Origin of the sequence: uncultured Desulfosarcina sp., from assembly GCF_963664155.2 — a bacterium.
GTDB lineage: Bacteria > Desulfobacterota > Desulfobacteria > Desulfobacterales > Desulfosarcinaceae > Desulfosarcina.
Genome location: NZ_CAXXXH010000001.1, coordinates 2,479,210 through 2,536,880 on the forward strand (window position 1 = coordinate 2,479,210; position 57,671 = coordinate 2,536,880).

At 53.1% G+C, this 57,671-nt stretch carries 53 protein-coding genes (1 of these 53 running past the window's edge); 23 read left to right on the forward strand and 30 right to left on the reverse strand.

The window, feature by feature from the left end:
- On the reverse strand, positions 1–453 hold the beginning of the coding sequence (locus ACHZBS_RS11330; RefSeq protein ID WP_319406617.1) for a TolC family protein. 909 nt of this gene lie to the left of the window's left edge; 453 of the gene's 1,362 nt are visible here — the first part of the coding sequence; its start codon is at positions 451–453; its stop codon lies off the left edge, out of view.
- 218 nt (positions 454–671) lie between these two features.
- Between ACHZBS_RS11330 and pyrE the strand changes: the two genes are divergently transcribed.
- The gene (gene pyrE / locus ACHZBS_RS11335) at positions 672–1,241 is read left to right on the forward strand and encodes an orotate phosphoribosyltransferase (protein WP_319406618.1); all 570 of its coding nucleotides are present in this window, start codon (positions 672–674) and stop codon (positions 1,239–1,241) included.
- An 82-nt stretch (positions 1,242–1,323) separates the two neighbouring features.
- On the opposite strand, the gene queD is transcribed toward pyrE, so the two are convergent.
- Entirely contained in the window at positions 1,324–1,695 is a 372-nt protein-coding gene (gene queD, locus ACHZBS_RS11340) for a 6-carboxytetrahydropterin synthase QueD (RefSeq protein ID WP_319406619.1), read from the reverse strand.
- A gap of 43 nt (positions 1,696–1,738) precedes the next feature.
- Positions 1,739–2,854, reverse strand: coding sequence for a molecular chaperone DnaJ (dnaJ, locus tag ACHZBS_RS11345; protein ID WP_319406620.1), 1,116 nt, complete (start codon positions 2,852–2,854; stop codon positions 1,739–1,741).
- A 107-nt stretch (positions 2,855–2,961) separates the two neighbouring features.
- On the opposite strand from dnaJ, the gene ubiE reads away from it, so the two are divergent.
- A complete protein-coding gene (ubiE, locus tag ACHZBS_RS11350; RefSeq protein ID WP_319406621.1) occupies positions 2,962–3,669 on the forward strand; it encodes a bifunctional demethylmenaquinone methyltransferase/2-methoxy-6-polyprenyl-1,4-benzoquinol methylase UbiE in 708 nt (235 codons plus the stop codon).
- A 47-nt stretch (positions 3,670–3,716) separates the two neighbouring features.
- On the opposite strand, the gene ACHZBS_RS11355 is transcribed toward ubiE, so the two are convergent.
- The 4 genes from ACHZBS_RS11355 to glpA all read right to left on the reverse strand — a co-directional run bounded on the left by ACHZBS_RS11355 (position 3,717) and on the right by glpA (position 9,627).
- Positions 3,717–5,018: a TMEM143 family protein gene (locus ACHZBS_RS11355; protein WP_319406622.1), complete on the reverse strand. Its 1,302-nt coding sequence runs from the start codon at positions 5,016–5,018 to the stop codon at positions 3,717–3,719.
- The gene (gene glpK, locus ACHZBS_RS11360; protein ID WP_319406623.1) at positions 5,018–6,529 is read right to left on the reverse strand and encodes a glycerol kinase GlpK; all 1,512 of its coding nucleotides are present in this window, start codon (positions 6,527–6,529) and stop codon (positions 5,018–5,020) included. The genes ACHZBS_RS11355 and glpK overlap by 1 nt, the downstream gene beginning before the upstream one ends.
- Positions 6,530–6,749: 220 nt before the next feature.
- Positions 6,750–8,048 carry a glycerol-3-phosphate dehydrogenase subunit GlpB gene (gene glpB, locus ACHZBS_RS11365; RefSeq protein ID WP_319406624.1) on the reverse strand — a complete coding sequence of 433 codons (1,299 nt, stop codon included), beginning with the start codon at positions 8,046–8,048 and terminating at the stop codon, positions 6,750–6,752.
- A gap of 25 nt (positions 8,049–8,073) precedes the next feature.
- The gene (gene glpA, locus ACHZBS_RS11370; RefSeq protein ID WP_319406625.1) at positions 8,074–9,627 is read right to left on the reverse strand and encodes an anaerobic glycerol-3-phosphate dehydrogenase subunit GlpA; all 1,554 of its coding nucleotides are present in this window, start codon (positions 9,625–9,627) and stop codon (positions 8,074–8,076) included.
- 253 nt (positions 9,628–9,880) lie between these two features.
- Here glpA and ACHZBS_RS11375 point away from each other — a divergent pair, with 253 nt between their 5' ends.
- The 8 genes from ACHZBS_RS11375 (at position 9,881) to ACHZBS_RS11410 (ending at position 18,000) form a co-directional block, all read left to right on the forward strand.
- Entirely contained in the window at positions 9,881–10,699 is an 819-nt protein-coding gene (locus ACHZBS_RS11375; RefSeq protein ID WP_319406626.1) for a DeoR/GlpR family transcriptional regulator, read from the forward strand.
- A gap of 137 nt (positions 10,700–10,836) precedes the next feature.
- On the forward strand, positions 10,837–11,934 hold the full coding sequence (locus ACHZBS_RS11380) for an ABC transporter ATP-binding protein (protein ID WP_319406627.1): 1,098 nt from the start codon (positions 10,837–10,839) through the stop codon (positions 11,932–11,934).
- Between the two features lie 13 nt (positions 11,935–11,947).
- Positions 11,948–13,033, forward strand: coding sequence for an ABC transporter ATP-binding protein (locus ACHZBS_RS11385; RefSeq protein ID WP_319406628.1), 1,086 nt, complete (start codon positions 11,948–11,950; stop codon positions 13,031–13,033).
- 12 nt (positions 13,034–13,045) lie between these two features.
- Positions 13,046–13,930, forward strand: coding sequence for a sugar ABC transporter permease (locus tag ACHZBS_RS11390; RefSeq protein WP_319406629.1), 885 nt, complete (start codon positions 13,046–13,048; stop codon positions 13,928–13,930).
- Positions 13,927–14,730 (forward strand): carbohydrate ABC transporter permease, encoded by an 804-nt coding sequence (locus ACHZBS_RS11395; RefSeq protein ID WP_319406630.1) that lies wholly within the window; start codon positions 13,927–13,929, stop codon positions 14,728–14,730. The genes ACHZBS_RS11390 and ACHZBS_RS11395 overlap by 4 nt, the downstream gene beginning before the upstream one ends.
- Positions 14,731–14,742: 12 nt before the next feature.
- Positions 14,743–15,021, forward strand: coding sequence for a DUF2160 domain-containing protein (locus ACHZBS_RS11400; protein WP_319406631.1), 279 nt, complete (start codon positions 14,743–14,745; stop codon positions 15,019–15,021).
- A 160-nt stretch (positions 15,022–15,181) separates the two neighbouring features.
- A complete protein-coding gene (locus tag ACHZBS_RS11405; protein WP_319406632.1) occupies positions 15,182–16,915 on the forward strand; it encodes an ABC transporter substrate-binding protein in 1,734 nt (577 codons plus the stop codon).
- Between the two features lie 281 nt (positions 16,916–17,196).
- Complete coding sequence (locus ACHZBS_RS11410) at positions 17,197–18,000, forward strand: YkgJ family cysteine cluster protein (protein WP_319406633.1); 804 nt, start codon at positions 17,197–17,199, stop codon at positions 17,998–18,000.
- A 174-nt stretch (positions 18,001–18,174) separates the two neighbouring features.
- On the opposite strand, the gene dapA is transcribed toward ACHZBS_RS11410, so the two are convergent.
- Complete coding sequence (dapA, locus tag ACHZBS_RS11415) at positions 18,175–19,209, reverse strand: 4-hydroxy-tetrahydrodipicolinate synthase (RefSeq protein ID WP_319406634.1); 1,035 nt, start codon at positions 19,207–19,209, stop codon at positions 18,175–18,177.
- Positions 19,210–19,594: 385 nt separating this feature from the next.
- Between dapA and ACHZBS_RS11420 the strand changes: the two genes are divergently transcribed.
- The 6 genes from ACHZBS_RS11420 to ACHZBS_RS11445 all read left to right on the forward strand — a co-directional run bounded on the left by ACHZBS_RS11420 (position 19,595) and on the right by ACHZBS_RS11445 (position 26,111).
- Complete coding sequence (locus tag ACHZBS_RS11420) at positions 19,595–20,218, forward strand: tetratricopeptide repeat protein (RefSeq protein WP_319406635.1); 624 nt, start codon at positions 19,595–19,597, stop codon at positions 20,216–20,218.
- 83 nt (positions 20,219–20,301) lie between these two features.
- Positions 20,302–21,450, forward strand: coding sequence for a hypothetical protein (locus ACHZBS_RS11425; protein ID WP_319406636.1), 1,149 nt, complete (start codon positions 20,302–20,304; stop codon positions 21,448–21,450).
- A 378-nt stretch (positions 21,451–21,828) separates the two neighbouring features.
- Positions 21,829–23,142, forward strand: coding sequence for a dissimilatory-type sulfite reductase subunit alpha (gene dsrA, locus ACHZBS_RS11430; RefSeq protein ID WP_319406637.1), 1,314 nt, complete (start codon positions 21,829–21,831; stop codon positions 23,140–23,142).
- Positions 23,143–23,157: 15 nt separating this feature from the next.
- Positions 23,158–24,303 (forward strand): dissimilatory-type sulfite reductase subunit beta, encoded by a 1,146-nt coding sequence (gene dsrB, locus ACHZBS_RS11435; RefSeq protein ID WP_319406638.1) that lies wholly within the window; start codon positions 23,158–23,160, stop codon positions 24,301–24,303.
- Positions 24,304–24,377: 74 nt separating this feature from the next.
- Positions 24,378–24,626 (forward strand): dissimilatory sulfite reductase D family protein, encoded by a 249-nt coding sequence (locus ACHZBS_RS11440; protein WP_319406639.1) that lies wholly within the window; start codon positions 24,378–24,380, stop codon positions 24,624–24,626.
- A gap of 42 nt (positions 24,627–24,668) precedes the next feature.
- Positions 24,669–26,111, forward strand: coding sequence for a cobyrinate a,c-diamide synthase (locus ACHZBS_RS11445; RefSeq protein WP_319406640.1), 1,443 nt, complete (start codon positions 24,669–24,671; stop codon positions 26,109–26,111).
- 103 nt (positions 26,112–26,214) lie between these two features.
- Here the strand turns inward: ACHZBS_RS11445 and ACHZBS_RS11450 are convergent, their stop codons facing one another.
- The 8 genes from ACHZBS_RS11450 to ACHZBS_RS11485 all read right to left on the reverse strand — a co-directional run bounded on the left by ACHZBS_RS11450 (position 26,215) and on the right by ACHZBS_RS11485 (position 32,573).
- Complete coding sequence (locus tag ACHZBS_RS11450) at positions 26,215–26,694, reverse strand: cytochrome c3 family protein (protein WP_319406641.1); 480 nt, start codon at positions 26,692–26,694, stop codon at positions 26,215–26,217.
- 99 nt (positions 26,695–26,793) lie between these two features.
- Positions 26,794–28,515: a YcaO-like family protein gene (locus ACHZBS_RS11455; RefSeq protein WP_319406642.1), complete on the reverse strand. Its 1,722-nt coding sequence runs from the start codon at positions 28,513–28,515 to the stop codon at positions 26,794–26,796.
- Positions 28,512–29,294 carry a twin-arginine translocase subunit TatC gene (tatC, locus tag ACHZBS_RS11460; protein ID WP_319406643.1) on the reverse strand — a complete coding sequence of 261 codons (783 nt, stop codon included), beginning with the start codon at positions 29,292–29,294 and terminating at the stop codon, positions 28,512–28,514. The genes ACHZBS_RS11455 and tatC overlap by 4 nt, the downstream gene beginning before the upstream one ends.
- A gap of 5 nt (positions 29,295–29,299) precedes the next feature.
- On the reverse strand, positions 29,300–29,719 hold the full coding sequence (locus ACHZBS_RS11465; protein ID WP_319406644.1) for a twin-arginine translocase TatA/TatE family subunit: 420 nt from the start codon (positions 29,717–29,719) through the stop codon (positions 29,300–29,302).
- A 139-nt stretch (positions 29,720–29,858) separates the two neighbouring features.
- Positions 29,859–31,079: an MltA domain-containing protein gene (locus tag ACHZBS_RS11470; RefSeq protein WP_319406645.1), complete on the reverse strand. Its 1,221-nt coding sequence runs from the start codon at positions 31,077–31,079 to the stop codon at positions 29,859–29,861.
- The gene (gene moaC, locus ACHZBS_RS11475) at positions 31,076–31,564 is read right to left on the reverse strand and encodes a cyclic pyranopterin monophosphate synthase MoaC (protein WP_319406646.1); all 489 of its coding nucleotides are present in this window, start codon (positions 31,562–31,564) and stop codon (positions 31,076–31,078) included. The genes ACHZBS_RS11470 and moaC overlap by 4 nt, the downstream gene beginning before the upstream one ends.
- A gap of 28 nt (positions 31,565–31,592) precedes the next feature.
- A complete protein-coding gene (locus ACHZBS_RS11480) occupies positions 31,593–31,952 on the reverse strand; it encodes a molybdenum cofactor biosynthesis protein MoaE (RefSeq protein ID WP_319406647.1) in 360 nt (119 codons plus the stop codon).
- A gap of 15 nt (positions 31,953–31,967) precedes the next feature.
- Entirely contained in the window at positions 31,968–32,573 is a 606-nt protein-coding gene (locus ACHZBS_RS11485; RefSeq protein ID WP_319406648.1) for a molybdenum cofactor guanylyltransferase, read from the reverse strand.
- A gap of 311 nt (positions 32,574–32,884) precedes the next feature.
- On the opposite strand from ACHZBS_RS11485, the gene ACHZBS_RS11490 reads away from it, so the two are divergent.
- Positions 32,885–33,385: a molybdenum cofactor biosynthesis protein B gene (locus ACHZBS_RS11490; protein WP_319406649.1), complete on the forward strand. Its 501-nt coding sequence runs from the start codon at positions 32,885–32,887 to the stop codon at positions 33,383–33,385.
- A gap of 23 nt (positions 33,386–33,408) precedes the next feature.
- Positions 33,409–33,771, forward strand: coding sequence for a nucleotide pyrophosphohydrolase (locus tag ACHZBS_RS11495; protein WP_319406650.1), 363 nt, complete (start codon positions 33,409–33,411; stop codon positions 33,769–33,771).
- Between the two features lie 265 nt (positions 33,772–34,036).
- Here the strand turns inward: ACHZBS_RS11495 and pabB are convergent, their stop codons facing one another.
- From pabB to hisI, 11 genes are all read right to left on the reverse strand, one after another.
- On the reverse strand, positions 34,037–36,316 hold the full coding sequence (gene pabB, locus ACHZBS_RS11500; RefSeq protein ID WP_319406651.1) for an aminodeoxychorismate synthase component I: 2,280 nt from the start codon (positions 36,314–36,316) through the stop codon (positions 34,037–34,039).
- Complete coding sequence (locus ACHZBS_RS11505) at positions 36,313–36,993, reverse strand: aminodeoxychorismate/anthranilate synthase component II (RefSeq protein WP_319406652.1); 681 nt, start codon at positions 36,991–36,993, stop codon at positions 36,313–36,315. The genes pabB and ACHZBS_RS11505 overlap by 4 nt, the downstream gene beginning before the upstream one ends.
- A gap of 202 nt (positions 36,994–37,195) precedes the next feature.
- Complete coding sequence (locus tag ACHZBS_RS11510; protein WP_319406653.1) at positions 37,196–38,683, reverse strand: response regulator; 1,488 nt, start codon at positions 38,681–38,683, stop codon at positions 37,196–37,198.
- Complete coding sequence (locus ACHZBS_RS11515; protein ID WP_319406654.1) at positions 38,667–40,163, reverse strand: ATP-binding protein; 1,497 nt, start codon at positions 40,161–40,163, stop codon at positions 38,667–38,669. The genes ACHZBS_RS11510 and ACHZBS_RS11515 overlap by 17 nt, the downstream gene beginning before the upstream one ends.
- A gap of 171 nt (positions 40,164–40,334) precedes the next feature.
- Entirely contained in the window at positions 40,335–40,634 is a 300-nt protein-coding gene (locus ACHZBS_RS11520) for an HNH endonuclease (RefSeq protein WP_319406655.1), read from the reverse strand.
- A complete protein-coding gene (locus ACHZBS_RS11525) occupies positions 40,631–41,512 on the reverse strand; it encodes a hypothetical protein (protein ID WP_319406656.1) in 882 nt (293 codons plus the stop codon). The genes ACHZBS_RS11520 and ACHZBS_RS11525 overlap by 4 nt, the downstream gene beginning before the upstream one ends.
- Positions 41,512–42,411: a GTPase Era gene (gene era / locus ACHZBS_RS11530; protein ID WP_319406657.1), complete on the reverse strand. Its 900-nt coding sequence runs from the start codon at positions 42,409–42,411 to the stop codon at positions 41,512–41,514. The genes ACHZBS_RS11525 and era overlap by 1 nt, the downstream gene beginning before the upstream one ends.
- On the reverse strand, positions 42,404–43,006 hold the full coding sequence (yihA, locus tag ACHZBS_RS11535) for a ribosome biogenesis GTP-binding protein YihA/YsxC (RefSeq protein WP_319406658.1): 603 nt from the start codon (positions 43,004–43,006) through the stop codon (positions 42,404–42,406). The genes era and yihA overlap by 8 nt, the downstream gene beginning before the upstream one ends.
- Positions 43,007–43,021: 15 nt before the next feature.
- A complete protein-coding gene (locus ACHZBS_RS11540) occupies positions 43,022–44,164 on the reverse strand; it encodes a pyridoxal phosphate-dependent aminotransferase (protein ID WP_319406659.1) in 1,143 nt (380 codons plus the stop codon).
- A gap of 47 nt (positions 44,165–44,211) precedes the next feature.
- Entirely contained in the window at positions 44,212–45,087 is an 876-nt protein-coding gene (gene hisG / locus ACHZBS_RS11545) for an ATP phosphoribosyltransferase (RefSeq protein WP_319406660.1), read from the reverse strand.
- On the reverse strand, positions 45,084–45,461 hold the full coding sequence (gene hisI, locus ACHZBS_RS11550) for a phosphoribosyl-AMP cyclohydrolase (protein WP_319406661.1): 378 nt from the start codon (positions 45,459–45,461) through the stop codon (positions 45,084–45,086). The genes hisG and hisI overlap by 4 nt, the downstream gene beginning before the upstream one ends.
- A 370-nt stretch (positions 45,462–45,831) precedes the next feature.
- Between hisI and ACHZBS_RS11555 the strand changes: the two genes are divergently transcribed.
- The 3 genes from ACHZBS_RS11555 (at position 45,832) to ACHZBS_RS11565 (ending at position 51,350) form a co-directional block, all read left to right on the forward strand.
- Positions 45,832–48,141, forward strand: coding sequence for a PBP1A family penicillin-binding protein (locus ACHZBS_RS11555; protein ID WP_319406662.1), 2,310 nt, complete (start codon positions 45,832–45,834; stop codon positions 48,139–48,141).
- Positions 48,142–48,252: 111 nt separating this feature from the next.
- Entirely contained in the window at positions 48,253–50,715 is a 2,463-nt protein-coding gene (locus ACHZBS_RS11560; RefSeq protein ID WP_319406663.1) for a PAS domain S-box protein, read from the forward strand.
- Positions 50,712–51,350: a response regulator transcription factor gene (locus ACHZBS_RS11565; protein WP_319406664.1), complete on the forward strand. Its 639-nt coding sequence runs from the start codon at positions 50,712–50,714 to the stop codon at positions 51,348–51,350. Before ACHZBS_RS11560 ends, ACHZBS_RS11565 begins: the two co-directional genes overlap by 4 nt.
- A gap of 80 nt (positions 51,351–51,430) precedes the next feature.
- Here the strand turns inward: ACHZBS_RS11565 and ACHZBS_RS11570 are convergent, their stop codons facing one another.
- From ACHZBS_RS11570 to ACHZBS_RS11580, 3 genes are read right to left on the reverse strand one after another with little or no spacing between them, the layout of a single operon-like run.
- Entirely contained in the window at positions 51,431–52,309 is an 879-nt protein-coding gene (locus tag ACHZBS_RS11570; RefSeq protein ID WP_319406665.1) for a HEAT repeat domain-containing protein, read from the reverse strand.
- A gap of 7 nt (positions 52,310–52,316) precedes the next feature.
- Positions 52,317–52,694, reverse strand: a complete 378-nt coding sequence (locus ACHZBS_RS11575) for a hypothetical protein (RefSeq protein ID WP_319406666.1) — start codon at positions 52,692–52,694, stop codon at positions 52,317–52,319.
- 11 nt (positions 52,695–52,705) lie between these two features.
- Positions 52,706–56,113, reverse strand: coding sequence for a UvrD-helicase domain-containing protein (locus tag ACHZBS_RS11580; RefSeq protein ID WP_319406667.1), 3,408 nt, complete (start codon positions 56,111–56,113; stop codon positions 52,706–52,708).
- A gap of 264 nt (positions 56,114–56,377) precedes the next feature.
- Here ACHZBS_RS11580 and rdgC point away from each other — a divergent pair, with 264 nt between their 5' ends.
- Together rdgC and ACHZBS_RS11590 are read left to right on the forward strand one after the other, a co-directional pair.
- Positions 56,378–56,992: a recombination-associated protein RdgC gene (rdgC, locus tag ACHZBS_RS11585; RefSeq protein WP_319406668.1), complete on the forward strand. Its 615-nt coding sequence runs from the start codon at positions 56,378–56,380 to the stop codon at positions 56,990–56,992.
- Between the two features lie 10 nt (positions 56,993–57,002).
- On the forward strand, positions 57,003–57,527 hold the full coding sequence (locus ACHZBS_RS11590; RefSeq protein ID WP_319406669.1) for a hypothetical protein: 525 nt from the start codon (positions 57,003–57,005) through the stop codon (positions 57,525–57,527).
- Positions 57,528–57,671: the final 144 nt, after the last annotated feature.

The window sequence follows — 57,671 nt, forward strand, 5'->3', positions numbered from 1 at the left end:
GACGATGTCCCGGCGAACCAGCGCCTCGTTTAGACGGGCGGCATCCAGCCCCATCCGGGCCAACTGGTATTGACTGGTCAGGGTGAACCCGGTGAACAGGGGTTGGGTGACACTGGTCACAAAGGCGTATTCTTCCTCGGGCTGAACGACTCCCAAGATGGGAATCACGCTGTAGCGGGGTTCGTCGTTGCGGGTATAGTTGTATTGCGCACTGAAGGTGGGCAGGAACTCCGTGCGCCGGGATTTGACCAGGGCATCGGCACCGCGGGTCCGCTCGCTGGAGATTCGAGCGGAAATATTGGCTTCGAGAGCCAGTGCTACGGTCCTGTCCAGGTCCATGTCGGGCAACGCCGCCGTCTCATCACCGCTGACCGGCACCACTGGGGCAAGCCACATGCAAAATACGGTAATAAATCCGAAAAAGCATCGATAGATCGTCGATGGATGTGGCAATATGGCAGATATCTCCCCGGGGTTTGGCATTGACCGGCAACCTCGCAGCTGTTATGAATCGCTACTAAGCTCAAGGAGTGCTGTTCCCAGTTTTCCTTGCCGAAGCCTCCACTGAATCCCAATGACGGGCTTCTTCCAGTTCGGTGGAGGCTTTTTTATACGAAAAATCCCTTAAAATCAAGTATTTCTTATAAATCCGGCCGTCTGAGAGGATCCCCATGAAAAAAGAACTGATCCACCTGTTGTGTCAAAAATCCTTCAAGTACAGCGAAACACCCGCATTCAAGCTGGTGTCGGGCCGCATGAGCCGGTTTTATGTAAACTGCAAGCCCACGACCATGAATCCCCGCGGCATGTTCCTCACCGGCCATCTGATGTTCGAAGCCCTGCAAGACAGCGGGGCGTCCGCCGTGGGTGGCCTCACCTTCGGTGCCGATCCCATCGCCATGGCCACGGCCTTTGCTTCGGAGCTCAAAGGCCAGCCGGTGAAGGCTTTTTCCATCCGAAAAAGTCAGAAGGACCACGGCATCGTCAAATGGGTGGAAGGAGACATCCTGCCCGGCGAGAAGGTCGTGGTGATTGATGATGTGGCCACCACGGGCGGTTCCACCATCAAGGCAATTGAAAGAGCCCGTTCCGAAGGGCTGAAGGTGGTTCGCGCGGTGATCCTGGTGGATCGGCAGGAGGGGGGCTTGGAAAACATCCGTGCGCATGTGCCCGACGCAACCGCCATCATCACCCGGGATGAACTGGTGGCCTGCTGGAAGCATACTGCGCCAGTGTCATAGCAATGACCGAACGCAAAGGGAAACGGCCGACCTATTTATCTTTTCCGGCGGTTTCCCTGCTTAGGTTTCTTATTAGGGTGGACTACTTTGGAAAATAGGTGGCGCAGGCGTCTTCAGATTCCCACGTGGTCACCCGGCTGACGGCCATTCCAGGCTCTTTGATCATCTCCTGCAGGCTGTTGGCGATATAAAAGGCGAGATTTTCCGAGGACGGGGCGACGGTGTCAAAATAGGGCAATTCGTTTAAGAACTTATGGTCCAGACGGTCCATGATCTCTTTCACATACCCTTTGAGAATACCGAAATCGACCAGTACGCCGGCGTTATTAAGGCGATCTCCCTTAACGCAGACCTCCACCTTCCAGTTGTGCCCATGAAGGTTTTCGCATTTTTTTGCCACCATGGTCAGCTGGTGGGCGGCAGCAAAATGACTGATGATTTTTAGCTCGAACATGATCTATCCGCTCCTGTGGGTTCGCCGAATTGACGCCGGTGGGTCAGTTGGCCACCCGGGTGGGACCGCTTTTTAGAATGGTTTTCAGCTTACTGGTAAACTTGCGCTCTTCCAACGTGGCAAATTCCTTAAGGAGTGCCACCTGTTTTTTATTAAGGTTGGTGGGGGTCTTAACGTTCACCTGAACAATCTGGTCGCCACGGTGGCTGTTTCTGAGGGAGGGAATACCTTCGCCCCGCAGGCGGAAAATGTCGCCGGGCTGGGTACCCTTGGGAATCGTCAGCTCGCTCTCCCCCTTAAGGGTGGGGATGGTTAGGGTATCACCCAGGGCCGCCTGCACAAAGGAAATGGGAATCTGGCACAACACGTTAGTATCGTCCCGCTTGAAAAAATCATGGGATTCCGAGTGAATGAACACATACAGATCCCCATGCGGGCCGCCGTAGGCGCCGGCTTCACCCTCTCCGGTGAGCCGCAACCGCGAACCGTTGTCCACCCCGGCAGGAATTCTTACAGACACCTTTTTCCGGGCCAGCACCTTGCCATGGCCCCGGCAGGTCTTGCAGGGATTGGATATTACCTGTCCCTGGCCCCGGCAGTGGCCGCAGGTGGTGCGGACGGTGAAAAAACCCTGGCTGCGGCCCACCTGGCCGCTACCGCCACATTGAGCACAGGTTTCCACCCCGGTTCCGGGTGACGCGCCGGTTCCCTCACAAGTGGTACAGGCTTCCGCCTTTTCCACCTCGATCTCTTTTTCCGTGCCGAAGGCCGCTTCCATGAAGGTCAGCTGCATGTCGTAACGGAGGTCGGCGCCCCTGTTCGCCCGGCTCCTGGATCGGCGGCCGCCGCCAAAGCCGAAGAAATCTTCGAATATATCCCCGAAACTGGAAAAGATGTCTTCGAATCCACCGAAACCGGAGAACCCCGATCCCTCCAGCCCCTGGTGGCCATATTGGTCGTAAATCTGGCGCTTTTTGGCGTCCCTGAGCACCTCATAGGCCTCTGCAGCCTCTTTGAACTTGTCTTCGGCCTCCTGGTCTCCCGGATTTCTATCCGGATGAAAGTTCAGGGCCAGTTTCCGGTAGGCTTTTTTCAGATCCGCATCGCCGGCGTTTCGATCAACGCCGAGCACTTCATAATAGTCTCGTTTGGCTGCCATGGATTGTCCTGAAGCGTTACCCCTTCGTGTTGTCACAAACGGTGTGATGTGTTAATTTTCCGTCCTTCAAATGATGCATAAACTTAATGCAAGATGAAAGGATGTCAATGGAAAGTCGGGAGCTTCCCTTCGTTCGGGAAATGTTCGACAACATCGCCCCGCGCTATGATCTGCTCAACCGACTGCTCAGCCTCCGCCAGGATGTGGTCTGGCGTAAAAAGCTGGTGTCGGCCATGGTCATTCCTGAAAACGGAAAGGTGCTCGACGTGGCGTGCGGTACCGGCGATCTATCCCTGGAGATCTGCCGGCAAAAGGGGCCGCTGGTGAAGGTGGTCGGCATCGATTTTTCACCGGGCATGCTTTGTCTGGCCCAGGAGAAGATCCGCCGGAATCAAAACACGACCATCTCGCTGCTCACCGGCGACGCCCTGGCGCTGCCCTTTGGCAACGCATCCTTTCACGCGGTGACCATCGCCTTCGGCATCCGCAATATCCAGGATAAGGCAAGCGCCCTGAGGGCTTTTTGCGATTGCCTCATTCCAGGCGGGATGGTCCTGGTGCTGGAACTGGCCACCCCGAAAAAAAGCCGCCTGCGGGATGCCTACCTGGCTTACTTTCAAAAGGTGCTGCCCACCATCGGCCGTCTCTTTTCCAGGCACAGCTTCGCCTATTCCTACCTGCCCGAATCGGTTTCCCGGTTCCCGGAAACCGATGCATTTATGACCATCATGGAAAAAGCAGGCTTTTCCCACGTCACCTGTCGCCGCCTGACGCTTGGCATCGCCAACCTGTTTATGGGGATCAAGCCTCGTTAAAATGAAGCAGCGCCCTAAAACGATTTCAAGGATTAATTCGCTTAATATTATATGGCGTTAGGCGCATGCATTTGGAAAAAATTGTCCCACAACGCATCGAGCCTTTCACAGGCATCCGTCAATGATACGGCCCTCCATACCGGTGTGCCGGTTTTGTCGGTTCCGGCGATATTACAAAGATTCAATCGCTTCAGTTTTCCCAGAGCATCTTCGATTTCGAAATCGATCGGGACGTGGAAGGTCTCTTGAAACCACTCTTCAATTGCATCATCCAGCGCGGCAGCGGTCAAGCCCACTTGGGATTGTACCAGGAAGAAATAGCCCAGGAGAGCCTCCTTAAACTCCTCCTCTTCCGCGTCAGCAATGATATGGTGAAAAACGCCGGCATTGTTGTCCAGATTCTTAAAATAGAGACTATCCCCCAAGGTTTTCATAAATTTGATTTTGCGGTTTTTATAGCTGTTCCACTGTTTGAAAAGAAAGGCCCCAATGGCGGCCAAGGCCGTGATCCCGCCCACCATGCCGGAGATTTCCACGGGGCCCAACGGTGGAATCGTGCCGCTGTCGAGGAAGACGGAGCGGGACATCAACCACAGGATACTCGCCATGGCAACCAGACCCGCACTGGCTTTCAAAATAACCGTGATGCCGCCACCGACGGCAAAGCCGCCCATAAACAGTTTGTCTTTGAGTTTCATGCGGACCTGGGCGTTGGGAAACAGCATCTCCAAATCTTCTTTGGGAATGTTCTTAAAAAGTTTTACGATCATGGTTCCCGGGTTAAAATTAAGCTCTTTCCGCTTGCGCGCCTTGAAGTACGATTCATCCTTGTATTTGATGATCAGCGCGACCCTGTCGTACACGGTAATGTCGATGGTTTCTTCTTTGAACATCCATTTTTTGCGCCGGATACGATGGGATTGGCTTCCCCTTCTGAAGACCAGTTGGCTCTCAAAGTCCTCGAAATCCACAACCAGGTGGATCTTAAAGAGGGATTCCCGGCTGATGGCGTAGGTCAGATCGCTTGCGGTGATCTGTTGATAGTTGGCCTGATTCAACACCTCTTTAAATGCCGCCATGAGCCGGTCTTCATGGGCCTTGCGTGCTTCATGGGAAAAGCGGCGGACCGTCACCGTATCGTTGTCAGGGTTGAACGGGTAATAGCTTTCCTTGAGCGCTTCTGTTTTTGCATGAAATTCAAAATGGAAGATACTGCCAAGGATATTGCAGAAGAGAAGAAAGGACTCCCGGTCTTTGGGTGTGACCCGCTTGCTATTGGACAAACAGTCGATGAGCTCCGCCTTGCGGATGGGAATGAAGCGTTCTCTGACTGAAGGATCTGCCACCATCAATCCACCCAATCGAAGGTGCGCTGGACCGCCTTCTTCCATCCACGGACACCAGCCTGGCGCACATGATCGTCCATCTGCGGCTTCCATGTCCGGTCCACCGACCAGTATTGTTTCAGGTCTTCCATGGAGTTCCAGAAGCCCGAGGCCAAACCCGCTGCATAGGCAGCCCCCAGAGCCGTGGTTTCGGTGATGGTCGGCCGGATCACCGGCACGTTGAGCAGGTCGGACTGAAATTGCATGAGCAGTTCGTTAGCCACCATCCCTCCATCAACCTTGAGGCTGTTGAGCCTGACCCCCGAATCCTTTTTCATGGCCTCCATAATGTCCAGCGTCTGGTAGGCGTTGGCCTCCAATACGGCGCGGGCGATATGACCCTTGTTGACATAACGGGTGAGACCGGCAATAACCCCGCGGGCGTCGGAGCGCCAGTAAGGAGCGAACAGGCCGGAAAAAGCCGGAACGATGTAGGCGCCGCCATTGTCGTCTACCGTTCGGGCCAGGGTCTCCACCTCCGGCGCCGAAGCAATCAATCCCAGGTTGTCGCGCAGCCACTGCACCAAGGCCCCGGCAATGGCCACCGACCCTTCCAGGCAGTAGACCGGCTTTTCCCCGCTGATCTGGTATCCAACGGTGGTCAACAAGCCGTGGGCGGAGTGGACCGGTTCGGTTCCCGTATTGAGCAGCATGAAGCAACCTGTGCCGTATGTATTTTTCGCCTCGCCGACCCCAAAGCAGGTCTGACCCACAAGGGCAGCCTGCTGATCCCCCAGGGCGCCGCAGACCGGAACCATCGCACCCATCGGACCTTCTTTCAGGGTGTGCCCCCAGGTATTCCTGTCGATCGAAGGTACGATGCGCGGCAGCATCTGTCGGGGGATTCCCATGATCTTGAGGATCTCATCATCCCAGGCCAGACTCTCCAGATCCATGAGCAGGGTGCGCGAGGCATTGGATACATCCGTCACATGGGTGCCGCCGGCCGCACCGCCGGTAAGCTGCCAGATGATCCAGGTTTCGATGGTGCCAAAAAGTGCTCGGCCTCTGTCCGCCGCCGCCCGCGCTTCGGGGATGTTGTCCAGAATCCATTTTATCTTCGGCCCTGAAAAGTAGGTGGCGATGGGCAGCCCGGTCTTTTTGCGGAAACGGTCCTGTCCGCCCTCTTTTTCCAGGGCATTGCAAATCTCGCCGGTGCGGGTGCATTGCCAGACGATGGCGTTGTGACAGGGTTTGCCGGTTTGTTTATCCCAGACCACGGCTGTTTCCCGCTGGTTGGTAATACCGATGGCAGCGATATCCTTACCGGTGATCCCGACTTTTCCCATTGCCCCTTTGATTACCCGGCGGCTGTTTTCCCAGATTTCCAATGGATCATGCTCCACCCAGCCCGGCCTGGGAAAGATCTGCTCGTGTTCCATCTGATCCACGCCGGCAATCTGTCCCTGGTGATCGAAAAGGATAAACCGGTTGCTGGTGGTGCCCAAATCCAATGCGCCGATATAGTTGGCCATATCTCGCTCCTTTCCTTAAGTGAAGGTGGGTGGGTCCGAGTGGGGAATCATTTTCGAAGGTTTATCATTTTGCTGGGAAACGGGCAACCGGGCATAAATAGAGCGGTTTGAACCGCGGGCGGCCAATTGTGGCAAAAGTCCGTCCTTCATCACACTGCAATTCTTTGTTCGATATCGGACCGTCAAGCGTATACGTAATGGGTTCCCATCGATTTCAGCGTCATCTGTCGGTAAACCCGTTAACCATAGCCTCAATTGCCCCGTAAGCCGTGGCCACGGCAAGCCCGGTACCGCTTTTGGTTCGAATCCAGTCCTGGTGAGCCAGAATGGAGCCAGCGGCAAAAAGATTCCCATAAACGGCCTGGCCACCCGGGTTCATTGGCCGAAACCGGTCGTCCACCTCGATTCCGGCAAAATTGATGGAATGGCCCTTGGGATCCAGAAACTGCTGTCGATGCCAACAGCTGCGGTTTTCCGGTTGGCAGACAGGCAGGTCCATGAGCGCTTCGCGGATGCCCTGGCGTTCCGCGACCAGCCCTTTGCCCAGAAACCGGCCGGTGGCCAGCAGCACATTATCCGCCTCCACCGTTATCTCGGGTTCAGTGCTTCCCAGCTCGAGGACGAACCGACCGTTGGCCCGGCGATGAATGGTATGAACGGTATGGTGATAAAAGGATTGCACGCCGAGTGGGGGCAAATGGCTTTCAAAAGCCTCTTTAAGGCGAATGCCGGAAATGGCGGGTGGCATGGTGGGAATCTCGAAAACCGGTCGTCCGAGCATCTGCTGGAGATCGCGGCGAACCCCCTCGCTGTCGTGAATCCCAAGAATAGCTGGCAAACCGACATATTTCACCTGCCCCAGATGAGGCCGAATGGCGTCGGCCAGCTCCCGACGAGCCGTTTCAACCTCTATCCCCCGGGCGATGTGCTCAGCATATTTGGGCCCCAGTCGGTTTTCCCAGGGCAGATCGATGGAGGCGGACTTTAAATCCAGCCATGATGGTTTTAACGTACTCAGGATCTGCGTCGCACTGAAACCGCGCAGACCCTGGATATCGACAATCAGGCAGGGGGCCTTTTCTTCTAACGCCTTGACACCGGCCCACATGGTCTCAGGCACCCGGAAGGTACGCTTGATCGTACCCACCGGGGTGATCAGCCGGGCATTTTTATTGGGGTAACCCGTGTAAGGATGGCCGGCGTCACCCAGAAAATCAGTCACCAGGTCTATGGCCGAACGGATCTGGTGGGTGGAGACGCGACACAACGGATGTTCGGGATAATTCTGTTTGAGCTGTTTCAACCCCTGCCAGGGATCGTCGATCAGCTCACGCGGATTACCGTGAGAGACGCCGTATAGATCGAACAGGCCGCTGGCATAAAGGGTTTCGCCGGTGAGCCCGGCCTGCACGGTGGAAATGCCGCGACGGGCGGCGAACAGGGCTGCCGCCATTCCGGCCATTCCGGCACCGATGACCATCAACCGGCATTCTATCGGTTTCGCATTCGCAGTTTCCATAGTTTATTTTCTTTTTTGAAGGACATTAGGCGGTTTCGCATACATCAAGACCCAACAGTCCGCAGTGAAGAGCCTCCTGCAGCTCGGCCTGAGAGACCGCCGGCCCCCACAACAAGGGCTGCATCCCACGCCAGCGTTCGTTGAGAAAATCCTTTAATTCACCGATCCCCTCGCCGTCGTTGAGCATCCCTTCATTGTACATATGAGCGGCCATGCGAAGGCTGCAGAAGGAACCCTGGCAGGGGCCTTTGCCCACTCGGCTGCGCTGGCCCATCTCCCTCAAGCCGGGCCGATGGCCCTTGTGAGTCAGAAATGCGGCGATCTCATTGAACACACTGGTGGGAACCATTTCACATTCGCACAGCAACAGGTCCGAAGGATCTTTCTGCTTAAACCACATTTTCGGGGTAAAACCCGGTTCGGTATATCTGGCCTCCTTGGAGGCTGGCAGGGGGTCTTTGGCCGTCCGACAGGGGCTGGAATTGCCCAGCCGCCGACAGACCAGATCCGCGGTCTTTTCCGCCATGAGCCGGTAGGTGGTGAGCTTGCCGCCCGTGATGGTTATAAAGTTGTCCAAACCGTCGGATTCATGGTCCAGCAAGGAATAGCCTCGGCTCACCGCCCGATCATCGGACCCGTTGCCGGACCGCACAAGGGGACGAACACCGGCATAGGCGCGGATGAAACGGGTGTCCGCCAGTTTGGGCACCATAGCCATGCCGTCTTCGATCATGGCATCGATCTCGGACGTGGTGGGGCGGCATTGGTCCGGTGAATCGATGCGTTTGGAGGTGGTGCCGAAAATGGAAACGGTTCCCGCAGGCATCAAGATGTCAGCATCCGCCGCCTTGCGCAGCCGGTTGATCACCCGCTCACCCAGCCGCATTTGGCTAATAATCAGGCTACCCTGGGAATAGACCATGTTGATATGGGCACCGGCCATGGCCGCCACCTCTCCGGCCCAGGCCCCGGCAGCATTGACAATCTGGCCGGCATGAACAAGGACCTCGTTGCCCTGGCGGTGATCCATCAACCGCACCGCCTCAATGCGGCCGGCACGTTTGACAAACCCAACCACCTTGTGATGCAGCAGCAAGGATGTCCCCAGCGCACCGGCCTGGGCAAGGTTGTCCAGAGACAGTTTAAACGGATCGATAGAAGCATCTGCCACGGCAAATGCGGCAATGGTGTCCGGTGACAGGGAGGGCTCCATTTCAAGAGCCGCTTGGGGATCAATCGCAGTGGCGATGATACCGCACTGCTCACAACGATCAGCAAAATCGGCAATGTAGGTCTCTTCGTCACCCTTAACGGCAACGAATAGACCGCCTGTCTCTTCAACACACTGGGGTGCCAACCGTTTGATAATCGCCCCCTCTTTGCAACACTCCCGGGCCGAGGCTTGATCCGAGGCAATATACCTCGCACCGCTGTGCAGCAAGCCATGGTTCCCCCCGGAGGCGCCGGCATTGATGTCTTTCTTTTCCACCAGGAGGCATTGAACGCCGCGAAGCGCCAGGTCCCGGACCAGGCCAGTGCCCGTGGCGCCACCACCGATAACCAATACCTGCGTTTCCATTTCTTTTTCCATTATGATCCCGCAATAGCGGCCCCGGCTGTCGGCCGGACGCTTAACCAAAATGTTTTCACTTGAGAAAAAATTGTTCGAATGTTACATGTAACGAACATATTATAGGCTCATTTTTCTGGAACATGTATAAAAAATATCATACAAGCCAACTATTGTCACCAAATTTTGTTCGTTTTTAACCATACCTTTCAAAATTATTCTTAAACGAAAAAAACCATCCATCGATCGGAAATCAAATAGAATGACAGGTAAAAAAGCACCGGCCGGCGTGCCACCCAGAACGAAAACAAACGGGAAGGTTGCCCCGGTTCGAAACCGGCACGATAAAATAAAGAAAATGGTTCAATCTCAAGGTTTTGTGACCAGTGAAGCTTTAGCCCAAGCCTTTTCGGTAACGCCTCAGACCATCCGCCGGGACATCAACACGCTCAGTGAAAAGGGCCAATTGTGCCGATACCATGGCGGCGCCGCCATTCCCACCTCCACCGAAAACGTGGCCTACAATGAAAGAAAAGTGCTCTGCTTCCGCGAAAAACAGAAAATTGCCTATCTGCTTGCTCAGCACATTCCGGACAACGCCTCTCTGTTTATCAACATCGGCACCACCACCGAAGCCATTGCCCATGCCCTGTGCAATCATAAACGCCTGCGGGTGATCACCAACAATCTGAATGTTGCGTCCATCATGAGTACAAACGAAAATTTCGAGGTGATTGTCGCCGGCGGCATGGTCCGCCATCGGGATCAGGGCATTATCGGCGAGGCCACCATCGATTTTATCAATCAATTCAAGGTAGATTACGGCATCATCGGCATCAGCGGCATCGATACCGATGGCACCCTTCTGGATTTCGATTATCGCGAGGTACGGGCGGCAAGAGCCATTATCGACAACTCGCGGAGTGTCTTTCTGGCCACCGACCATACCAAGTTCGGCCGAAACGCCATGGTCCGGTTAGGAAATATTGTCGAGATCGATTGTCTGTTCACGGACCGTCGGCCACCTGCCGGACTTGCAGAAATTATTGCCGCTTCGGATGTCGAGCTTCACGTCGCCTGAAGCGACGACCTTGCACCGACCCGTAAAATTGTTTTCGCTTGCGAAAATACAGACGGGATGTTAGTCTAAAGTTAATCATTTGCCTTCGCTTTCTCATATCCAAACCATAGCGCAGTATTCAGATCGGAGTCCGAACGATGGGCTTGAAGATCCAGAACGTCAGTAAAGTGGTGGGAGGAGAGACACATCTCCGGCAGATCGATCTTGTTTTTGAAACGGGGTCTCGTAACGTGATTCTGGGCCGAACCCTTTCCGGCAAGACCTCCCTGCTGCGGATCATGGCCGGACTTGACCGACCCACCAGCGGGAAAATCATCTTCGACGGCCAGGACGTGACCGGTGTCTCCGTGAGAAAACGAAGCATCGCCATGGTCTACCAGCAATTCATCAACTACCCCTCCCTGACCGTCTATGACAACATCGCCTCGCCCCTGAAGATCGGCGGCATACCGAAAAAAGAGTTGGACCGGCGGGTCCGAGAAACGGCTGAAATGCTCCACCTGGAAGGTATGTTGGACCGGATTCCCGCAGAGTTGTCCGGTGGGCAGCAGCAACGAACCGCCATCGCCCGGGCATTGGTCAAGGATGCCCAGCTGCTGCTGCTGGACGAACCTTTGGTCAACCTCGACTACAAACTTCGGGAAGAGCTTCGGGTGGAGCTTCAAGAAATTTTCCGGAAACGGTCCGCGATCGTGGTGTATACCACCACTGAACCCTCCGAAGCCCTGATGTTGGGTGGCAACGTCGTGGTCCTCGACGAAGGCCGGGTGGTGCAAACCGGCGCCACCGCCACGGTATTTCAGCGGCCAGAAACCTTGAGAGCCGCGGAAGTGTTCAGCGACCCGCCCATCAATGCCCTCGACAGTGCAGTGGCTGACGGCAGGGCTGTCATGGGAGACAATATTCCGGTTCCCTTGACCGGGCACCTGGCCGATCTTACAGACGGATCATACCGGTTTGCCTTCCGGTCAAACCACCTGTGGCTTTCCAGCCAGACGGACGGGGACCTGGCCATTACGGGCACGGTGGAGTTGGCCGAAATCAACGGCTCGGAAACCTTTATCTACATCCATCATGGGAAAAGCGCGTTCGTGGTGCAACAGGAAGGGGTGCACCCCTTTGCCATGGGCAACGAGATAACGGTATTCATCAACCCTAAACACCTTTTTGTATACGGCACCGCCGGTCAACTGGTGGCCGCGCCTCCGGCTGCCGAGCCTTACAACCAGCCATAGCCGGGAGAACCCCATGGCGCGCATAGAATTCGATCAAATCGCCCACTCCTATTATCCGAACCCCGAAACAGCATCGGACTATGCCCTCAAAGAGATCACTGCCGTGTGGGAAGATGGGGGCGCCTATGCCCTCCTCGGACCTTCCGGCTGCGGCAAGACCACATTGCTCAACGTGATTTCCGGGTTGCTCAAACCCAGCAGAGGCCGGGTGCTTTACGACGGCACCGATGTAACCGCGCTACCCCCGGAAAAGCGAAACATCGCCCAGGTGTTTCAGTTTCCGGTGCTTTATGACACCATGAGCGTTTTCGACAATCTGGCCTTTCCGCTGAAAAATCGGGGTTTCAACAAAGCGGACACCGCCCGACGGGTGCAGGAGGTGGCCGAGATACTCGACTTGACTCTGGACCTCAATAAAAAAGCAGCGGGCCTGAGCGCCGATGCCAAACAGAAAATATCCCTGGGCCGCGGCCTGGTGCGCAGCGATGTGGCGGCCGTACTTTTCGATGAACCCCTCACCGTGATCGATCCCCATTTAAAATGGCATCTTCGGCGGAAGCTCAAGGAGATCCACGAACAGCTGAACCTGACGATGATCTATGTAACCCACGACCAGGTGGAGGCCTTGACTTTCGCGGATCAGGTGATCGTTATGTACGAGGGTGAAATCGTTCAAATCGGCACACCGGAGGAGCTTGTCGAAAATCCCCGGCACAAATTCGTCGGTTATTTTATCGGAAGTCCCGGCATGAATTTTCTGCCCTGCAGCCTTGATGGCCAACATGCACAGGTCGACGGAGTGACCATCGCCTTGGAGCCGGAAACAGCCGCTCTCGGGGCCAAGGCTCGGGGAGTTCTGGAATTAGGCATTCGCCCCATGCATCTGGAAGTGCGCAGCTCGGCCGTCGACGGCGGGGTGCCGGTAACGGTGAAAACCGTGGAAGACCAGGGCAGCTTCAAAATTCTGACAACCGCACTCAACGGGCATACGCTATTAGCCCGCATTCCTGAAGGGCACCCGGTACCGGAAAACCATGCGTGGCTGAAGTTTCCACCTCAACGGACCAAACTATTTGCCGACGAACGGCTAGTCAGATAAAGGGAGGACCCCATGGAAAAATGGGCGGACAACAAGGCATGGTTCCTGGTGCTGCCGGTTTTTGTCGTCGTGGCCTTCAGCGCCATCATACCGCTGATGACCGTGGTCAATTACTCGATCCAGGACATCTTCGGCCCGGGCAATGCCGTATTCGTCGGGACTGAATGGTTTAAGCAAATGCTGACCGACACTCGCCTGCACGATGCCTTGGGGCGTCAATTTATATTTTCGGGATTGGTCCTTTTGATCGAAATACCCTTGGGCATCCTGATTGCGCTGGCCATGCCCAAAAAGGGCTGGGGCGCCTCCGCCAGCCTGGTAACGCTTGCTATTCCCCTGCTGATTCCATGGAATGTGATCGGTACCATTTGGATCATCTTCACCCGGCCGGATATCGGCTTGTTCGGCGTAGGAATCAACAGTCTGGATCTTCTCAAGGTTCCCTTTGATCATACCGCCCGACCGATTTATGCCTGGTTCACCCTGATGGCCATGGAGGTCTGGCACTGGACCCCCCTGGTGGCCTTGCTTTGTTATGCCGGGCTGCGCGCCATCCCGGAGGCCTACTACCAGGCCGCTAAAATTGACGGCGCTTCGGCCTGGGCGGTTTTTCACTATATCCAATTACCCAAGATGCGCGGTGTCCTCACTATCGCCATTTTGCTCAGGTGGATGGACAGCTTTCTCATTTACGCCGAACCCTTTGCGCTGACTGGCGGGGGACCAGGCAACTCAACCACCTTCCTGTCTATATATCTGGTCAAACTGGCCACCGGCCAGTTTGACCTCGGGCCGGCCGCGGCCTTTTCCCTGATTTACTTTCTCATCGTTCTCCTGTTCTGCTTTATCTTCTACCAGGCACTGTTGAATGTCGGCAAAGGAGAAAAGTCATCATGAAAATCCAAAAAAGAACCGTCGCCTTACTCTTCTATTTCATACTGCTGATCGTGCCTATATACTGGATGCTCAACATGTCGCTGCGCAGCAACGCGGATATCCTGAGCACGTTCTCCCTCTATCCGTCCCACATGACCTTTGAAAACTACATCAAGGTCTTCACGGACCCTACTTGGTACTCAGGGTATATCAATGCCATGATCTACGTCAGCATGAACACCGTCATGTCCCTGGCCTTTGCACTGCCCGCCGCCTATGCCTTTTCTCGCTTTAAATTCCTCGGCGACGGGCAGATGTTTTTCTGGCTGCTGACCAACCGCATGGCCCCACCGGCGGTTTTTCTGCTGCCCTATTTTCAGCTGTATTCCACCGTGAACCTGATCGACACCCATATCGCCGTGGCCCTGGCCCACTGCCTTTTCAACGTGCCCCTGGCCGTATGGATTCTGGAAGGGTTCATGTCCGGTATTCCCAAAGAGATCGACGAAACGGCCTTTATCGACGGATACTCCTTCCCGCGATTTTTTTTCACCCTATTCATTCCGCTGATCAGGGCGGGGGTTGGCGTGACAGCTTTTTTCTGCTTCATGTTCAGTTGGGTCGAGCTGCTGTTCGCCCGGACACTTACGGTCACCGAGGCCAAACCGATTGTCGCCACCATGACTCGGACCATCAGCGCAACCGGTCTGGACTGGGGTCTGCTGGCAGCCAATGGCATCCTTACCATCGTTCCGGGTGCATTGGTCATCTGGTTCGTGCGCAACCACCTTGCCAAGGGATTCGCGTTGGGTCGCGTCTAAAGGGGAAACAGCATGAATTTCGAATGGATGTATTGGACAGTCCCGACGGCGATTTTTTTTATCACCATTTTCCTGATGATCGCCGGCATGCTCGTCTGGGAACTGGTGTCGCCGACCGTCGAACGTCGGGGTTTCCTGAAGATCCCAACGACCAGGGGCACACGATTTTTTGTCGGTTTGTTGGGCACCGCCTATATCCACCTGGCCTGGCTCGGGCTCACGGATTTGAATTTGTGGTTTGCGCTTCCGATTTCAGCGGTTTGGATATTTATCGTGATGCGCTGGGGATAAAAAATTAAACCTGTTTGTATGCACCAGAATCGCTCCAGCAAGGCTCCACCCCGTGTTCAAAAAAGGACGTGTGTCTATCGTTTGGCGATTACGGCCTTCACGCCCGCGATGCCGTCCGACTGCTCCACCCCTACCCCTGAAGGCTTAAAGGAGGAGACCCATGAACGTGAAGATGAAAAAGACAATGCTTTTTGGAGTTGCCTTGGCGATCATGTTTGCCTTGGCGGCCGGTCCGGCCATGGCGGATATGGCTGCCGCAAAGAAGTGGGTTGACGAGGAGTTCCAACCCTCAACCCTGTCCAAAAAAGAACAGCTCAAGGAAATGGAGTGGTTCATCAAAGCGGCCAAACCATTTAAGGGCATGCATATCAAAGTGGTTTCCGAAACTATTCCGACCCACGAGTATGAATCCAAAACGTTGGCCAAAGCCTTCGAAGAGATCACCGGCATCAAGGTGTCTCACGACTTGATCCAGGAAGGCGACGTCATTGAAAAGCTGCAAACCCAATGGGCGTCGGGCCAGAATATTTATGATGGCTGGATTAACGATTCCGACCTGATCGGCACCCACGCCCGCTATGGCTATGTGGTGCCCTTGTCCGACTTCATGGCCGGCGAGGGTAAGGACGTGACCCTGCCCACACTGGATGTGGATGACTTCATGGGCAAGTCTTTCACCACGGGACCGGACGGAAAGCTCTATCAACTGCCGGATCAGCAGTTCGCCAACCTTTACTGGTTCCGTTACGACTGGTTTAAGCGCCCGGATTTCCAGAAGCAGTTCAAAGAGATCTACGGCTACGAACTGGGAGTCCCGGTCAACTGGTCGGCGTATGAAGATATTGCCGAGTTTTTCACCGAACATGTCCGTGAAATCGACGGGAAAGCCGTATTCGGCCATAACGACTACGGTAAAAAGGCTCCCGATCTGGGCTGGCGATTTACCGATGCTTGGTTGTCCATGGCCGGCGCTGGCGACAAGGGCATTCCCAATGGCAAACCGGTAGATGAATGGGGCATCCGCATGGAAGGATGCCGGCCCGTAGGCGCAACCGTGGCCCGTGGCGGTGCTGCCAATGGTCCTGCTGCCAAATACTCCCTGCGCAAATATATGGAGTGGCTGAGGAAATACGCCCCTCCAGGCAGTCTGGGCATGGATTTTTACACTTATCTGCCATTTCTGGCGAACGGCAGTGTGGCTCAGCAGATCTTCTGGTACACCGCATTCCTTCCCAGCATGGTCGAACCGGGGCCCACGGTAAATGAGGACGGCACCCCCAAATGGCGCATGGCCCCCTCGCCCCACGGCCCCTATTGGGAAGAAGGCATGAAACTGGGTTATCAGGATTGCGGTTCCTGGACCTTCATGAAGAGCACGCCGCTGGAACGCCGCAAGGCAGCCTGGCTCTTTGCCCAGTTCACGGTATGCAAAACCACCTCTCTGAAAAAAGCCCACGTGGGATTGACGCCTATTCGCAACAGCGATATCAACGATAAATCGTTTACCGAACGCGCCCCGAAACTCGGCGGTCTGGTGGAATTCTACCGCAGCCCGGCCCGCGTGGCCTGGACCCCTACCGGCGTCAATGTGCCCGATTATCCGAAACTGGCCCAGCTGTGGTGGCAGAATATCGGCGAGGCGGTTTCCGGTGAAGTGACCGTGGATACAGCCATGGACAACCTGGCCGAGGAGATGGATAAGGTCATGGAGCGAATCGCCCGCTCCGGAACCCAGGGCGAATGCGGCCCCAAGCTGAACCCGAAAAAAGACGAGGCCTACTGGCTGAATCAACCCGGTGCCCCCAAGGCCAAGCTGGCCAACGAAAAACCCAAAGGGGAAACAGTGGATTACGACAAACTGATCCAAGCCTGGCGCGAAGGAAAGGTGAAATAACGCGCACTCAAACCTGAAAAACCAAACCACCGGGGCCGGCTCGCTTCTGAGCCGGCCCCGGTCATTTCAGAGCCCATAGTGACGGGATATTAGGCCCGAAGCTTCGCAATAAAAAGAATCTTTATAGTAGCTCCTCCCCGCAACGTCGCCGAGGGAAAGGTTCAATCCTACCGGACTCATCGCTTCATTCGCCAGTTCCGTCGCCCGGATTACCGTTTGACTTTGGCCATGGCCTCCGTTAAATACGGCCCAACTATCGAACGATCAGGAAAGGACAACCTATGAACGACGCGGAGAAAACAGCCTGTATCTCGCCGGTACGGCTGGGATATGGAAGCCCATTCAAATTCAAATGTCACCCCGGGGTGTCATGCTTTACCCTTTGCTGCCGGGGCATCAACATCATCCTCACCCCCTACGACATTCTCCAGATGAAAAACCGGCTGGGCCTCTCTTCTTCGGACTTTCTGGCCATCTACACTGAGCCGCACCTGCTGGAAAAGACCGATCTGCCCATGGTCACCCTCAAGCTGCTGGATGACGAGCGCGAATCCTGTCCCTTTGTCAAGGACAATGAAGGATGCATCATTTATGAGGATCGCCCCACGTCCTGCCGCTATTACCCCCTTGGCGTGGCGACCCTTCAGCACAAGGAGGGTGCCGATGACGACGGCTTTTTCTTTTTCATCAACGAGCCCCATTGCAAGGGTTTCGAAGAAGACACCAACTGGACCGTAGCCGAGTGGCGGGAAGACCAGGGAGTGGATCTGCGTGACGAAATCAATCGTGAATGGACGGACCTGGTGGTGCGCAAACGTTCTTTTCCACCAAACATCAAACTGATGGATAAAGCCAAACAGATGTTTTTCATGGTGAGCTACGACATCGACAAGTTCAAGGACTTTGTCTTTGAAAGTTCTTTTTTAAAACGTTTCAACGTAGACGAAGCCACCGTGGAAAAAATTAAAACGGATGAAACCGAACTGCTCAAGTTCGGGCTGACATGGCTCAAGGGCGTGCTGTTTAAAGAAACCGATCCCGAACAGCAGGCGGCCAATTTTGCAGACAAACAAAATCCCGCGTGAAAGGTCGACGGTGATTACTTAAACATTCGGCAAACGCCTGTCTTGAACGATTTGTGTCCATCCTTCGAAGACCGGCCAAACATAAAGCAAGGCAGGATAATATTTTTCACTGCCCGAAACAACCGCCCAGCCTGATACAGTCAGGACGGGCGGTTGTTTTTTCACCGGTGCAAATCAATAGTCAGGATAGGCCAGTCCCTCCATCAAGCGCTTATCGTTGAGCCGCGCATCGATGTCCACGTTGAAGAATGCGGCCAACGGCGCAAAAATTTCCGGGTTTTTCGATTGAACGGTCTTTGCGATCTTCGCCACCACATCCAGGCCGGCCCGGCTCATTTTCCCCAGCGGCGGGCGGCAGGGCCCCGAGGGCACTCCCAGCAGCTGCATCAGCGCCTTCAACGCCAGCGGGTTTCGCGCCCGGCACATCACCTCGCCGTATGGAGATTTTTCCATGGTTTTCACGGTCACCAGCCCGAACAGCGGCGCAAGGGCGTCGGCCAAAGTTTTTGCCTGGTCGGTCTCCTTGTTGGCCAAAAAGCGAACCAGATCACTCATGGCCTTGGGGACGATATTGGAAACCACCGAAATCACTCCTGCGGCGGCGATATCTGGGTCAGTCATCATTTCAACCGTCATCCCGTCGTCGCCGGAAAAGATGTTGAATTCCGGTCCGCAGCATTGGCGGGTTCGCCGCATGTTTTCTATATTTCCGGTAGCCTCTTTAACGGTATTCACGTTTGGATAAGCCTTGAATATCAGGGCCAGGTCTTCGGGCAGCAGTTGAGCACCGGTTCGCCCCGGGATGACATAAGGAATGATGGATAAATCGGGAAAGGCTTTAGCCACCGGTGCCAGATATTCTTTTCTGATCTCCATGGAACTGGGACCGTTGTAGTAAGGGTCCACCAGCAGCACCGCATCGGCACCCGCCTCTGCGGCATAGCGAACGGCAGACAGGGCCTCTTTCGTGTTGTTGCTTCCCGCTCCGGCGATGCACAGGCATTTACCCTTGGCATGCCGTGAAAGGATCTGAACCACCCGATGGTGCTCTTCCCAGGCCAGGGTGGGACTTTCACCGGTGGTGCCCACGGCCAGAATGCCGGCAACACCGTTTTGAATCTGAAAATCGGCGAGGCGGGTCAGTCCCGTTTCATCCACCGCGGCACCGTCGAAAGGCGTCACCATCGCGGTATAACATCCTGAATTCATGTTACCTCCTGAAAAAGTCACGTTGTTATGAAAAAAGAAACGCGCGAGAAGCCCGTTAAGACCGGAAGAAACGCTTACGGCTTCGGGGGTTGCCATCATCCGCTCGCGGCGCTACCGCACGTGTTCTGGCAAAATCCCCGAAAATCTCCGGTATCATGGCAATGGTATCCTGTAGGTTAGAGAAACGGCTGAAACCAACAGCCGGTGGTGCCGGTTTGGACGGCACGCGCAACAATGGCAAAACACTAAGGAAGTTGGGGTTTTATGTCAAGCAAAAAGCAGGTCGGCCTCAATTATTTTCCTTGACACATGAAGGCAGTCACGTTACCTCTTTCAACTTTAAATAAAAATCTGATCGGTGTAACCACCGGAAAAGGATGTTATCATGGAAAAAGCACCCAATGCAGAAGCGTTCATTGACCAGCAGAAAAATGCCATCGCCTCAAATCCCGACTGCGGCACCTCCCATTACAACCTTGGCGTAGCCTTGCTGGGTCAGGGAAAGATTGAAGAAGCCAAACAATCATTGTTTGCGGCCATCGAGTGCAGCCCCGGCCTGGCCGAAGCCTACGTCCAGATTGGCGGCATTTGCCTGAAGCGCGGCGATATGGATGGCTGCCTGGACTGGAACCAACGGGCCGTCAAAGCCAAGCCCGGTTTTTCTGAGGGATGGGGAAACATCGGCTTTGTCCTGCTCCAACGCGGTGACGTGGAGGGCGCCATCAAAGCCCTGGAAAAAGCCACCGTGTTCAATTTCAGGTTTATCCAAGCCTTTGCCACCCTGGCCAACGCCTACCTGATGAATGGCCAGATCAAAGAGAGCATCGAGGCCAACCTGAAGGCACTGAAGCATTCTCCTGACTTTGCTGTCGCCCACAACAATCTGGCCATTGCCTACCTGGAAGACGGACAACCGGCTCTTGCCGTTGAACACGCCGACAAGGCCAGGGAACTGGGGTATGACGTGGCACCGGAGATACTTAAAGAACTGGAACCCTACCGCACCTGATTGAACCTGTCGGGTATCCCGACCGAGACAGCCACTGGTCCGGATACCCGTTTGAACTCACATTTTCCGATAGCCCCTTCCCCATGCCGACCGTTTCTTATTTTCTATCCACAACCGATTATCCCATTGATGAAGATCACCCGTTGTGGCACTGTCCGTTGCCTGACAATCGTCTGTCAGGAACAAAAAAGCCAGAATCGATTGGCACCGAAGCCGTTACTTATGGCAGATATTTTTCAGCGGTCTCCCAATTTTGCGAGGCCGCCGGGTGGGACCGGATTGTAAAGGCCGCCGCCCGTCAATTGGAGCGGCCGATCACGCAAAACGATTTGGGACACCTGTCCATCTTTTTAGAGAAGCACGGAGCTTTTTACCACCCGGCCCGACTCCAGGTGGTGGTCAGGGATCGGAGACTCCGCTTTGTGGTCAACGTGGCGGCATCCAGCTACGGACGCCAAGCGTTGTCCCGCGAGGTAATGGCGCTGGAACATCTCAACGATCAACGGCCTTTTGGATGGTTCCCAAGGGTTTACAGCTGTTCCTATGACGAACTGCCCATGTTTCTGGGTGACTGGTTTGACGGCTTCCATGAATTTCACCTGACCCGACGACCCGACAGCGACGAACCCGCCATCGTGATCTGGGATGGGGCTGAGGCCCCCTGTTTGCTTTCAAAAAAACAGGCGGCGGATCTGTACCGCAATGCTGCCATGATCCTGACCGCCAGCTACGATCCGATCACCTCATTTCAGATCTTTCCCTGGCACCACGCTGCCGGCGATTTTGTTGTCCGCGTCGAAGGAAAAGGGGTGAAAGTCAGGCTGGTCACCGTCAGAGATTATGTTGCCATGGTCGGCTCCGCCTCCGGATCCGTCAATGAGAGGTCGATTTTGGATGCCCTGCTGGTTTTTTTCATCCACCTGTCCGTGCGCATGCGTCTGGATCGGCTTGACGGGGTGAAAAAAGTTGCCTGGGCGTCGGACCGCTGCCTGGCGCCAATGATCGACGGCTTTTTTATGGGACTGGATCTGACCGCCCGGATGAGTGGTTTTCCCGAAGCCTTTCCCAAGACCTTTCGGCATTATTTCAACCACCATGATGGGGCGGATTTATTGACCTTGGCACGCAGGATCACCAAATCTGTTTTTGATCAGCGGACCGAAGAAAGCCGTCTCACAGACTGCCACCTGACCCGTCATGTCCAAGGACTTCGCCGGCTATTGGCCGCTTGATAACAAGGGCTGCCGAACACACCGAAAGAAAGCACACCACCTCAAAAGGAAGGAACGGTGGTCAAATGCCCCAAATAGAGATCGAACACCACATGGAGACTTTTTGGCAACGATGCTTACAACATTTTGTATGAAGGCCCCATCGTTACCGACGCTTATAGCTTAACTGCGCGAAACCATGCTTTTTTATTGACAAGCCCCATGATTAATTCTATATCTGCTCCTTGAAGTTTATAATAAAAAAACCACGTGATTTCAATAATCCCGACAATATATGAAGAAAAAAATCGAGAGGAGGTGACCTTGAAACCCCCCGTCGGGGACGGTTCTATTTTTATTGGCAGGTTGGTTTAATATCAATTCAAATGGAGGTAAAAGATGGCAAAGCATGCAACCCCTTTGTTGGACCAGCTTGAGTCCGGTCCGTGGCCGAGCTTCGTGTCGGACCTGAAGCAGGAGGCCGCGCACAGGGCCAAGAACCCGAAAAACGTCGAATACCAGATCCCCCAAGACTGCGTGGACGATCTTCTGGGTGTCTTGGAACTCTCCTACAAGCATGGCATGACTCACTGGAAACACGGCGGCATCGTGGGTGTTTTCGGTTACGGCGGCGGCGTTATCGGCCGCTACTGCGACCAGCCTGAAAAATTTCCCGGCGTGGCGCACTTTCACACCATGCGCGTCAACCAGCCCGGCGGCAAGTACTACACCACCGAGTTCCTGAAGAAACTCTGTGACCTCTGGGAATTCCGCGGTTCCGGCGTCACCAATATGCACGGCTCCACCGGCGACATCATCTTCATCGGAACCTCCACCCCCCAGCTGGAAGAAATTTTCTATGAGCTGACCCACAAATTCAATCAGGATCTCGGCGGCTCGGGCTCCAACCTGAGAACTCCGTCCGACTGCATCGGCTCTTCGCGTTGTGAATATGCCTGCTACGACACCCAGGCGATCTGCTACAACCTGACCAACGAATATCAGGACGAACTGCACCGTCCGGCCTTCCCCTACAAATTCAAGTTCAAGTTTGACGGCTGCCCCAACTGCTGCGTGGCCTCCATCGCCCGCGCCGACATCTCTTTTGTAGGAACCTGGAAAGATGACATCAAAATCGATCAGGAAGCGGTAGCCAGTTACGTCGGCGGTGAATTCGCCCCCAACGGCGGGGCCCACAGTGGACGCGACTGGGGCAAATTCGACATCGAAAAAGAGGTCACCGGTCTGTGCCCGACCAAATGCATGAAGTACGAGGGCGGCAAGCTGTCGATCAACACCAAAGAGTGCACGCGGTGCATGCATTGCATCAACGTGATGCCCAGGGCCCTGCATATTGGTGATGATCGTGGATGTTCCATGCTGGTCGGCGCTAAGGCCCCGATCCTCGACGGCGCCCAGATGGGCTCCCTGCTGGTGCCTTTCATCAAGGTCGAAGAACCCTACGACGAGATCAAGGAAGTTATCGAAGCCATCTGGGATTGGTGGATGGAAGAAGGCAAGAACCGCGAACGCCTCGGCGAGCTTCTCAAGCGCCAGGGTTTCCAGAAATGTTTGGAAATGACCGGCATCAAACCGGTTCCCCAGCATGTTCAGGAACCGCGCCATAATCCCTACATCTTCTGGAAAGAGGACGAGGTAGAGGGCGGCTGGGATCGTGACATCAACGCATTCAGAAAAGACCACCAGAGATAGAGGGGAGGAATCGCAATGGCATTTATTTCTTCAGGATACAATCCCGACAAACCGATGACAGATCGGATCACCGACATCGGTCCGCAGAAATACGATCTTTTTTACCCGCCGGTCATCGCCAAGAATAAGGGCAAATGGCTGTATCATGAAATCATTAAACCCGGCGTTCTGGTCCACGTAGCCGAAAGCGGCGACGAATGCTACACCGTGCGCGTGGGCGGCGCCCGCCTGATGACCGTCACCCATATCCGTGAAATCTGCGCAATTGCCGATAAGCACTGCGGCGGCCACCTGCGCTTCACCACCCGTAACAACATCGAGTTCATGGTGGACGACAAAGCTAAGGTCGAGCCCCTGATCAAGGATCTGGAGAGCCGCAAATTCGATGGCGGTAGCCAGAAGTTCCCAGTCGGCGGCACCGGCGCCGGCGTCACCAACATCATCCACACCCAGGGCTGGATCCACTGCCACACCCCGGCCACCGACGCTTCCGGTCCGGTCAAGGCCACCATGGACGTGCTCTTTGAGGACTTCAAACAGCATCGCCTGCCGGCCCAGCTGCGTGTCTCCCTGGCCTGTTGCCTGAATATGTGCGGTGCCGTGCACTGCTCCGATATCGCCATCCTCGGTTACCATCGCAAGCCGCCGCTGCTGGACCATGAATATCTGGATAAGATGTGCGAAATCCCGCTGGCAATTGCCGCCTGCCCCACCGCCGCCATCAAACCGGCCAAGGTGAAGGTCGGCGAGAAGGAACTCAAGTCCGTAGCCGTGAACAACGACCGCTGCATGTTCTGTGGCAACTGCTACACCATGTGCCCCTCCATGCCGCTGGCCGACAAGGAAGGAGACGGCATCGTTCTGATGGTTGGCGGTAAGGTCTCCAACCGCATCAGCACGCCCAAGTTCTCCAAGGTTGTTGTGGCCTTTATTCCCAACGAAGCTCCGCGTTGGCCCTCGACCACCGCAACGATTAAAAAGATTGTCGAGGCCTACTCCGCCGGCGCAAATAAATACGAGCGCCTGGGTGATTGGGCCGAAAGAATCGGCTGGGAGCGGTTCTTCGAAAAATGCGAGCTTGAATTCACCCATCATCTGATCGATGATTTCCGTGATCCCGCCTACTACACCTGGCGCCAGACCACCCAGTTCAAGTTCTAATGTTTTCCATATAAAAGAATCTTTGCAGGGGGAGGCCACGCGCCCCCCCTGCCTTCTTTAGAAAAGAGGTTACCATGGAATACGAAGAGGCAAAAAAGCTGATCGTAGAAGAGTTGACCAAGAAGTTGAAGACTAAATCCAAGTTCTACTTCAACGACCTCTCCAAAATTCTGGACATGAAACCCCGCGAGGCCAAAAAAATCGTCAACAAGCTCGTCGAGGAGAATGTCCTGGAATACTGGTCTTCGGGAAGCACGTCCATGTATGGGATGCCCGGAACTGGCAAACAGGCTGGGGCCGAGCACGAAGAAAAGGAAAAATAGCATTCCTTCGACGGCCTTGACCATCGATGGTGATCCGTCGCCATGTGTACGCTATTGAATCAGGCTCCAACCAACCAGCGTCCCATACCAACCCCGGGCATCGTTGTCGCCGCCCTGCGGGGGGGATCGGGAAAAACCATTTTTTCCGTCGGCATTATCGCTGCATTGCGAAGCCTGGGCAGGTCCATCGCACCCTTTAAAAAAGGTCCGGATTATATCGATGCCGGCTGGCTGGCTCTTTCGGCCGGCCGGCCCTGCTATAATCTGGACACCTTCCTCATCGATAGAGACACGATTCTCGAGTCTTACCACACCCACACGCAAAACACCGATTTTGCCGTCATCGAGGGCAACCGCGGCCTATATGACTGCATCAACACCGACGGGGAAACCAGCACCGCCCAACTGGCCAAGCTGCTAGGCCTGCCGGTAATCCTGTGCATCGACGCCACCAAGACCACTCGCACCATGGCTGCCGTGGTGGGGGGGGTCGTTGCCTTTGACCCCGGTGTGCGCATTGGCGGCGTAGTGTTGAACCGGGTGGCCGGCAAGCGGCATCAAAATATTCTCACCCGCAGTATCGAGGAGTACACCGGCATACCGGTCCTGGGAGCCGTGCCGAAACTGAAAGAACAGCGTTTTCCCGAACGCCACATGGGGCTGGTGCCTACCCCTGAACACAGCTGGGCCAATCCCGCTATCGATGCCATCCGCCTGGTGGCGGAAAAGCATCTGGATCTCAAGCGAATCCAGCGTATAGCCGCAACGGCAACATCGGCTGAATTTGAAGGGATATTGAAAACCGATGCGCCTGAAATCACGTTAAATTCAGACCGGCCCACCATCGGCATCCTCAGGGATGCGGCTTTTCAGTTCTACTACCCGGAAAATCTGGAAGCTCTCGAGGCCGCCGGCGCCAGACTGGTCTTCGCCAGCCCGCTGACCGATCGACATCTTCCGCCGGTGGATTCCCTTTATATCGGCGGAGGTTTTCCGGAAACCCACGCCCGTGAACTGGAAGCGAATACGGCTTTCAAAAACGAATTAAAAACCCTGGCACAAAATGGACTGCCCGTATATGCCGAGTGCGGGGGGCTTATGTATCTTGGGGAGCGTTTGATTTTATCGGAAGGCACATTTGAAATGGCCGCCGTCCTGCCGGCGGTATTCGGCTTTTCTAGACGGCCCCAAGGCCATGGATATACCATCATCCGAGTGGAAAAGGAAAACCCGTTCTATGCAACAGGAACGACTCTATTAGGCCACGAATTTCATTATTCGAGTGTAAAGGAATGGAAGGGAAAAGATGAAAATCTGGCGTTTTCCATGGAGCGCGGCGCCGGCTTCCTGAAGGGAAAAGACGGGGTTTGTATAAATAATGTTCTTGCCACCTACACCCACATCCACGCTTTGGGAACGCCCGCCTGGGCCAAGACGATGGTCAAAAGGGCTCTGATCTATAAAGCCAGCCAGACCAAACCGTGACGAATCAAAGGAAAAAGTCCCTTTTTATTGATAAAACAGAAGCGGGGTAGCACTACCGATAGCAGCGCTGCCCCGTTCAATGCATCTGACAAAAAAGGAAGGATTATTTTTCCTTCGGGTGACATTTGGTGCACGTCTGCGGTGCAGCCTTGGTCTTGTTCTTCTTGTTGAAATCCTTGTGGCAGCTGATGCAATTCTCGTGGATGGCTTCGGCGTGATACTCCAACTCTTTTGCGGCGATCTCCTTTTTGGATGCCTTTTTTTCCTTCATTTCTTTTTTAAGATCGCCGGGCATCTGCCCGGGGATCTTGTGGCACTCAAGGCAACCCTTCACATCATCACCGGCCTTCAGGTCGGTCAAAGGCTTTCCCTTGTCGTCGTGGTGGCATTCACCACAGCCAACTTTGTACTCTTCGTGATGCTTTTTGTGACTAAACTCCACAATGCCTTTGGTGTGCTCGCTGTAGGCTTTGTGGTCCATCTTGATCACATCCTGAACCGCCGTGCCCGCATTAATGGATCCCGCGGCAAATATCATGGCCACACAGACTGCCGCCAATAAAATAAAAATTCTTTTCCCCATAACCACCACCCTCCTCTTCCCTAATTGGTTAAACACCCAAAATCACTCCACTTGAAATCTCTATCAATCCTTATGCGTACTGTCAATGGGAATTGAAATCTATTTTTGTTTATGTATTTTCAAATAGTTATTAAATAAACGCGGGTTGATTCGGCTGTATTGGTCGAAGTCTGCCATCATTTCGAAGCCAGGAACCAGGGCTTTGACAACAGGGATTTCCACGTCCTTGCGGGTAATCTCCACATATATGGGTGAAAAGCCGTTGGCCAGCAGCGTTTTTTCCACGAGCATCAGATCCTTATCCGGCGTGCCGGTGGAAAAATCCGGCAGGGCTTCAAACTGGAGCCAGGGCAGATCCGGCGATGCCGGGGCCGAAGGCGGACCACCAGGGTAGGGGTATGGCGTTTCGGTCAATGCCGAGAGCACGGCCCATTTGCCGTTAAGGTTGGCTCCACCGCCTTTGGCCACCGTGCCGTCCCGATGGGTCACAAAACAGGTGCAGCAGGGGATGCCGAAGGCCGGGCTGATGTCCTGAAACTGCAAATGAATGCCGCGCGCCCGGTAATCCTCGAACAGGGCCTTCATTTGGGAGTCCTTTGAATAGATCCGGAAGCAGCGGGATGGATGGTAAGGGTTCACCGCCTCGCTGTCCCGCTCGAGCACCTCATACAGGGCGCTGAGCCGAGCCTCGGCCAGGGTATTTCCCGAGGCCAGACCGGTTGAGCCCAGACCTGAAAACAGGGACCGCTCGTCCAGATTGCAAAACAAGAAGACGCATTGCACCGGCACCCATATGGGTTCGCTGCCGCCTGGTGTTAATCGTTCCCCCTCCATCCAGTAAAGTGGTTCGTCCCGGTAGGGCACCTCTAGTCCCAGGCGATTAGGGTCCAGAAGCACATAACCGCCGGCCGCCAACTTTGACAGGGAGCCATGGATTAGCGGATGGGGTCTGCGGGTTCCCGCGATGCCGTTTTCATCGACTCCGGCAAAGGCGCAGCACCGCTCGGCCACCTCCATGAGACAGGAGGCCCGGGCCGCTTCCAGGGATAGGCCTCGGCCGTATGAGGTCTGGATGCCGGATAGTACGTAATTCAGTCCGCCGCTTTTCACCGGGTGGTTAACCCCCCATTTCCGGAGCAGGGCGTAAAGGCTCAGCGAGGATTGATGCCGCATCTCCGATCCCTCGAAGATCTCCAGGCGGCTGAGTCGCTTCATGGCGTGTGCGATCGTCTCTTCCAGCGGCGGCCGAGGCTTGCCGGATCCATCCATGTCAACCGGAAGCCGGTCGATAATTGCCTGTAAATGGGCCTCGGCAGGCAATGGGTCATCGCTGCCGTCGACCCCTTCAACGGGAAAGACAAGCCCCGTGGTTGCCGGCGGTGGGAGGGGACGGTGCTGGGTCATGTTGGCATGAAACAGCCGTGCCCATTGCCGATGAACCGCCTGGTCGGCCAGCTGTTCGGATCGCAGAAACACCAGCGGTGTGCGGTCTGCCAGAATTTGGGTCTCGCCTGGTTTGAATTGTTCCTTGACCTCGGCCAGGCGTGGGTCAACCGTAGCGGCTTCCAGAACCAGCGCCCGAATCACCGGGTCGCTGTCCATCTCTGATTTCAGAAGGGCCACCACCGACCCGAGATCCATCTCACCGATGGATTCCATCAAATGGGCATGCATGAAACTGTCGTTGGGGTGCCGACGCAGGTATGCAAGCCCTGCCTCAAGCGTCGGCAGATTCTGGGGAACCGGCGCAAAGTATCCGGTGCCGGCCGCCGTCTCTCTTAGATCAAGACGGTAATGAAGAGACCTCCGGGTCTGGCTCATTGATCGCTGGAGCTCTCAGCTTCAGCGGCCGGTTGCGATGCTTCTTTTTTCTTGCCGAAAATCCGGGCGCCGACAATGCTGATTTCGTACAGCACCATCAGCGGCAGGGCCATCATAATCTGAGTCACCACGTCAGGCGGAGTTAATATTGCCGCACCAATAAAGAAAATGAGAATCGCATATTTCCTGTTTTTCTTTAAAAATTCAACGGATACAATGCCCAGGCGCGCAAGGAAGGTAAGCACCAGAGGCAGCTCGAACACAAGCCCGAAGGCCAGGAGCAGCTTGGCGGAAAAACTCAGATACTCCTTCATGGATGGCATGGGGCGGATGGTTTCCGTGGCAAACCCCAAAAAGAATTGAAACCCGAATGGAAAGACGATGAAATAGCCAAACAGGGCGCCCCCAACAAAGAAAATCGACGAGAGAAAAACGACGGGAATCATCAGCCGCTTTTCCCGGTCGTAGAGGCCCGGCGCAACGAACATCCAGAACTGGAAAATAATCACTGGCGAGGCGACCATGAGACCGGAAAGAAAGGAAACTTTGAGAAAGGTGAAAAATGCTTCAGGCAACCCGGTGTAAATTAGGGTTTCCCCCTCTTTCATGACGGAAATCAGGGGATGGGTAAGGATCTGAAACAGCTTTTCCTTGAATCCGTATGAGATAACAAACCCGATGCCCACGGCAACAAAGCAGGTAATCAGGCGCTTACGCAACTCTTCCAGGTGAGCGGTAAAGGGAATTTTGTCTTCCGTATCCTTTTCCTGGTCTGCCACGTTCCTTACCCCTTGCGTGCTTCAGAATCCGGGTCGGATCCGGTGGCAGGCATACCGCCGTCGGCTGGGGTACCCTCATCGGAATCCGAAGCATCTGTGTCCCGGCGGTCAAAAGCCGTCTTCAGTTTGTCCATCGCGTCGCCGTCACGGCCTTCCGGTTTGTCGGCTTCAGGGGTCTGATCCTTACTGTTGGTGTAACCCTTGGTCTTTTTCAGATCATCCTTGCCGATGTCATTGAAGGCGGTTTTAACCTCTTTGAGTTCCGTATCGATCTGCATGCTTTCTTTCAGATCGCTGGTCGCCTTCTTGAATTCCCCCATGGCCTTTCCTAAGGACTTGGCCAGATCCGGCAGTTTCTTGGGTCCAATGACGATCAGGGCCACCGCCAGAATCAGGATCATTTCCGGCATTCCGATACCGAACATGAATGTCTCCTTTACTACGCTTGAAGTGCATGCTTGCTAAAATGGGCAACACTACTGGTTTTGCCTGGGGGTGTCAAGACAAGAGCACGGCGTTATTCCGCGAAACCAGGGGCTAAATCAATCCGCGCCGGAACACGGCTTATTGGATCTCCGGAACCAACACCAACAGGTAAAACGACCCTCTTTGCTGCATGTGGCCGGCAGCAATCTGCGCATAGGGTCCGTTGCCCCAGAAGATGTCCACGCGTCCCGGTCCCCGGATAGCCCCGCCGGTATCCTGGTTCAGGGCAAAGGCAGAAAAATCCATCCACCGGTCGATGCGACCGTTGCCATCCACCACGGGGATCTGGGTTTGCAGGAAGGCCGGGGCGGCCAGGGGAAAAACCCGGTGATCAACTGCAACGGAGCGGCCCGGTGTCAGGTCCACGCCGATCGCGCCGATGGGTCCGGATGTTTCGGTTTTGAAAAAGACATAACTGGGATTGTGGTTGAGCACCGCGTCCACCTCGGCGGGATGGGCATTCAAATAGGTCTTGAGCCGCTGCATGGACATCTCCTCGGCCGGGATCTTGCCCTGGTCGATGAGCAGCCGGCCGATACTACGGTAAGGGTGGCCGTTGGAACCGTGGTAGTGTACCCGAATAAAGGAGCCGTTGGTCAGGTAAATCCGCCCGGAGCCTTGTATCTGGAGAAAAAACAGGTCGACCCGGTCGTCCACCCAGGCGATGGGCGGTGCTTTTTGAGCAAAACCCCTGTCCGCCTCGATGGCCTGCCGATCCGGGTAGGGCACCACCGTATTGCCCTGCAGACGGCCGATGATGCGCTTACCTTTGAAATCTTCCGAAAATGGGGAAAGGTCGATAACCATCAAATCCTCGGGAATGGCATGCACCGGATAGCGGAAACGGGCGTCGGGCGTCAGGCTTCCCTTGAGATGGGGTTCATAGTAGCCGGTAAAAAGAACCTGCCCGCTCTCGGCCCCCCCGCTGGATTGGTACACCCGGTAGCGGTCGACAATAAAACGGTTCACCGCCGCCGGGCCGGGTCCAGTTTCCACGAAAGTCCGCAGGGTCTCCAATGACCGAACCAGGTGAATCGCACTGTAGGTGTCCCTTCCGAAGCGGAAGGTGCGCTCGGCAGGCACCCTGCTGAGATATTCCAGGCTTTTGCCGATCCCGTAGGAAAGGTTGTCCAGAAAGAAACCGTCTGAAAAATTGGGATAATCCTGCACGGAAAGCCGGATCAGCGCTTCAGCCGGTTTGACGGGGGGCTTTTGAAAAAGGGTACAGCCTGCAACCATTAAAATGGACATGCCAAGGGTAAACAGCTTAACGGCAGGATAGATTTGTTTTTTTTTCATGGGGTTGCGTTTTCACGAACAAACGTGCCGCTCTTACCACCGGTCTTTTTGAGCAGGCAGAGATCCGTGATGGTCATGGATTTGTCGATGGCCTTGCACATGTCGTAAAGGGTGAGGGCTGCCACGGAGACGGCGGTGAGCGCCTCCATTTCCACTCCCGTCTGATCGTGGATACGCGCCGTTCCTTCGATGCGGATGGCATGGCGGGAAGCATCGGGAAAAAAATCAACCTGTACGTGGGTCAGGTTCAATGGATGGCACATGGGAATCAGATCGGCGGTCTTTTTAGCCGCCATCACCCCGGCAATACGGGCCGTCTCCAAAACATTCCCCTTTGACACCGTACCGGCAACAATCCGCTGGAAGGTCTCCTCCGTCAAATGGACCACGGCCTGGGCCACCGCGGTCCGCCGGGATGGTTTTTTTTCGGTCACGTCTACCATGCACACCCGGCCCTGGCTGTCAATGTGGGTCAAATCGGCCATATTTCTCTCCCGGTCAAGAGGAAGCGGATCAAGCAAAATACTCGGTTTTGGCAGTTACCGTGGTTTTAATGGCATTCAGGGTATCTGTCAGGGCATCGATAACATTTTCCCGGACGTCCCCGGCCACCACCAGCATCATCACGTCATCACCGATGGTGAGGTCGGTGTCGGCGGCAATCTCCACCTGAATGTCCATAATCCCTGCCCGGGCTCTTTGTTCGGTAAGCAACCGCTTCAATCGTTCCCGGTCGACAGCCACCCGCAGGCCCGTCACCTTCCGGCCGTCGCGGGAGGTTCCCCTTACCACCCCGTTGTGGCACAAAATCATCCCCACCTGGTCGTAGGCCGGATGTGTCTTTATTTTTGAAATCAATTTATCTGCATTCATTTTCCCACATTCTCCTCAACCATTCTGCTGATAAAGGGCTTCCGCCAGAACCAGATCCCCGGGGGTGTTGACATTGAAAAAAGAGATGAGGTGAGGGTCAACCTTCCTCAGGTCGGCTTCGTCAAGTGTTTTCACGCGAACCTTTCGAAACAACCCCTGGATCTTCAACAGGTCCCGCTCCAGCTGCGACACCATGGCCGGCAGGCAGGTTTTTTTATACACGGCAACCATCGGCTCGTAGCCGGCCGATGTGGAGGGAACGATGATATCCACTTTGGGCGTGACTGCGTCCAACAAACGCTGGATCAGCTCGCCCTTGATAAACGGCGAATCGCAGGCGGCAAAAAAAGCGTATTCATGGGCTGCGGCAAACAGACCGGCATGAAGGCCGTTGAGCGAACTGCGCACTGAATAGTGGTCGGTAACGATCAGGGCATCGACATCCGTGTAGGCTGCCGGATCGTTTGTCACCAGTACAATCTGATCGAACCGCTGGGCATAGACGTCCAAGAGGCGATCCAGGATGCGCTTTCCGCCGATGCTGATGAAGGCCTTGTTTTGTCCGTCAAATCGTTTGTTTTGTCCGCCGGCGAGAATCACGCCGGTGCAGGGTACCGCCATTTAGCAATCTCAGCATAGATGGGTTCAAGAGGCCGTGCTGCTTTAAAAATTAAGGAACCATTTACGATCAAACATAGAAAAAACCTTTTTTAAAAGCAAGGAGATTAAGGGAATCTTGACTTGCCATGGAAAGCCTCATCGGTTAGGTAGTGTTCATTCAAGTGAGGTGGCTTCGGGTTCAAGCCAAGATCGTAGCGGGGATAATACCGATGGCGTAGCAGTGCTGCGCTGAGACTTTTAATAGAACGAGAACGAGGGGTTGAGCCAGAAAAAGCTATTTCTGGCAACCATTCAGACAAGGCAGAAGAATTATGGGCGTACACCAGCATCGACAAGCGGCACCGACATCGGTTGATATGGGTATCCTCTCAGTTTCAACCACCCGGACGATTGAAAACGACGAGAGCGGACTGTGGATTGCCCGGCAGGCCAAAAAAGAGGGGCACCAGGTCCGGTTTCACCAGGTGGTCACCGACGACATCACCATCATCCGCGATGCCTCATTAAAAGCCATCCGGGACCACGGGCTGCTGGCCCTGCTGGTCACCGGCGGCACCGGCATTACGCCGACAGATGTAACCATCGAAGCCATCAAACCCCTGTTTACCAAGGAGATGACCGCCTTCGGAGCCATCTTCGCTCAGCTCAGCTACGAAGAGATCGATTCCGCCGCCATCCTCTCCCGCGCAGCAGCCGGCGTTATCGGCAGCACCGTGGTCTACTGCATGCCCGGCAGCACAAAAGCCTGCCAGCTGGCCTGCAAGGCGCTGATTTTTCCTGAGCTGGGGCATGTGGTGGCCCATATTAAATAGAGCCCCTCCAAGTAAGGACGACGATGAACGCTCCGGAAAAACCCATAAAAGCACCGCTGACCGTGAATGAGCTTCAGGCAACCGTGGATCGCTGGATCAAAACCTTCGGTGTGCGTTATTTCTCCGAAATGACCAACCTGGCCGTACTCATGGAAGAAGTCGGAGAACTGGCCCGGTTAATTTCCCGGACCTATGGGGAACAAAGCTTCAAGGGTAAAAATATTGCAACTGATCTTGGCGACGAACTCGCCGACGTGCTCTTCGTTCTCGTCTGCATCGCCAACCAGACCGGAGTGAACCTGGAAACCGCCATATCAAAAAACCTGCAAAAGAAAACGGCCCGGGACAACCAGCGCCATCGGAACAATCCGAAGTTGAAGCCTTAACCTATATTCCCTGGTTGCCATTTCGCAAAGGGTTTTGCGCTGCATGCCCGTAAGCTTACAAAAAGGCGAGTTGTCAAAAGTCGTATCCCGGTTCTCAACCACCAGAACCATGGCGTTCGGGCTGAGCGAGTGGGTGTGCCAGATCGGTTTTTTAACATTGTAAGTCGTGTGAGGCGCCATGGGTTGCGCGTAGATCTCCGAAATCGAATCATCATCGCCTTTTCCCACAAACAGGATGCACCGGCCCCGAAGCAGCACGAACATTTCATCGTAGGCCATCGCCACTCTCCGCTAAACTAAAAAGACGGCTGTTAAGGACTGCCGTCAAAGCCCGGTCGAATTTCAAAGGCCGGTTGTCCAGGCTCAATGCCGGCACGGCTCCCATAAGGGCATTGGTTAACAGCACCATGTCGGCATCCAGGACCGCATCCGGGCTGACCGACCGCTCCTCAATTGAAAAGCCCAATCCATGAAAGCATTGGCAAACCGCATCCTGCATCACTCCGGACAGTACGTGAGAAGACCAGGGGCGGATCACTGTCTTTCCCGACAGCACCAGAATACTTGCTGTATTGGTTTCAGAAAGCGTGCCGTCCGGATTCAGGATCACGGCCTCGTCCGCGCCTTGCTCCTGTGCCCAAGCACCGGCCTGATGGTAGTATAAATAATTCAATGTCTTATGGTCTGCCAGGGGGGACGATCGCCGGTGTGGGTAGGTTGCCAGTCTTAATCCGGCCGCCTCCAAAATCGACAACCGCTGGGTATACGGCCGAGCAGTCACCAGTAGGGTGCCATTATTTCGGGAGCCGTTTCCATCGCCCCGGGTAGCAAGAATTTTGATCGCAGCCGTTGCATCGCCCAATCCATTTTTCTCGACGACCTGAACGATAATATCCTTCCAGGTCAGGTCCGGCGGTACATCGCCAAACAAGGCTGCCCAGCTCCGGTTGAACCGATTCAGGTGCGCCTGCAAATGGCAGGCAATCCCCTTTTCCACGCGCATCGTCTCGAAAATACCGAATCCGTATTGCAGTCCCAAGTCGGAGACAGGCAGGACGGCCTGTTCCTGGCGGACTAACCGCCCGTCCTGCCACATCCAGGGGCCTGAACCGGTTACAGTCAGCGGCTTTTCCGCCGCGTCCTGAAACACCGTCATCAGCGTGCGTCCCTTGTGGAGGGTTTCTTGATACTCGTCTTCGGGGTCGGAGTCATAGACGATGCCACCCCCCACCGAAAATACAAGCCGGTCGCCGATAATGGTCGCGGTTCGGATGGCGATGGACAGGTCCATAGTGTCGTGAAAACTGACGTACCCGATGGATCCGGTGTAGACATGGCGGCGACGGGTTTCCAACTCGTCGATGATCTCCATGGACCGAATCTTGGGACAACCGGTAATCGAACCGCCGGGAAAGGTGGCCCGGATCAGGTCCACGGAATCCTTTCCCTCGGCCAGCGTTCCCTCCACCACGGAAACCAGGTGGTAGACATTCTGGTAAGCTTCCAGACGCTTGTGCTGGGCCACAACCACCGATCCCTTTGCACACACCTTGCCGATGTCGTTTCGCAGCAGATCCACAATCATGGAAAGCTCGGCATCATCCTTGGGGCTGTTGGCCAGTGCGGCCTTCATCTCCCGGTCGGCCTTCGGCGTTTCCCCCCGTGGACGAGTGCCTTTGATGGGACGGGTCTCCACCCGGCTGCCGTTGCGCAGCATAAACCGCTCCGGCGACGTGGAAACGATTTGATGATCGCCGGCATTGACGTAAGCGAAAAAAGGGGCGGGATTCATCTGATAGAGGGTCTGGAAAAGGTGGTAACTGTCACCCCGAAAGCTCATTTCGAACCGATGGGACAAGTTTACCTGGTAAACGTCCCCGGCGGCAATGTAATCCCGGATCCGTTGCACCGAGGTTAAATAACCGGTTCGGGTGAAGTTGGATTTCAGTGACTGCCCGTTTCCTGAAAACTCGCCGTTTGATGGTGGCGGGGACTTCAAGGCTTGCAGGAAAGCGTCTATCTCTGCACTCACTGCCCCGACAGCCTGACCCTGGCGAACCGGTGCATGAACCTCGGTCGTTCCGTTGATTCGGTCATGTACGACTATCAAGGATGGGGCGAACAAGCAAAGCTGGGGAAGCCCAAGGTCGTCTATGGTGGTTCGGGGTAGGACTTCCAGGTCGTCTTTCAGATCGTAAGCCAGATATCCGAAAAGGCCTGCGGAAACTGGACCCGCCGCATCACCAAGGCTCAAACGGCAGTTATCTAAAATCGTTCCCAAAACATCCAGCGGCGCTTGAGGAATCACATGATTCGCCCCATCGATGGTGACTGTCGTTTCCCCGGCCCGCCCGGTGAACATGAGCCAGGGGTGGATACCCATGATGTGATAGCGGGCGCAGTCCAAGGAGCCGCCGCTGAGCAGCACCACGGTACCCGGCTCGTGAGCGAAAGGGGCCGCCATGTCCGCAAAGGCTTCTTCCAGATAAACGGTCTTTGTCTTTATCCCGGCAATCCCGGACAAATAACGCTTCAACCGTTTCAACGAGCCCTCCCTTCGACGGTCTTCCTGCCGACCCTTTCCACGGGGAAAACGGGGTTGACCGCCCGCAGCGGTCCATCCGTCGCCAAGTCCTTTTTCAATGGACCCAGCCGCAGGAAGTTTTCAATCAGAGTGAACCCGAATTTCGTTAAAAAACTTTCCGGATGAAACTGCACGCCGTGAAGGGGAAACCGGTTGTGGGACAACCCCATGATCATGCCATCCGCGGTGCGCCCGGTAACCAAAAGATGCTGGTCGAGGGCCACGGCCGAGGGTTGCACCACGAGCGAATGGTACCGGGCCACGGTGAACGGGGAAGGTATTTGGGAAAAAAGAGTCTCTTGGCAATGATAAACCAGGCTGGTTTGACCATGTCTGGGCGCGGTCGCCCGAACGGTGCTACCGCCGAAAACTTCGTTGATGCACTGCATACCCAGGCAGACCCCTAAGATGGGGGTCGTTCGATAAAAAGTCTGGATCAGCGCATTGGAAATACCGGCGTGAATCGGGTCCCTGGGCCCCGGGCTGATGAGCACATAATCCGGTCGCTCACCGGCCACCCGGTCAAGGGTAATCCGGTCGCTGCGATGAACCTGAATGGAGAGGTCGTAATTCATGAACATCTGCACCAGGTTGTAGGTGAATGAATCATAGTTGTCGATCACGAGTAGCTTGGCCATGACTGCCTCCTGGATCGTATCTTTATGATTTAGGATACCGGCACAAAAAAAACAGCCACCCCGGTTGAGCCTGGGTGGCTGATGCCTGTTGCATAACTCAATAATCGTCGTACCCGATTGGGCGGACGCTTGATTTGTTTTTCAATTCTCAGTAGCGGATATGACCGAATCGGTCAAGTAAAATGACGCCCTATGCCGTATCTTAATCCACTGGCAACAAAACCGTAAAGGTAGTTCCCTTGTCAGGAACACTCTCAACACTGATCTGGCCCTTTAAAGCCTCCACCAGCCCCTTGACGATGGGCAGCCCCAACCCGGTGCCGGTGATGAAACGGGTCTTGTCGTTCTTCACGCGGAAAAACCGGTCGAAGATCTTATCCAGGTAGCGAGCTTCGATACCGAAGCCGTTGTCGATCACCCGGACACGCAGATTGATGCCGGTAATATCCGCCTTGACCACAATCTCGCCCCCGTTTTGGGTGTAGTTGATGGAATTGGTGATCAGGTTTCCGAAGATGCTTTCAAGTGCCAGCGGATCGGCTTTAATGGTGGGCAGTGGTTCTTCCGGCAAGTCTATGGAGAGTTTCTGCGCCTTGGTTCTGGCCCGGGTGCCAAGAAAGTCGACAATGTTGCTCAACAGATCTTCCAGCTGAACCGGTTTGGGCTCCTGGCAGGTGGTTCCGGATTCAATACGTGAAAGATCCAGCAGGTCGCCGATGGTTGAAATCAGGCCCTGGGTTTTTTCCTTGGCCCGGGAGATCAGGTGTTCTTCAGATTCGCTGAGCTGCCCCATCAGATCGTTGAGCACAAGCGCCAACTGCTCGTGGATAGTGGACAACGGGCTTCTGAGTTCATGGGAAACCTTGGCTACGAATTCGGACTTAAGCCGGTCCAGCACTTTCATGTTTGTGATATCGATAACAGTGACCACCGCGCCCAGGCACTCTTTGCGCTCTCCCAAGACCGGCCGGCCGCGAGCCATGAGAAACCGATCGCTGCCTATGGAAAATTCGTATGTGGGGATATCGTCAAAATCCACATGCCGGCCACTGGATATTTCCACAATCAGCCGGCATAAGCCTTCGTCGGGAATATATGCCGAAATCTGCCCGCCGGCAGTGGTGTCCACGTCTCGAGCCAGAATCCGGCAAAAGGCCGGGTTCACCAATACCACCTGGCCGTCGACATTGGTCACCACGATACCGTTGGGAATAGAATCGATGATGGTATGGATTCTGCTTTTTTCTGTTCCCAAATCTGCGAGGGTCCGTCGCCGCGCGACTTCCAGCTTCGCCGCTTCATTTTTTAACCATATTTTTTCCCGGGCACGGTTGATCACAATTCTCAGCTGATCCGGCTCGAAGGGTTTGGGAATAAAATCGTAGGCACCCCGTTTCATGGCCTCGATAGCGGTTTCAATGGTAGCAAAGCCGGTGATGACGATAACCAGAATCTCCCGGTCCAGGTCTTGTATCCGTTTAAGCACCTCCATGCCGTCGATGCCGGGCATTTTCAAATCCAACAGCACGATGGCCACATCGGTCCGCCCGACAATGGCAAGCCCCTCTTCACCGTTTTTGGCCGTCAGTGCGTGGCATCCCATGCGGCTTATGATCCGCTCCGACCCGTCCCGGATGCCCTTTTCATCATCTACTACCAGAACGGTTACGGGATCAGGCGTGCTCTGCATGTTCGGCTCCTTTTTCGGTTTCACGGGTGATGGGAAGCTCGATAGTGAACGTACTTCCGCGGCCGGGAATGCTTCTGGCGGTAATGGTTCCGCCGTGGTTTCCAACGATGCCGTAAACAACGCTCAGCCCTAAGCCGGTTCCTTTGCCCTCTTCCTTGGTGGTAAAAAAAGGCTCGAAGATATGTTCCAGATCTTCCGGGGATATTCCCGGGCCGGTGTCGGAAAATTCGATTATCACCCGATCCTTGGTGGCTGAGTCCCGGGTGCTGATGGTGATAGTGCCATTGCCGTCCATCGCCTGGGCTGCATTAATAATGATGTTCATGAACACATGGCCCATCTGTTGTGTATCTGCCAACACCGGAGGAACGAAGGGCGCCATCTTTTTTTTAAAGGTGATGTTGTGGAACAGGGTCTGGTTTTCGATGAGAAAAAGCGTCCGGTCGATCGATTTGTTGATGTTCAGCGGCTTCATGAATTGGCGTGTCTGTCGGGCAAACTCAAGCAGTTCCTTGACGGTGTCCCTACACCGTTGAGCGTCTTTTAAAATCCGGTAGAGATCCTCCTTGGCATTATTCTCCAGATCATAATCTTCCAACATTAGCTTGGTGTAAAGCGTGATTCCGCCCAGCGGATTGTTCAACTGGTGAGCCACCCCGGCAGACAATTTTCCCAGTGAGGCCATTTTTTCGGACTGGATGAGCTGGAGTTGGGTTTTCTCCAGTTTCTGCTGAATATGGATGCGCTCTCTCAGATCATGGAAAAAGCCGATGGATCCGGCTTCTTTGCCCTGTTCGTCGTAGATGATCGAGGCATAAAGGCTGATGGGTATTTTCTCTCCGTTTTTTCCAATTGCCTTGATCCGGTATTTTTTCAGTTTTCCTTTTCCGCCATATTCATCGCTTCTAAGGTTACGCATCACCTCTCTAGCGCCGTCTCCTTCATATATCGATCTGATATTGAGGTGATCGAGCGCCGCTTCCACGCTATGCCCGGTTACCTCAGCGGCGGCATCGTTGAAAATGATGATCTTTCCGGTCGAGTCGGCGGCAATCACACCGTCGCACGCGCTTTGGAGCAAGTTATACAAAAAACTATTGGCACGCCGCAGTTCTTCCTCCAGGCCCTCCAGCGCCGGAAGCTCGAAGTTGAAAATCGTCAACACTTCCCGCCCATCCTCGTCCACAATGGGGTAGGCGTAAAGGCAGGATCTTTTTTGTTTACTCAAGGAGCTTGGCGAAATATCCCGCAGGGAGGGCTTTCCCGTCAGCACGACTTTTTTGGCCGGGCAGTTGTAGCAGGGTTCGGGGCGGTTGAAAAACAACTCATGGCAGCATTTTCCCGATGGCGACGCCCCATCAATGCGGGCGTCAACGCCGGCAGAAGCCAGGATGCGAAAATCCTTGGAAATTACGACCATCTTTCGTTTAAACGCATCCAGCGCTTTGAGCAGCAGGTTCTGCTCTTTATCGGTGCGCATCAGACCTCCCGGGGTTTAGGTTCCGGAACCACTCATGGTCGAGCGATTAAAAGATAGTTTCATAATGTTGTCAACAGCTATACAAGGAAAATGGTTGACAATTTATCACTGCGGCAGCGATGGCTGGGCTGGGAGGGCGACGCCCATCGTCATGGCTTCGGCCGTTATCGGTTATGGCAAGACTTGAAACGTGTGAAGGTATTCTTCCCATTCCATGGGAAGCAATTGTTTTTTCTTGTTGTTGCAGGATTTGCAAGCCGGAACGACATTGCCTTTGGTACTTTTCCCCCCTCTGGACAACGGGACGATGTGATCCATGGTCAGATCTGCTGCTGGCAGTCGGCTGCCGCAGTAATGGCAACGGCCTTTGGCGCATCGCCGTTTCCACCACTGGGATTGTCTCAGCTCCCGGGCTTTTTGGCGTTCCCGATTGAGATCATTCTGGTCCAGATCATAAGCGTAGGGATTCATAGTATCTCCCTGGCGGCCATTGCCATCGATGACCGGTTAACGATCAGCCCCAGATCGGCCAGCCAGTTATTAATCTCCGCCTGCAGCATCGTGTAAAAACGGGCCGAGCCTCCCAGGCCGGTTCTGCCGAAGAAGTAGTTGATCTCCAGAAACAGCGGCTGCGGGGCCTTCTTTGCGCTCCCGGATTCGTCGAAAATAAAATCGAACCCGGCCAGGTTGATTCGCGTTTGCTGGCAGAAGCTGCGGGTCAGGGCCATAGCCTTCCGGCGAAGATTCGGATCTGCCTCGGTGTCGATACGCGCTCCTTTGGCCAAACTGGTGCCAAAAATACTGGGATTGTCCTGAATTCTCCAGTAAGCGACCCGTGTCTTTCCGATCACGGCAACCCGCAGCGTCCGCTTTGAACCCAAGACAGCGGTTTGAATAATAAATCCTCGCTGGCCGGACTGCTCATATGCCGACGCCGTTGACATGGCAAGCGCCAGATCGTTGTTGGACCGGATCAGAAAGACGGTGTCCCCCTCTCCCCCCCAATCCAGCTTGAAAACAATTGGAAAGCCGGCATTAGCGACCACTTCGCCACAATTCTGGAAGTGCTTCAGGTCATCAAAGACCCAAGTGCGGGGATGAGGAGCATCCAGTGCCTGAAAAAGCTTGGTCTGGCCTGTTTTGCCTGGATAGTGGAACCGCGCATCATAGTCGGGAAAGACATGGGGGCAGTTTTGCCTGGCCATGCGGTAAAGCGCTTCCCGGCATCCCTGGGGCAAAACGACGGCATCGGCGGCACGGATGGCCGACAGGTCTTTTTCATCCGGTTCCCTGCCGGCACAAAGCATGTTGCGGTCGGCTTCATAGCAGGGATGATAAGAAAGAATCATCAGTATCCGAACTTGCGCAGCGCCTTGGTGTCCTTGGTCCAGTTTTTCTGCACTCGGACAAAGAGTTTGAGAAAAACTTTCGTTCCCAGCATTTCTTCAATCGCCAGCCTGGCCGCCTCGCCGATCTGCTTGAGTTTGGCTCCCTGCCGGCCGATAACGATGCCCTTTTGGGATTCCCGCTCAACGTGGATGGAGGCATGAATCCGAATCAGCGCCCCCTCTTTTTCCTCCTTGAAGGAATCAATGGTGACAGCCACTGCATAAGGAATTTCCTGGCCGGTAAGCCGGAAAGCCTTTTCCCGGATCATTTCCGCGGCAATGAACCGCATCGGCAGGTCCGTCAGGCTGTCGGGGGGAAAAAGGGGCGGTCCGGCAGGAAGAGAGGCATCCATGGCATCCATCAACCGATCCACCTGTTCTCCGTTTTTCGCGCTGATGGGGACGATGGTCGCAAAAGGAAAGGCTCCGGACCAGCGTTCGATCTGCGATAGCAGGGCCGACCGCTTGACCTGGTCGATTTTGTTGAGGGCCACCAATACCGGGAGTCGTTGATCGGAAAGCTTGCCAATCAGCAGTCGTTCCGACGGTTCGTCCGGGATCTGCGCATCCGCCACCAGAAGAATAAGATCTACTTCCGACAAGGTAGACAGAGCCGTCTCGACGATCCGTGCATTGAGCGGGTTCTTGGTCCGGTGAATACCAGGGGTGTCCAGAAAAACCATCTGAGATCCGGTCCGGTGAACCACACCTAAAATCCGGTTGCGCGTCGTCTGGGGCTTGTGGGATGTAATCGATATCTTCTGGCCCAGCATACGGTTGAGCAGGGTGGACTTTCCCGCATTGGGTGCGCCCAGAATAGCCACAAAGCCGGATCTGAAGGATTGGTTTTGGTCAATCATGTTCGCGGTGTTCATCAAAGACGGCCCTTTCTATGGCCGACCAGACCTCCGGCCTGCCCAGCCGCGTCTTGGCGGAAAAAAGAATCAGGGCGGCTTCATCCACACCCAGGGTGGTGCCGATGGCCTGTCGCTGTTTTTTCTGAACGGATTTGGACAGCTTGTCGGCCTTGGTCAACACCAGGATGGGCGTACGGTGGTAGAGTTCCAGCCAGTCGATGAAGTTTTGTTCTTCAACACCCGGGGTCCTGCGAACATCTAAGATCAAGGCCACCGCTTTCAGTGTCTCCCGCCCTTTCAGATAGGTCTCGATCATGGGTCCCCAATTGCGCGTCACCGATGCGGGAACCTTGGCATAGCCATATCCGGGCAGATCCACCAGTGAAATGCAGTCGTTGACCGTAAAAAAATTGATCAGCTGCGTTCGACCGGGGATGGAACTGGTTTTAACCAGTCGCTTTCTGTTTACCAGGGTGTTGATCAACGAAGATTTTCCCACGTTGGAGCGACCGGCGAACGCCACCTCCGGGTGCAGGGCCTCGGGATATTGGGGCGGTTTGACCGCGCTGGTGACAAATGCTGCCGATTTAACAATCATGTCACTGCCCCCGGTTCATGAGCGGGCCTTAAGATAGGCCTTTAGGCGGTCCATGCCTTCGGCAATATTTTCCATGGAGTTGGCGTAGGAGAAGCGCAGGTATCCCTCTCCATGCTGGCCGAAATCGATACCCGGCGCCACCCCCACGCAGGCTTTTTCCAGAATATCGAAAGCCAGGGCATAGGAGTCCTCGGAGATGTGTCGGGCGTTGGCGAACACGTAGAATGCGCCGGTGGGTTCCACGGTAATGCCCAGCCCCATTTCTCTCAACCGCCGAATCATGAATTGCCGACGCTCGTTGTAAATTCGCTTCATGCGGGCTACATCGGCTCCAGCATCCTTCAACGCCGCGACACCCGCTTTCTGGATCATGGCATTGGCCGAAATGAAAAAGTTCTGCTGCACCTTTTGGATGGGACGGATAAATTCCTTTGGCGCAATAAGGTAGCCCAACCGCAGGCCGGTCATGGCAAATAGTTTGGAAAAACCGTTGAGTACGAAGGCCCGGTCGGTGAACTCGAGGATCGAATGCTCTTTTCCTTCATAAACCAACCCGTGGTAGATTTCATCGGAAACGATCCAGGGATGCATACCGGCGATAGCTTCCATGCGCCCTTTGGAGAGCAGGTTGCCCGTGGGATTGGACGGTGAGTTGATGAAAATCGCCCGGGTGCGGTCCGAGAGCTTTTCTTCGATGGCCTCAGGGCGGTATTGGAATCCGTCCTCCTCGAAGACCGGCACTCTCACCGGCTCTCCGCCGACGAACTTGATGAAGTTGGGATAGCAGGCGTAATGGGGGTCGGAGAGAATCACCGGGTCTCCAGGTTCCAGTAGGGCGGCGAAGGTCATGAAAATGGCCGGCGAACTTCCGGAGGTGACCACCACCTGGCCCGGATCCACGGAGACGCCATAGGTTTCATGATAGTATTCGCAGATGGCTTCGCGCAACTCCAGCATGCCCAGGCTGTGGGTGTAATGGGTGAATCCATCCGTCAGGGCTTTACAGGCCGCGGCTTTTATGCATTCCGGCGTATCGAAATCGGGCTCCCCCACTTCCAGATGGACAATGTTCTTGCCTTCGCATTCTAGCGCGCATGCCCGTTCCAGCACATCCATGACAATAAAAGATGTCATCTCTTCCGTGCGTTTCGATGCCATGGACTTCTCCGTTTTTTTGGCGCCGACCGTGTTTCTCGGGCGACGCGTTAAAGCACCTTGTTAAGCGGATATTCGATGATGCCTTCAGCCCCGTTTTTCAGCAGCACGGGAATCAGATCCCTCACCACGCCGGTGCCGACAACGGTTTCTACGGAAAACCAGTCGGACTGGTAAAGGGAGGCAACGGTGGGGGCATTGAGGCTGGGCAGCAGCGTCACCACCCGCTCCAGCTTATCATGGGGTACGTTCATTTTTATTCCCACCATCTTTTCACCCAGCAGTGCCCCTTTGAGCAATAAAGCGATCTGTTCGATCTTCTCCCGCTTGTGCTGATCTTCCCACGCCTGTCGATTCGTTATCAGTTGGGTGTTGGTTTGCATGAGCTCGTGGATGATACGTAAGCCGTGGGCCTTGATAGTGCTGCCGGTTTCAGTGACCTCCACCACGGCGTCAGCCAGGCCGGACACCACTTTGGCTTCCGTGGCACCCCAAGAAAACTCCACTTTTACGGAGATGCCGCGCTCGTCAAAATAGCGTTTGGTAAAAGCCACCAGCTCAGTGGCAATTTTCTTGCCCTTCAAATCCTCAAGGGATTTAATCGGCGAATCGTAGGGCGCAGCCAACACCCAACGAGCCGGACGGGCGCTGACCTTGGAATAGATCAGGTCTTCTACTACAATGACATCGGAGCTGTTTTCGGCAATCCAGTCCTTACCTGTGAGACCGGCATCCAGAGTGCCGCTTTCCACATAACGGGACATTTCCTGGGCCCGGCAGATGGCACATTCGATGGTGTCATCGTTGATTTCAGGAAAATAGCTCCGATCGTTGACATTAATATTCCAACCGGAACGTTTGAAAAGAGCAAAAGTGGCATTCTGCAGGCTTCCCTTGGGAATACCCAGTTTCAGGGGCGTCGTCATTCTTTATAAACCTCCTTAGGATCGAAAACCGGCTGCCCTGTGGTAACCAGGGCGCCGTCTTCCACACGCTTAAAAAAACAGCTGGCATAACCAGTGTGGCAGGCTGCCCCCCCCACCTGTTCCACCTTCAACAATACAGTGTCGTCGTCGCAATCCACCCGGATTTCCTTGACATGCTGTATATGACCTGAGGTAAGTCCCTTCACCCACAGGGTGTCGCGGGTCCGGCTGTAATAGGTGGCTCGTCGTGTCCTCAGGGTCGCTTCCCAGGCCGCCGGGTTCATAAAGGCCAGCATGAGCACCTCTCCTGTTTTTACGTCCTGGGCAATAGCGGGTACCAAGCCCCCCATTTTTTCAAAATTCAGTTCGATCATTCGTTTTCACTCCTCCGGTAAACGCCATCGGACTCTTTTCATTTTTAAAATCCGCATCATCCGCGGTTTACTAATAATTCACGTAAAACCGGATTATCTAACCACATCACCTGCGGGAGTCAATCCCTTTTTTTCGCAACTGCGGGATAATCTTGCGAAAAATTATTTACTTTGTTAGGGTGGTGCGGTTAGTTCCTTCGGACTCGGACCAAGGGGGTTCGTTGGGACAACCGATGCAAAGACCAAAACAAGAGCAGATGATTCCAATTCGACTATGTCCAAAGAAAAAAGCGCTTCTCAGATTCTGAAAAAAAGAGCTCGCCGCCAACCGGGAGCAATCATTGGCCGCATAGCCAAATGGTCGCTGCTAATGGCCCTCATTTTAATGTTCATGGGGGCCACAGCCATGGTGGGGGTCTATTTTTATTTGAGCGACGACCTGCCGAAAATAACCTCTCTGACAGATTATCATCCATCTATCATAACCACGGTCTATTCGGACGATAACCGTAAAATTGCCGAGTTTTACAAGGAACGGCGCATCGTGGTGCCCTTGTCCAAAATTCCCATCCAGCTCCAGCAGGCCTTTATCGCTGCTGAAGATTCCCGATTTTACAAACACCAGGGCATCGATTTTTTTAGTATTATTCGGGCCTTCATTAAAAATATCGAGGCCGGTACCATCGTCCAGGGAGGCAGCACCATCACCCAGCAGGTCACCAAATCATTCCTGCTCACCCCAGAGCGAAGTTACGAGCGAAAGATCAAAGAGGCCATTTTGGCCTATCGGATCGACAAGACCTTCACGAAAGAAGAAATCCTTTACCTCTATCTGAACCAGATCTACCTGGGCCACGGCGCCTATGGTGTTGAAGCCGCAGCGGAAAATTACTTCGGCAAATCGGTCAGTGAACTAAATCTGGCGGAATGTGCCATTCTGGCTGGACTGCCCCAGGCGCCCAGCCGATACTCGCCGTTCCGGTTTCCCGAGCGAGCCAAGCAGCGGCAGATCTATGTGCTGAACCGGATGCTGGCCGAAGGTTTTATCAATAACTCCGAAGTGACTGAAGCCATTGATGTGAAGATGGACATTAAACCGCGCCGGAATTGGTACATTGAAGAGGTGCCGATATACACAGAACACATCCGGCGGTACGTCGAAAAAAAATATGGTGAGGACGCCCTGTACACCCAGGGGCTCAAGATTTATGCGGCCGTGAATATCGAAATGCAGCAGGCCGCCCGACAGGAGGTCGAAAAAGGCCTCCGCGAACTGGACCGCCGGCTTGGATATCGGGGGCCGGAATCCACGATTACCCCCGAGGAAATTGAAAGTTTCAGCGATGAACTCCAAGCATTATTGCAGGAAACCCCGCTGGCCGAAGGGTTGTCGACCAAAGGCGTGGTCATCGATGTAAATGACAAAGCGGGGACAGCCACCATTCGCATGGGCGACGCACGCGGGGTGATTTCAGTTGAGGACATACACTGGGCGCGAAAACCCAATCCGAACTTGGCTTTTTACCAGGCCCAGGTCAGAAAGATGAGCCAGGTGCTGAAAACCGGAGATGTAATTCTGGTGCGGTTGCTAAAAAAAAGGACGTCCGGAGATCTGTGGGACGTTTCATTGGACCAAGTCCCCGATGCCCAGAGTGCACTGTTGTGCATCGAAGCGGAAACCGGCCTGGTAAAGGTCATGGTCGGAGGGCGCGACTTCATGGAGAGTCAGTTCAACCGAGCCATTCAGTCCCGTCGCCAACCCGGTTCCGCCTTTAAACCCATCATTTACGCCGCAGCGCTGGACAAGGGCTTTACTGCAGCTACGGAGATCATCGACGCCCCCATCGTCTTCAAAGACGAGGTCAATGATTTCACCTGGAAACCTAAAAACTACGGAAAGAAGTTTTACGGACCCACCTTGCTTCGCGAGGCCCTGACCAAATCACGCAACGTCGTTACCATTAAAATTCTTCAGGAAATTGGCATCGACTATTGCATCGACTATGCCCGAAAGTTGGGCATCGAATCAGACCTGGCCCGGGATCTCTCTATCGCCTTGGGATCTTCAGGGGTGTCACTTTTAGAGCTGGTCAACGCCTATGCCGTTTTCGCCAACCAGGGCTATCTAGTGGAGCCCGCTTTCATCACCAAAATCGAAGACCGCTTTGGAAATATCCTGGAAGAGATGAACCCGTCCCGGGAAAGAGTGATCGACAAAAGTACCGCCTATATCATGACCAGCCTGCTTGAAAGTGTGGTGAAAGAGGGTACCGGCAAGCGGGTCAAGGCATTGAACCGACCGGTGGCCGGAAAAACCGGAACGACCAATGACCTTCAGGATGCCTGGTTTGTAGGCTACACGCCTCGGTTCATCTCCGGCGTCTGGGTAGGATACGACAACGGACGAACGTTGGGCAAGGGGGAGACAGGCTCTCGAACCGCCAGCCCGATCTGGCTGGGTTTCATGGATAAGGTGTTGAAAGACAAACCGGTGCGCATGTTTCAGGTCCCCGAGGGTGTTGTTTTTGCGAAGATCGATGCGGAGACCGGCCTATTACCCATTCCAGAATCCCGAAAAACCCTTTTCGAATGTTTTAAAGAAGGCACCGTTCCAACCGAATACACCAAAAAACCGGATACCATCGTGGATGCCGATTCATTTTTCAAGTCCGATATGTAACCGTGACACCCCGTTGTCTTCAATCATCCGGATCTGCCTTACCGTCGTTGTTGATCGTTTTCAACCACGCTTACCGTCCGTCAAAATCCATCAGCAGGCTGGGCCTTATCGATGAAGCTACGTTCTATTCTTCGGGTGCTCTCTTTGGTGGCCTTCCTCTCCGCCAGCGTTGCCGGCTATTTGTACTATAGCACCTTAAAAGAATACGCCTTTCAGGAAGCGGAGCGCAATGCCCTGGATCGGCTGCAGGCCACCAAAAAGAACCTGTCTGCTTTTTTCTCCGAAAACATCAAACCCGCACGGGTTCTGGCGCGAATGCCCCCCTTGGTTGATGTCCTGCTTCACCCAGAGCCGCAAACCTTGAAAGCAGCCAACACCCTGCTGGACCTTTTTAAAAAGGCCTTAGATGTTGAGGTCTGTTACCTTATGGATAGCCGGGGAAATACTATTGCTTCGTCGAATCGAAACGATCCAGACAGCTTCGTAGGTATGAATTTTTCCTTCCGCCCCTATTTTCAAGATGCCATGCAGGGGCTTCCAGCCAGTTACCTGGCGCTGGGCACCACTTCGCGAAAACGGGGTGCCTACTACAGCTACCCGGTTTACCGGAAAAATTCCGACACACCCTTGGGCATTGCCGTCATCAAGGCATCCATTTTTTTCGTGGAACAGGAACTGACTCCGGAAGAAACCAGCATCCAACTGGTGGTGGACCCCCAAGGGATGATTTTTATCTCCAGTCGCTCCGAATGGCTCTACCAACTCTTGTGGCCGTTGCAGCCAGACAAAATCAGGCAGTTACGGCAAACCAGGCAGTTCGGCAACGGTCCCTGGCACTGGACGGGGCTCCGAAAAAAAGGGGACAAAGAAGTTATTGATTCTTCAGGAAAACCATATCTTTTTCACCAAATATCAGTCGACAACTACCCTGGCTGGAAAATTGTCCATCTATACGACTTAAAAACCGCATCCAAATTGGTTTCCGAACCTTTGTTAAAAATCATCCGGCCGGTCATCATCATCCTTTGCGTGTTACTGGGAGCATCAATTTTCTTCCTCTACCGCCAGGCCAGCCTGGAAATCGCCAGACGCCGTACCGTGGAACAGGCGCTTCGAAAAAGCGAAGAACGATACCGCTCACTATACCACCATACCCCGGCCATGCTCCACTCCATCGATAAAAATGGAATCCTGGTCAGTGTCAGCAATTACTGGTCCGATGCTCTCGGATACACACGAGAAGAAGTTATTGGCAAAAAACTTACTGATTATCTTGCTCCGGTTTCCCGTAAATTTGCCGAGGAAAAAATAATTCCCACTTTTTTCAAAAAGGGCTTTATTAAAGATGTTCCCTATCAGTTTATCAAGAAAAACGAAGAGATTATCGACGTTCAGATTTCCGCCATCATTGATCGTGATGAGCAACAAAAGACATTTAGGTCCCTTGCTGTATCCATAGACGTCACCGAACGAAACAAAGCCGAGCGCGCGCTGCAGGAAGCAAAGGAGGCGCTCAGCAGCTATTCCAAGGACCTGGAGAGTCTGGTACGTAAACGCACCCGTGAAATTTCGGGAATTCTCCAGTACACGCCTGCTGTGGTCTATATCAAGGACGCCGATGGCAAATATACCATGGTCAACTCAAGGTTCGAAGGGCTGTTCGGTATCCGTTCTTCAGAAGTTCGCGGGAAAACCGATAGAGCTTTTCTCGCGCCGGATATCGCCGACCAGTTCTTTAAAAATGATGAACGGGTCCTTCGCGAAAAGCAGTCCATTCAGGTTGAAGAAAGCATTGTAATCGACGAGGAAACACATACCTTTCTGAGTACGAAATTTCCTCTCTACGATGGCAAGCGTCGGGTGACAGGCGTTTGTGGCATTGCCACTGACATCACCGCACTCAAAAAAGCCCAGGAAAGATTACGGCGCCTATCTGCCGGCATCATGACCGGCCAAGAAAAAGAGCGTGCCTACCTCGCCCGCGAACTTCACGATGAACTAGGGCAAGTGCTTACCGCGCTTCGCATGGAAGCGGTCTGGATTCGCAATCGCGTTAAAAAAATCGACCCGACCGCCTCGGCCCGTGCATTGACAATGTGCGAACTCATCGATACAACCATTGAAGAGGTTCGTGGTCTGGCTATCCGTTTGCGACCGGGCGTATTAGATCATTTGGGCTTAGTGGAAGCAATTGAATGGTATACTGCTGATTTCGAAAAGCGATACGATGTCACCTGTGTTTTTGAACACGACGACGGTCCGGAAATTCGCGGCAATATCGCAACAGCAGCCTACCGCATATCCCAGGAGGCGTTGACCAATGTTGCCCGCCACGCATCAGCGACCCGCGCCAAGGTAACCCTGTCGTTTGACAATGGCAATTTGACGCTCACCATTAGGGATAACGGAAAAGGCTTCGAACCGGAAGCCTTGGGTGAAACCGATGGCCTGGGTATGGCAAATATGAGAGAACGCGCCAACCTAGTCGGAGGCTTTTTCAATGTTCAGTCCAGACCCGAGGGAGGAACTCGGATCTGCTTCACGGTAGCCCTAACAGAAAGCTCACCACCATGATCAGGGTTCTTCTTGCCGATGACCACAGCATTGTTCGCGCCGGACTCCGTCGAATCGTTGAAGAGAGCGGAGACATAGAAGTGGTCGCCGAAGCGTCGGATGGCCGGCAGGCAGTACTAGCCGTACGCAAAGAGAAGCCGGATGTGGCGGTGATAGATATTTCCATGCCTGTTTTAGACGGTTTGGAAGTAATCACCCAGCTCAATAGTGAATTCCCGGAGGTGCCCATTCTGGTGCTAACCATGCACGAGGAACATCAGTATGTGGTTCGGGCCATCGAAACAGGCGCCATGGGGTATATCACTAAACAAAGCGCACCGGAGCAGCTGGTCAAAGCCATTCGTAAAGTCCATTCCGGATCTTTGTTTTTAACGGACGAGGCAGCTGAAGCATTAGCCCTTCGGGTCGCCAAGGGCAACCGGACCCAAAGCCCACTGGACTCCCTTTCCACCCGGGAGCTGCAGGTACTTAGACGCCTTGCCTTGGGTAACAGCAACCGGGAAATCGCCTCGGCCTATCACATCAGCATCAAAACGGTGGATACCTATCGATTCCGTTTGCTGAAAAAATTAAACCTGCGCAACAACGCCGACCTGTCCCGCTTTGCCATCCAGAACAACCTCATCGAAACCTGACCTAACTACTTGCCATGTTGTTTCGGCAATGAAAGTTTCCCTCTTTTTCAACAGTCATCTTTCATTATCAGTGAAAACCCCTATCTCCTGGCTAAAAGGCGAGTGGCGGCCTGCCTGACTTGAGCATCCTTGTCTGCCAGAAGAACGCACAGGATATCTTTCAGCGATGCATAGTCGACAGGATCTTCCGCAGAAAGGATTTCCAGAACCTGACGGCGGATCCGAAGATCCTCCTCTTTTAATAACTGCCGGTAGCGGTTAAGAATGGTTGCGGAAAGAGGAACCATGGCCAACCCGGATAACGCGTCCACGCGTAAATCCGGCGAAAGGGTCTCCATACTACCGAGGTAAACGTCTTCAACCTGGGGAATCTTTTCCGCAAACCGCCAGAGATTAAGCAAAATGCTTCGCTGTTCCTCAGCGGTTCCGCGTTCCAGACGGGCAGTTAAAAGATCGAATACGCGAAGATCTCCCACGGATGTCAGCGCTGCAATTGCCGCCGCCTGAACATTCCGGTCAGGATCAGACAGATGTGCCATGAGCGATTCAACCGCCGGCCAGTTTCCCTCCCAGCCTAGTGCCAGCGCACAGTTGCTTCGTACAGATGCCTCAGGATGGCTAAGATTTTTAATCAACTCGGCCCTTAATGCTGAAGAATCATTGCTCAAGGAAGCCGCAAGGCCCAACTGCACTGCTGCCGAAAGGCAGACCGAATCATCCGCTGACCCCCCCCGCATCAGGCGATAGAGCGGCCACAGCACCCGATCTTTGCCTGCAACCCCGAGTAGGGGAAGCATTTTCAATATAAATTCCGTGTCTGCATGGGGCAGTGCATCCAGCATTATCGTCACCGCGTCGGGGGTATCGAGAAAAAACGCTTCCATATCCGCCAAATAATTTTGCGCCTTTTCAATAAGCCTTTCCGGTCGTTTCATTGGAACAAGGGTAACGGTTTTCATATTATTTTTAATGACTTCCTTGATGGTCACCAAAAACCTTGAGAATATATTTGGCTGCAAAATCGTCGCGGCTAAGATATTTCATTCCCATGTCCATGGCGTTGTCCCATATTTCCTTTAAAATCTGGGCTTTGTTTCCATCGCTGATGAAATGTCGCTCTATTTTTTTCTGAAAAACAACCGCTTCGCCCAAAGCGACTTTGATCTGTCGGAAGTTTTCATCATCGACGGGATTGTTGTCGAACCATTTCTTTTCCACGGGGATGGTAACATCGATCTTCACACAGACAGACCAGCGATCAGCGGCAATTTTTTTTGACTGATCCACACACAGCAAGGTCAGTCCATTTTTCAATAAAAAGGATGAGGGGGGACGGGTCGACATGATAATCCTCTCTAAAACAGGGAAAGTTGTTCCTGGGTGGGCTTTTCAGTTTTCATGATGTCTTGACCTGAAAAGTATTTATAACTATTTTCAATATCTTTCACGAACGGGGATATTTGTCGGGGTTGTTTGTGGCCGTTAATCCGGCGGTATCGAGCTTGGGTCAAAAAAAGATGCTTTTTGGCCCGGGTCAGGGCCACGTAAAAAAGTCGCCGTTCTTCTTCCAGATCTGCCGGGTGGGTGGTTGATCGGTAGGGTATGAAATCATCCTCGCAACCGGCGATAAACACGACTGGAAATTCCAATCCCTTGGCGGCATGCATGGTGATCAGGGTCACTTTCTCCACGCGATGATCATAGGTATCCGTATCCTTGGACAGGGCAATCGCCTCCAAAAAGCCGGCGGCATCGCATTGATATCCACTGCCGGTTTCAAGTAAATGGGTACAGCCACGTTCAAATAAAGGGTCACCATCATATTTTTCCCTTAAATCGGCTTTCCTTATTATCAATTCAAGGGTATCCACAACCGGTAGACCTTCAATTTTTTTCTTAAACCTTGATATTTTTCCTAAAAATGTAAAAAGCTGCTGCTGACGGGTATGTCCCATATGAGGAATCGGCAGGCGGCGCAATTGAACCAGCGCTTCCGTCAGGGAAAAGGTTTTCTGGTAAGCCCAGTGTTTTATAATGTCTATGCTTTTTATGGAAACCGGCGAGTTGAAAATCCTTATAGAGGCTTGAAGATCGGAAAACATACTCACTCCGTTTAGCAACTTAAAAACCGACAACACTGATTTTACCCCGGGATGACTAAAAACCGTCTTCCGATCGATCACCTGACAGGGAATGCCTGCTTTTTCCAAATATTTTAAAATAACCTTACCCTGATTACGTGTTCGGTATAAAACGGCAAAATCAGCGAAACTCAACGCCTTTTTGTCCATGGTGCCATCCACAGAACCGGAATCCAAAGAAAAGAAACCCGTTCCCCCCACCATCACTTCTATTTTTTTTCCAATCGCAACAGCTTCTGCATTTTCCGTAGCCGCCCGCAAAATATGGATCCGACGTTCACCCGATAGGTTAGAATAGACATCACCTCTACCGACGCTTTCCATCAACTCCGAATTTTTTTTAATCACCTGTGTCGATATTTCCAGAATGGTCCGGGTAGATCGATAATTTTTCCTTAATAAAACAGTCTGGAAATCAGGAAAATCTTTCATAAACCATTTAAAACAAGCGACATCCGAACCTCTAAACCCGTATATGGATTGATCCGGATCGCCAATAATGCAGATATTGGCAAGATCCCCAGCCAGCAGCCTGACAAGCCGATACTGGCCGGCGTTTATATCCTGGTATTCGTCGATAAAAATATCGCTGAAGCGACCGATATACCTATCACGTAAATCCAGGTTTTTTTCCAACCGGTAAACCGTTTGAAAAATTAAATCTTCAAAATCCACAAAAGATTGAAATTGCAGCAATTGTTCATAGGTTTCATAACACTGAACGAACGGTTCCAACCGGTCCTGTGGACAAACTCCGTATAGCGGATCTTTACTGGAAAGCATCTTTTGTTTGGCGGAAACAATCCACCCCATCATATCTTCCACACGGATTGCATAATTTTTTTTTGTTAGGCCATTCAATACCATGGAATCGCGAACCAACTCTTTTCGGGATGCCTCATCGACCACCGACAACATCGTATCCGTTATAGCTTGGCTCAAGATGAGGTAACCCAGGGCATGAAAAGTGCCCACGAAGGGGAGTGGCCGCGAGTTCCCAAAGAAGGCTCGAAGCCTTTCTTTCATTTCTTTTGCGGCCTTATTGGTAAACGTTACTGCCAGTATTTGCTTGACATTCACACCCGTTTCAATCAACCGAGCAATTTTATGGGTCAGCGTGCGGGTCTTCCCTGTACCCGGTCCGGCAACAATCATCAGGGGGCCGCTGGGATGATCCACGGCTTTTTTCTGCTCCTCGTTCAAGGATATGCCAGTTTCAGGCGGTTCTTCCGGTTTCGGGATCACGGCGCACACCAATTTTTCGTCACAATTAAAAATTATTGATTTTTTATCACTGTCGGCCCATTCAATTTTTTTTTCAAAACCAGAAAAAAGGCTCCGCTGCCCAAGTAACCGATCCCTTTCCCTATCAGAAAAAATTTGAACGGTTCCGAAAATCCCATCATAACCCGGAGAAAAGGAAACGCGATTGTCCCTCATTCGAAAAATAGCCTCGGCAAGCAGCGGCACACCCACTGATTCGATTATATCTCTATCCAGATAATGAAGAATCTTAAATTCATTGCCTATTTTTTCCAACAGGGCTCGGTACGTTTGTGTGACCTTTTTGGATTGGGCACCGACTCTTAATATTTCAGCCAATAGAGCATCAAGTGGGATCAGCCGGTAAAAAGGAAAATGACGATTCGGAAGGGTTCCTTCAGGACGCGTGGCCAGCTCTTGCACGCGGTGCAGCACCCCAAGTGTCAGTGGTTTCCCACAAACCGGACAAAGGCCCTGGTGGGATTGGGTCTCAGCCGGAGTAAAGCATACCTCACATTTACGATGCCCGTCCACGTGGTATTTTCCCTCTTCAGGAAAAAATTCAAATGTACCGGCAAATTGGTTTTTATCTCCTTTTTCCATGGCCGACCGGATGGCATGATAATTCATTTCTGTTTTAAATAAATTCGCTTCTCTGCCCAGTTTTGAAGGTGAATGGGCATCTGAGTTTGAAATCAGGGTAATATCATCTAAGTCAGACACTTGCCAGTTCATGGGTGGGTCCGATGATAGACCCGTTTCTGCGGCAAAGATATGGGAACTTAGATCTTCGAAACAGTCCTTGATTGAATTAAATCCTGATTTCGACCCCAACATAGAAAACCAAGGGGTCCATATATGGGCGGGAACAAGGAAACCATCATCGGATGTCTCCAAAACAATTTCAAGAAGATCCCTTGCATCGAGACCGATGATGGGTCTTCCGTCGGATTTGATATTTCCGATCGTCTCCAAACGGTTGTTGAAAAAGCGAACCCGTTCTAAGTCCGGAAAAAAAACAAGGTTATGATTTTTTCGTGTTCGACCCTTCTTTTTATAGATATTGCTTATTTCACAACTCAACATAAACCGAACAGGCGCCCGGCAAGAGATCGGCACAATTTCATCGCAGCAACGGGCAATATCTGGTTTAAGCCTAAACAGACCCGGTTCGGCTGGTTCCAGTTTTTCGCTAATTTCTGAAATCCATTCAGGATGAGTAAAATCTCCGGTTCCCACCACTGAAATACCTTTCAATTGGGCCCATATATAAATATTTTCAATATCGAGGTTACGAGCGGTAGCCCTAGAAAATTTTGAATGGATGTGGAGATCAGCGATAAATGGATCTGAAAACATGATCAATAAATAGTTAACTATTTAAAATTATTTAAAATATTAATAAAGCAGCCGTATATTTAAATATTGAAAACCATTTGTCAATATTCCAAATTTTCATTTTTTTTTATTTATCATATTAAAATAATTCAATTATTCAATAAATTGGGTTGATTCTGCCCGGATTCCAAAAAGAGCTTGAAAGAAATACATAAAAAAGCTATATGTATTTGTTTTATTGAAAAATAATATACTTTATTCTTTATAATTAGGACAACTAATGTAATGGGTATCTTATCATCATCCGTGTCCATCACTCAATATTGCGTTGAAGGAAAAATTTCTGAACCGATTCTGGAAACCGTTGCCACCGGGTTAAAAAAACATTCCATTGAGGAAATAGACAACGAATCTTCAGACAAGTCTATTGGTTGGACCTGTTTTAACAATCCCTTCAGCACCGATTTTAACCAAACACCCTTTCTCATCGGCACCTATTTTGTTTTTTCCATGAGAATAGATAAAAAAACGATTCCCTCTAAAATTATTAAAAAATATTACTCCCTTGAAATGAAAAAACGGCTGGAAAAAAATGGCCGTGAATTTTTAAGCAAAACCGAAAAAAAAGAAATCAAGGATCATGTTCTTCACGTATTGAATTTGAGAATTCCGGCAACGCCTAATATATATGATCTTATTTGGAACTACGAATCCAGGACCCTTTGGTTTTTCTCTAATTTAAAGGGTGCCAATGAAGAATTAGAAACCCTTTTCAACCGGTCATTTAAATTAAAATTAATTCGTTTATTTCCCTATAGCATGGCTACACTGACCTCACCATTGTCCAACGTCGAAAAAGATGCCGTATCCCAATTCACCCCAACCCGATTCACGGAGTAATTCATAACCCATGCTGGATGTCTCTGTTTCATATAATCGATATAAATTTATTGGAAATGAATTTTTAACCTGGCTGTGGTTTACCATTGATACAGACCAACCTTTTTTTCAAACGGTAGATGAGACTATTACCTCCCTGTATCTGGGCAATCGAATCGTCCTTGAAAACAACATCAATGATACCATTGAATTAATTACCATTAAAGGAGATGATGCCGGACTTGAAGAAGGTCTTTTATCACTTCGAAAAGGTGCTGTCGTCATCGAAATGAACCTTTCCTATAAAACGGAAAATCAGGATTGGAAATTCACGCTGAAAGGGGAAAGCCTGAGTTTTTCAAGTTTAAAAGTGCCGGAAACCGGTCCGGTCGAAACCAAGGACGATATTGAAGGGATGGTGCTGGAAAAGGCATACCTGTATGAAAAGGCAATTAATCTGGTCAATCGTCTATTTAATATTTTTTTAAAATTAAGATCTACTGTAGAATGGAATAAACAGACCGTCCCAAAAATAAAAAAATGGATAGAAGTATAGTCAACGGCCACTATAAACAAAAATTTTTAAAATTTGTAGATAAGTTACCAGTTATCAACAATTTCATTTTTTCTGACGAAAATAAGTTCTTTTTAGAAAATCGTGTAGTCACTTATCAACCATCAATACTAATTAATTTTATAT

Bases quoted from the DNA above. Each gene is read 5' to 3' on its own strand.
- ACHZBS_RS11560 (WP_319406663.1), top strand. From the start codon at position 48,253: ATGAAGCTACGTTCTATTCTTCGGGTGCTCTCTTTGGTGGCCTTCCTC.
- ACHZBS_RS11505 (WP_319406652.1), bottom strand. From the start codon at position 36,993: ATGGCCAAGCTACTCGTGATCGACAACTATGATTCATTCACCTACAAC.
- ACHZBS_RS11525 (WP_319406656.1), bottom strand. From the start codon at position 41,512: ATGATTCTTTCTTATCATCCCTGCTATGAAGCCGACCGCAACATGCTT.
- ACHZBS_RS11555 (WP_319406662.1), top strand. From the start codon at position 45,832: ATGGCCCTCATTTTAATGTTCATGGGGGCCACAGCCATGGTGGGGGTC.
- ACHZBS_RS11410 (WP_319406633.1), top strand. From the start codon at position 17,197: ATGAACGACGCGGAGAAAACAGCCTGTATCTCGCCGGTACGGCTGGGA.
- ACHZBS_RS11580 (WP_319406667.1), bottom strand. From the start codon at position 56,113: ATGTTTTCAGATCCATTTATCGCTGATCTCCACATCCATTCAAAATTT.
- glpB (WP_319406624.1), bottom strand. From the start codon at position 8,048: ATGGAAACTGCGAATGCGAAACCGATAGAATGCCGGTTGATGGTCATC.
- ACHZBS_RS11385 (WP_319406628.1), top strand. From the start codon at position 11,948: ATGGCGCGCATAGAATTCGATCAAATCGCCCACTCCTATTATCCGAAC.
- ACHZBS_RS11570 (WP_319406665.1), bottom strand. From the start codon at position 52,309: ATGAAAACCGTTACCCTTGTTCCAATGAAACGACCGGAAAGGCTTATT.
- ACHZBS_RS11440 (WP_319406639.1), top strand. From the start codon at position 24,378: ATGGAATACGAAGAGGCAAAAAAGCTGATCGTAGAAGAGTTGACCAAG.
- moaC (WP_319406646.1), bottom strand. From the start codon at position 31,564: ATGGCCGATTTGACCCACATTGACAGCCAGGGCCGGGTGTGCATGGTA.
- glpA (WP_319406625.1), bottom strand. From the start codon at position 9,627: ATGGAAACGCAGGTATTGGTTATCGGTGGTGGCGCCACGGGCACTGGC.
- ACHZBS_RS11390 (WP_319406629.1), top strand. From the start codon at position 13,046: ATGGAAAAATGGGCGGACAACAAGGCATGGTTCCTGGTGCTGCCGGTT.
- ubiE (WP_319406621.1), top strand. From the start codon at position 2,962: ATGGAAAGTCGGGAGCTTCCCTTCGTTCGGGAAATGTTCGACAACATC.
- ACHZBS_RS11490 (WP_319406649.1), top strand. From the start codon at position 32,885: ATGGGCGTACACCAGCATCGACAAGCGGCACCGACATCGGTTGATATG.
- ACHZBS_RS11405 (WP_319406632.1), top strand. From the start codon at position 15,182: ATGAACGTGAAGATGAAAAAGACAATGCTTTTTGGAGTTGCCTTGGCG.
- ACHZBS_RS11540 (WP_319406659.1), bottom strand. From the start codon at position 44,164: ATGGCATCGAAACGCACGGAAGAGATGACATCTTTTATTGTCATGGAT.
- ACHZBS_RS11515 (WP_319406654.1), bottom strand. From the start codon at position 40,163: ATGCGCACCGATAAAGAGCAGAACCTGCTGCTCAAAGCGCTGGATGCG.
- ACHZBS_RS11565 (WP_319406664.1), top strand. From the start codon at position 50,712: ATGATCAGGGTTCTTCTTGCCGATGACCACAGCATTGTTCGCGCCGGA.
- dsrB (WP_319406638.1), top strand. From the start codon at position 23,158: ATGGCATTTATTTCTTCAGGATACAATCCCGACAAACCGATGACAGAT.
- ACHZBS_RS11495 (WP_319406650.1), top strand. From the start codon at position 33,409: ATGAACGCTCCGGAAAAACCCATAAAAGCACCGCTGACCGTGAATGAG.
- ACHZBS_RS11425 (WP_319406636.1), top strand. From the start codon at position 20,302: ATGCCGACCGTTTCTTATTTTCTATCCACAACCGATTATCCCATTGAT.
- ACHZBS_RS11400 (WP_319406631.1), top strand. From the start codon at position 14,743: ATGAATTTCGAATGGATGTATTGGACAGTCCCGACGGCGATTTTTTTT.
- queD (WP_319406619.1), bottom strand. From the start codon at position 1,695: ATGTTCGAGCTAAAAATCATCAGTCATTTTGCTGCCGCCCACCAGCTG.
- ACHZBS_RS11375 (WP_319406626.1), top strand. From the start codon at position 9,881: ATGACAGGTAAAAAAGCACCGGCCGGCGTGCCACCCAGAACGAAAACA.
- pyrE (WP_319406618.1), top strand. From the start codon at position 672: ATGAAAAAAGAACTGATCCACCTGTTGTGTCAAAAATCCTTCAAGTAC.
- ACHZBS_RS11485 (WP_319406648.1), bottom strand. From the start codon at position 32,573: ATGGCGGTACCCTGCACCGGCGTGATTCTCGCCGGCGGACAAAACAAA.
- ACHZBS_RS11510 (WP_319406653.1), bottom strand. From the start codon at position 38,683: ATGCAGAGCACGCCTGATCCCGTAACCGTTCTGGTAGTAGATGATGAA.
- hisI (WP_319406661.1), bottom strand. From the start codon at position 45,461: ATGATCGAACTGAATTTTGAAAAAATGGGGGGCTTGGTACCCGCTATT.
- yihA (WP_319406658.1), bottom strand. From the start codon at position 43,006: ATGATTGTTAAATCGGCAGCATTTGTCACCAGCGCGGTCAAACCGCCC.
- rdgC (WP_319406668.1), top strand. From the start codon at position 56,378: ATGGGTATCTTATCATCATCCGTGTCCATCACTCAATATTGCGTTGAA.
- era (WP_319406657.1), bottom strand. From the start codon at position 42,411: ATGATTGACCAAAACCAATCCTTCAGATCCGGCTTTGTGGCTATTCTG.
- ACHZBS_RS11355 (WP_319406622.1), bottom strand. From the start codon at position 5,018: ATGGTGGCAGATCCTTCAGTCAGAGAACGCTTCATTCCCATCCGCAAG.
- ACHZBS_RS11445 (WP_319406640.1), top strand. From the start codon at position 24,669: ATGTGTACGCTATTGAATCAGGCTCCAACCAACCAGCGTCCCATACCA.
- dnaJ (WP_319406620.1), bottom strand. From the start codon at position 2,854: ATGGCAGCCAAACGAGACTATTATGAAGTGCTCGGCGTTGATCGAAAC.
- dapA (WP_319406634.1), bottom strand. From the start codon at position 19,209: ATGAATTCAGGATGTTATACCGCGATGGTGACGCCTTTCGACGGTGCC.
- ACHZBS_RS11450 (WP_319406641.1), bottom strand. From the start codon at position 26,694: ATGGGGAAAAGAATTTTTATTTTATTGGCGGCAGTCTGTGTGGCCATG.
- ACHZBS_RS11470 (WP_319406645.1), bottom strand. From the start codon at position 31,079: ATGAAAAAAAAACAAATCTATCCTGCCGTTAAGCTGTTTACCCTTGGC.
- ACHZBS_RS11395 (WP_319406630.1), top strand. From the start codon at position 13,927: ATGAAAATCCAAAAAAGAACCGTCGCCTTACTCTTCTATTTCATACTG.
- ACHZBS_RS11590 (WP_319406669.1), top strand. From the start codon at position 57,003: ATGCTGGATGTCTCTGTTTCATATAATCGATATAAATTTATTGGAAAT.
- ACHZBS_RS11380 (WP_319406627.1), top strand. From the start codon at position 10,837: ATGGGCTTGAAGATCCAGAACGTCAGTAAAGTGGTGGGAGGAGAGACA.
- hisG (WP_319406660.1), bottom strand. From the start codon at position 45,087: ATGACGACGCCCCTGAAACTGGGTATTCCCAAGGGAAGCCTGCAGAAT.
- ACHZBS_RS11465 (WP_319406644.1), bottom strand. From the start codon at position 29,719: ATGTTCGGTATCGGAATGCCGGAAATGATCCTGATTCTGGCGGTGGCC.
- ACHZBS_RS11480 (WP_319406647.1), bottom strand. From the start codon at position 31,952: ATGAATGCAGATAAATTGATTTCAAAAATAAAGACACATCCGGCCTAC.
- ACHZBS_RS11575 (WP_319406666.1), bottom strand. From the start codon at position 52,694: ATGTCGACCCGTCCCCCCTCATCCTTTTTATTGAAAAATGGACTGACC.
- ACHZBS_RS11420 (WP_319406635.1), top strand. From the start codon at position 19,595: ATGGAAAAAGCACCCAATGCAGAAGCGTTCATTGACCAGCAGAAAAAT.
- dsrA (WP_319406637.1), top strand. From the start codon at position 21,829: ATGGCAAAGCATGCAACCCCTTTGTTGGACCAGCTTGAGTCCGGTCCG.
- ACHZBS_RS11520 (WP_319406655.1), bottom strand. From the start codon at position 40,634: ATGAATCCCTACGCTTATGATCTGGACCAGAATGATCTCAATCGGGAA.
- glpK (WP_319406623.1), bottom strand. From the start codon at position 6,529: ATGGCCAACTATATCGGCGCATTGGATTTGGGCACCACCAGCAACCGG.
- ACHZBS_RS11455 (WP_319406642.1), bottom strand. From the start codon at position 28,515: ATGAGCCAGACCCGGAGGTCTCTTCATTACCGTCTTGATCTAAGAGAG.